Genomic DNA, 40618 nt, shown 5'->3' with positions numbered 1-40618 from the left:
CTAATGTAAGGCGGACACTGCCTGTATCGGATTCAAGGGAGACCGAATTGCCTGTATCGCTCAATTTTGCCGTAATGCCACCTGTATCTGTCTTGATCTTTATATCTCCTTGCCCTTCTTGAATGTGAATATTCCCTGTATCTGCTTGGAGATTCAATTGCTTGCCTTCGTAGTGGTCAAGTGAAATGTTGCCTGTATCCGTGCTGGCTGTTAGCTTCTCAGATTTGAGATCATTGAAGTTGATATTGCCTGTATCGGAAGTAACGGTGATGGCTTTATACATTTTATCCGGTAGAGAGACCTCGGTTTTGAGCCCAAAGCCGCGGCCGGCAATCCAATTTTTGAGTTCGGTGATATCAAAACCAAAATTGATGCGATCACTTTTCTTCATGCAAACATCAACGCGCCATACATTGTTGCCTTCTGCAGCTGCGTCAACTGTGCACTCGTTAGCATTTGTTTCTCGTATCGTACCGACTAAGCGTACCTTAATTTCATCACCGTTTGTTGGGACGAAAGTGATGCTCGAGTCATCGTTTTGAAGGATGAGGGTGTCTATATTTGCCGCTGCAATCTTCTTCTCGATATTTATATTGGAGATGCCTGCATTCAGATCTAAGGATTTGAAAGAAACAGCCGCACCGATGAGTCCAACTGCCAGGCAGGTAAAGCCAGTTAGTAAGAAAAATTTATATCCTTTTTTCACGGCTTAAGCCCCCTTAATTAATTTGGCATTGAATTGGATGTACGTCCAGCTGAGTTTGAAAAATATTTTGAACAACCAGATGCTGAGCGTGGTGAGAATAACGCCTAAACCGAAGCATGCAAGCATAGTAAACCCAATGAACTGCAAATCGCTGTTGACGTGTTCCATAAAACTGCCAAGCATACCAGCGATCGGAGCGACGATTAGCCCAAAGCCCGAAGCAAATAGCGCAATTAACGTGGCCAAGATAGCGAACCATGGACCGACAACGAATAGAAGATTGAAAAACCCCAGCGCAATGCTGATGATAATCGCCTTAAGTCCCGTTTCCTGCTTAACCGGATAGGGGTAGGGAGGTTGCTGCGTATAGTAAGGATTCCCATGAGGCGGCGGCGTGTAGGGCGGAGGTGTATAGCCCCCAGCTTCTGGTGCCTGTTTAGGTGCTGCCGCTGGCTCAGGTTTCGTATATATTTTCTCTAGTGGTGGAGCTTTTGGTGCTTTAGGCGTTGGTGGTGCTTGTGCTGCAATAGGAGCTTGCGGAGATTGAGCAACAGGCTCCTGTTTTGCACGTTTTGCATGCTCTGGATTACTAGCATTAGTTGCATCTTTCTGTGCATCCCAGTTAGGTACCCGCGGATAACCTAGCGACTGTGCCACCTCATCTTCGTGCTTGCCGTTCTCAACCGCTTTTTGGAACAATTCCTCGTAGACAGATAATATATTATGGCGCTCCTTCTCTGGAAGTCCGCGCAGTCGATAGTTTAGTTCTTTGAAATAATCAATCTTGCTCATCGTTCATCCTCCTTATCTCATATTGCGTATTCTTATCATAATAAAAAAAAGTCATAATGACCTAGTAACTACAGTCACATGACCTTTAGATGATTGACACTTTTTRTTGCTTAAAATAGTCACAAAGATTACCGGAAGGAAGGCCCTTTGACGCCATCTTCTAGAATAGGCTGGGGCTGCTCGGGTGTGCCGCCTAATTCCGGTTTGATATCACCTCGGTTGGAGGCTACCAGGGTTGGCACAGGAGAGTATTGATCCTTCGAGACGAGCTCTTTGCTGACGAAAATGCCGTTTTCTCTTTTGATCCGATATGTTTCAACTTTATAACCGGGTTTACCTGTACTGATTGGCCGAGTTACTCCAGGGGCTAGTGTTGTATTATGTAAGTATTTAATTGGTGGTTGGATCGTTTCTACGACGTTGGATTCTATATCATAAGTTATCGAGGGAGACATGTGCCCGAACAGCTTGACGGTTACGTCGCGATCCGTTGTGACGGTGCGTATCAATAGATAAGAGTCGGTATTGTTGCGAAATTTGAAATTGATGTAACCGTTGGCGAAAGTCGCATCTTGTCCGAGCGTGACGTAGCTGACAGGCAGGGAGTGGTTACGGCGCTCAACAATAGCGAGCCCACTTCGTAAAACCGCGTTGTACAGAGTTGTCGATACTTGGCATATGCCGCCGCCAATACCGGGAACGAGCTTGCCATTAAGTATAACCGGCGCTTCCTTATAGCCGAACGTGGTTTCTGTCTGTGCAATGATTTTGCTATAGTCGAACGTTTCTCCTGGAGCCATGAGTAAATCTTGAATGGACGCGGCGGTGGAACGAATATTGTGAATCCGCCCTTCGCCAGAAGCGGGAAATGTGGTAGTAAACTCTGAGATTTTGCGATCGATGCCTTGCTGTTTTAAGGTTGTCACGGTTACTGTAGGACTCTGCTCGTACAAAGGTAACGTTAATCGAACCGGTGCGGCATTGTGAATATACGAAATGGAGGGGGCGACTTCTTGCAAGTGTTCTCCCAGATGTACGGTATCAATGCGAAGCACTCGGTGTTCCGGTTCATAATTAAGCGTGTCCTGAGCTGTCACGATTCGCTTGGCCGGCGTGGGCTGCTGGTTGTAGAGGTTTTTCCAGGCCTCTTTTAACGCCGCATTTAGCTTCAATTCGTTCACGGTGACCTCAAGCGGAATATCGGCATGGCGAAGCTCCCAGCGAGCTTTTATCCGTTGCAAGGGTGAAGCTTCGAACAACTGGGCGATAGATTGAGTGAGAGCATCATCGTGATATTCGACGCCTAGCTGTCCAAGGGTCAATTGCCGATTGGCAATGTCCGGATAGGAGGTTTGCAATTGAACGGGAAAAGCGGATAACAGCTCAAGCCTCTCCTCGTATTGCTGCTGGAACGTATCATAAGGCATGCCGCCGACGCGCCAGCCGGCAACCGTGAATTTCGGTGGCAATGTGCTCTGAGAACCGTACAGGTATAGAGCGATGCTAATTGAGCTTAGAAGTCCTACGGTGATCGTTGCATAGAAAGTGACTTTTCTAATGAGGGGTGGCATGTACAGCGGCTCCTTTACATACGAATGAGTGAAAGGCCTGTACTTCCATATGTATCTTTCTTATGGCCAATTTATTACTAAAACCTTGCAACCCTCAAATGTGTACAAATCATGATATAATGACAGTAAACAACAGGAATTTTGAACGATTTTAGAAGGAATTTCCGCTTTCGTGTCGAACTCCTTAAAGCTGTCTGTGCAGCAGAGACACTTTGGGCTCCGCTCAAGGATCCCTATACTAGGATGTGATATTGTGATCGAAATGCAGGACGTGTGGAAAACGTACTCCAACGGTACTCATGCATTGAGAGGGATTAATGTAAAAGTAGACCGCAACGAGTTTGTCTATGTTGTCGGACCTTCCGGGGCTGGTAAATCGACATTTATGAAATTGATGTATAGAGAAGAAAGACCAACCAAGGGCCAAATTTTCGTGAATGGATTCAATTTAGAAAAGTTAAAACAGCGTAAAATACCCTATTTACGTCGAAATATCGGAGTTATTTTCCAAGATTACCGATTGCTGCCGAAGCTAAATATTTTCGACAATGTGGCCTTTGCCATGGAAGTCATTGAGGCACCGAAGAAACAAATCAAGAAGCGCACGATGGAAGTGCTTGAACTTGTGAAGCTGAAGGATAAAGCGAATTCACTCCCATCCCAACTATCCGGCGGTGAGCAGCAACGTGTGGCCATTGCCCGGGCAATAATCAACAATCCATCCGTCATTATTGCCGATGAACCGACAGGAAATCTCGACCCTGAGACATCATGGGGAATTATGAAGCTAATGGAAGAAATTAACTTCCGTGGTACGACAATCGTCATGGCTACGCATAACAAAGAAATCGTAAATACGATGCGTAAAAGAGTCATTGCAATCGAGAATGGCCTTATTGCTCGTGACCAGTTACGGGGGGAATACGGCTATGAAGATTAGTACATTCTCCCGGCACTTGAGGGAAGGTACGAGGAATGTTGTCAGGAACGGTTGGATGACGTTTGCATCGATCAGTTCGATTGCAATTTCCTTATTCATTCTAGGAATATTCGTGCTGATAACATTGAATGTAAATGATATTGCCAGTCAAATTGAGGATCAAGTTGAAATTAACGTGTACCTGGAGGTTAACACACCTCAGGATCAAATCACGGAGCTCCAGACCCAAATGCAAGGTATACAAGGAGTCAAAACGATCAAGTTCGTTTCGAAAGAAGAGGGACTTGTCTATTTGCGTCAGAAGTTAGGGGAAAGCGGCAAAGCTTTGCTTGATGGTTTCGAAGGCGACAATAATCCGCTGAATGATGCCTTCACGGTTGAAGTGGATGATCCCAGGAATGTAGCCGTGGTTGCGGATCAAATCAGCGCGCTTAACACAGGCAAGGATCCAAAGCCTATTTACAAAGTGAACTATGGCAAAGGGACAGTTGAGGCTTTATTCAAAGTAACGCAAATTGTTCGTTGGGTCGGTTTTGGGATTGTGATTTTGCTTTCCTTTACGGCGGTATTTTTGATTGCCAACACGATCAAAATTACGATTTTAGCCCGTCGCAAAGAAATTTCAATTATGAAAATGGTTGGAGCGACGAATTCGTTTATTCGTTGGCCGTTTTTTATAGAAGGAGCTTTACTCGGATTCGTAGGTTCTCTAATACCTGCCTTGATCATTCTCGGCGGATACTGGAAGTTGTTGAACTTAAGCTCTTTAAACCTGAATTTATTGATGATTGAATTGACGCCTTTCAACAAGATCGCTCCTACGATGATTGCTCTGTTGTTAGGTATTGGCATAGTTATAGGCATCTGGGGATCCCTAATCTCCGTCCGCAAATTCCTCCGCGTCTAAGGGGGCTAAAAAAGCCCACTTTGATAACGAGGTTTAATCTTGAAGTATTTTCGACGTCGAATCTTGAATGAAGCTGGGGCAGTGCGGTACTCATGTAGCTAGCTACACTCCGTTCCACCTGCCCTCACCTTCATCCAACCTTCTCGGTTCGGAAAGCGGGCTTTTTTAGCTTCTATTTCTATTAAAATATTTTCAAAGATTCAAAGATTCAAAGAATGAGAGATAAGAGAATTAGAGATTTGAGATGAAGTCCAAATTACATCATGTTTTTAATGATGAGGAGGCTACGTGCTTGAAGAAGAAGATTCTACCCTTGGTGATGTCAATTGGGATTGCAGCTTCGCTAGCGGTGCCATATGCGGGTTATGCCGCATCCACAACGGATAAGATCGATCAGCAGTTGACTCAACTTAAGAAGCAGAAAGCAGAAGCGCAGCAGAAGGCGAACGACGCTGAGAATCAGATTGATAAGGTGCATTCTGAGAAAGACCAAGCCACCAAGGATATGAACACGCTTGTCCAACAAGTCAATGAGGCTAGTAAGAAGCTTACGCTGTTGAATGAGCAAATTGATCAAGTTTCCGATGACTTAGAGGCAAACGGGAAACAGTTGGATGAGGCGATAGCACGAGTAGAAAGTCGCGATCAAATGTTGAAATCCCGCGTGCGTTTAATGTATATGAATGGTTTTGTGTCCTATATGGACGTTGTTCTGAGTGCTACTAGCTTTTCTGATTTCTTGAACCGGATTGAAGCTTTGAAATCTATTGTAAATCAAGATAAAGTCGTGCTAGAAGCGAATAAGAAAGATAAAGAGATTGTCGCACAGAAGAAGGCAGAAACAGAGCTGCAGCTCGAGAAGGTGAAGAAGCTGTACGCGGATGCGGATGCCGTGAGAGACGATTTGCAAGCGAAGGAAAAAGCAAAAGAAGTGAAAATTGCTTCCCTTTCGAAGCAAGAAAAGGCTCTTGAAGATATTTCCGAAGAGAGCGATAAGCTAATTACGCAATTAGCGAAGCAAGAGGCGGATCTTCAGGCGAAGAAGCGGGCTGCGACCAAAGCGAAGTCTCCCTTCACCTATGCGGGAGGCAAGTTAGGCTACCCTCTGGCAGCGCAAGCGCCGCTTACATCGGATTTCGTTAACCGGATTAATCCGGTTACAGGTAAAGCAGAGAATCATAAGGGCATTGATCTAGGCGTTCCAAAAGGGACAAGCATTCTTGCTGCGGAGAATGGTTCTGTCATTTATGCTTCGTGGATGAATGGCTACGGTAACTGCGTTATCATCGATCACGGCAATGGTTTGTGGACTCTGTACGGCCATATCATGAATGATGGCATCTATGTCAAAGTCGGCGATTCTGTCAAACGAGGGCAGAAGATTGCCGGTGTTGGTTCGACAGGACAGTCGACAGGAAACCATTTGCATTTCGAGGTTAGGCTGAACGAAACTCCGACCGATCCTAAACCGTTCTTGCGATAGGACAACTTGGTTATAAAACGGGAAGAGCTTGTCATATACTACAAACAAGCGAAACCAAATGGGTTTTAGGAAAAAGGTGGTGAATCACGCTTTGCAATTCAAAGGACGCACGGTCATCGTTTTTGTATTGTTAGCTATGTTTGCAAGCAGTATTGTTACATTGACGCTAGTGGATCCCTCCTTCTCATGGGGGCGTAATGAGCAGCCAGCAGGCAGTGCAGCTGCATCTACTGGATCTTCGGCAGGACTGTCGAGCAAGGATTTAAGCAAAATCTCAACAACTTTTCAACTGATCGAAAGTAAATATCTGAAACAGCCGGATCATGATAAACTCGTTAACGGCGCGATCAACGGCATGCTGGAATCCCTGGAAGATCCGTTCACGGTATATATGGATCAGAAGGAAGCGAAGCAGTTCGATGAAAGTATTACATCCTCTTTTCAAGGCATAGGGGCAGAGGTTTCAATTGAGGAAGGCAAGTTCGTCATCGTTTCTCCAATTAAGGGCTCTCCTGCGGAAAAGGCGGGCATTCAGTCCAAAGACGTCATCGTCTCTGTGAATGGCGAGAAGCTTGATGGCCTTACGCTTAACCAAGCGGTCATGAAGATCCGCGGTCCGAAAGGAACGCAAGCGAAGCTTGATCTTCTTCGACAAGGTGCTGGCGATCCGGTTCAAGTGATCGTAGTTCGCGATAACATTGACGTAGAAACAGTCTACGGAGAAATGATGCAGGATCAAATCGGGAAAATTGAGATTCGTCAATTCTCCTCGAATACAGCTGTACGCTTTGCGGAAGAGCTGAAAATCCTTGAAGCCAAAGGGATGAAGGGACTCGTTATCGATGTTCGTAATGACCCAGGCGGTCTTCTGAACGTCGTTGTCGACATTGTTAATCCTTTCGTGAAAAGTGGCAAACCGATTGTTCAGGTGGAAAATCGGGACGGCAAACGGGAGCCTACGCCTTCGACGGGGACGGGTAAGAATTATCCGGTTACAGTACTGATCAATAAGGGCAGCGCCAGTGCATCGGAGATTTTGGCAGGCGCCTTCCAAGAAGCGGTCGGTAGTAAAATTATCGGGGAAACTTCCTACGGCAAAGGGACGGTTCAGGTCACTTTCGAGAAGGAAATGGGCGACGGCAGCAACATCAAGATGACCGTCTACAAATGGTTGACTCCGAACGGTAATTGGATTCATAAAACAGGGATTCAACCGGATATCGCGGTGGAACAACCAGCATATTTCAAAGCAGCACCACTTTCGAAGAAAGCCGCGCTGAAACAAGATATGACAGGCGATGATGTGAAGAATTTACAGCTGATGCTGGCAGGTCTTGGTTTTAACCCTGAACGTGCAGACGGTTACTTCAATGAGAAAACAACGACAGCGGTGAAAGCTTTCCAACGGACGAACAGCTTGCCGATGACCGGTGAAGTGGATACGGAAACCGCGAACAAAATCGAGAAGCTGCTATTGGAGCAAATTCGCGAGCCTAAGAACGATTTGCAATTGAAAGCTGCAATTGGACAAATTCAAAAGCAACTTGGGAAATAATTATTAGTGAGATGTTGGAAATTCGCGGCGCAAGGCAGGAAAATGAGCCCTCGCAGTCGAAATAGAGTAGGAAGGGTGCTTCGGCAGCCTTCCTATTTTCTTTATACCGAGGAGACCGGAATCGTTATGGATGTTCTGATTCAACTCTTGGACAGACTGCTTCACGCGGTGGGGCAATTGTTTGCGAATCCTTTCTACTATATAGGTGTTTTATTTATCGTGCTGCATTACCGGAAGCAAATTCAAATGGAACGTAAGTTATTTCATACACGGCTGCACTCTCTGCTCAACGAGACGTGGCGAACTGTTTTTTGGGGATGGATTGGTGGTTTAAGCGCTTCCGTAATTCTGCTATTCGTCGGCGTGAATCTTCAATTTGATGTAGTTATTCTATTGTGGGTCATCACTGTCATCCTCGTCTTACTCCGGGTGAGATTCCTTTGTTTGGCCTACGCGGTAGGCATTCTGGGAGTCGCCCAAGTGATCTTGTCATGGATTCCTGATATGGCTAGCCTGAAAGAGACTCTGCCCATGCTGGATATTGTCGAACACGCGGACATTCCTTCCTTACTGGTCATTGTTGCCGTTCTTCACCTGCTTGAGGGGATGCTTACTCATTTCCAAGGAGCGCGTATGGCGACGCCGCTATTTCTTGAAGGGAAACGCGGGCAAATCATTGGGGGTCAGAAACTGCAAGGCTTCTGGCCTGTGCCATTATTTCTGCTAGTCCCATTGACGGGTGGTAGCGAACTAAGTCTACCGTGGGCAACGCTATTCGGTGCAAACCTCGCGTCAGGATGGACTTTGCTTGCCTTCCCGGCGATGATTGGATTCACGGAATTAACGATCTCGAAACTGCCACGTAAGCAAGCGAGAGCAAGTGCTAATCTGCTCTACCTGTATGGTATTATTTTGCTGGCTGCCGCGGTTGCTGCTCACTTTTGGTCGGTAATTGTGCTGTTAGCGGCTTTGCTAAGCATAGTATTGCACGAGGGATTGATCCGATATAACCAATGGACGGAAGAGAAGCAGGTTCCTTTCTATGTTCATTCATCACGCGGGCTCATGGTATTGTCTGTTGTTCCAAAAAGCCCTGCGCAGGAAATAGGGATTCAAACCGGTGAAATCATTAGCAAAGTAAATGGCTACAAAATTAAGACGAAGTCTGATTTGCACTTAGCTATGGGGCTCAATTCAGCGTTCTGTAAGCTGGAGGTGCTGAATGAGGAAGGCGAGGTTCGCTTTCTGCAACGGGCGATTTTCAATGGTGATCATCATCAACTAGGCATTATTTTAGCTCCGGACCAGGAGGCTCTGTACTTCACAGAGCATAGACCTGTGCACCTTTTCTCCTATTTACGTGGGAAATTAACGGGTTTGCTAACGAACGATTCGACGAAATCGATGTAAAAAAAGAAGACCCTTTCTCTCTGATAGGAGAGATAGGGTCTTCCGCTTACTTGGGAACGCTGGTTGGAGTTAGCCCATCGCGCAGAACAATGATCTCAACGCGGCGGTTTTTGCTGCGGTTCTCATCACTGTTATTTGGAACTTTGGGCATTGTATCCGCATAGGCTGTCGCGATGAACTTGTTGTCATCCAGCTTGGCTGTATCACTGAAATAGCGCAGCACCGAAAGGGAACGAGCGAACGAGAGTCCCCAGTTATCTTTGTAAGGAGAGCCTGTTGCGAGCGGTAAATCATCGGTATGGCCCTCAATACTTACTTTACTGTTGAGCGTGGGGAAAAGTGAAGCGAGCTTTTGCAGAATAGGGGCCGAGGCACCTTTGAGATCTGCTTTTCCTAGATCAAATAAGAACAAATCATTCAGCGTAATCGCTACACCGCGCTCGGTATCGCTTGCGGACACTTGCGCCTCTAGATTTTGATCCTTGATGTAGGCCTGCACTTGCTTCAAAAGATCTTGAAGTTCTTTCTCACGCTTTTCTTTCTCGTTCTCATTAGGTTTTACTTTATCTTTTTCTTCCTTCTGATCGTCCAGATTTTGCTTGGTGTAATCTTTGTCCTTGCTGTCTGAGTCGCCTTGCTTTGGGGTCATTTGGCCGCTGATGCCGCTTCCTTTGTCCAAAACAGAGTCGGCTTTCTGGAACTGCATGTTTAATACTTGCGCTAGAACGGCATACTTTTGAACATCGACCTTACTCATCGCATACATAATAATGAAGAAAACGAGCAGAAGGGTGATTAAGTCAGCATAGGTAATGAGCCATCTTTCATGATTGACGTGCTCTTCTTGCTTCTTACTTCTCCTCGCCATAATCGGCTTCCTCCTCTACAACTGGTACTTTTTTGGACGATTTCTCGTGGAGGAAGGAAGTCAGTTTTTTCTTAATTAATTGCGGGTTTTCACCGGCTTGCAGAGCAAGAATGCCTTCAAGCATCAGTTCCATTTCGGCAACCATTTCCTTACCGCGTACTTTAATTTTGGTCGCAAGTGGCAAATAAATTAAGTTGGCGCTCATAACACCATATAGAGTAGCTGTGAAGGCAACAGCGATGGCTGGGCCGAGACTCGAGGGATCTTCAAGATTACCTAGAACGTGAATGAGTCCCATAACGGTTCCGATAATCCCCATCGTTGGCGCATAGCCGCCACCAGCTTCGAATATTTTGGCCATATTATCAACTTGGTGCTCAATCGCATCCATTTCAAGCTCGAGAATTTGTCTGGTCAATTCGGGATCTGTTCCGTCCACGACCATAAGCAAACCGTCTTTGAGAAAAGGGTTCGTATGTTCCTGAGCGCGCTGCTCGAGAGCAAGTACACCTTCTCTACGTGCAATGGAAGCCATGTCTACTAACTCTTCAATCGTAGCTGCTGGATCTCTTTTTACTTCTTTGAAAGCAATGCCCAGAGCTTTGGGGATCTTCTTCAGAATGGAAAAAGGAAAACTGACCGCTACCGCTCCAAATGTTCCGCCGAAAACAATTAACATGGCGCTCGGGATAATCAATGAACTAATGTGGCCGCCATCCCACATGTAACCGCCAATCAAACCTACAAGACCTAAGACTAAACCTAAAACCGTTGTCAAATCCATGACTGTACCACTCCTATTTAGCGTAAAAAGAATTGGGGGCCCTACAAGTGGCCTGATGAAAGTGTGTTATGTGTCTCTTGATGATGTATTCAGGCCGTAACAGATATTGCCGTTTGCATCAAAGATTCAAAAAGAGTATAATGGAAAAACCAGAACAAACATTCTTATGATGAGCTTGAAATGTTGTCATCATATATGTACGACAGCTTCCATAACCTTCTTTATCGGAAATTACAAAACGAAAATGAATAGGATAAAAGTTCGATTTATTACCAATAAGTGTAGGTGATTATTGATGAGTGAACTTGTTAAGAGCTCTAAGAAATTTGAGCTTGTTTCTGATTTTGCTCCACAAGGGGATCAGCCCAAAGCAATTGAAGAAATCGTTCAAAGTATTCAAGCCGGCAATAGACATCAGACGCTCTTAGGAGCTACGGGAACAGGGAAAACGTTTACTGCTGCGCAAGTTATTGCGAAGTTGAACCGCCCTACCTTGATTATTGCGCATAACAAAACATTGGCCGCACAGCTGTGCAGCGAATTTAAAGAGTTTTTTCCCCACAACGCCGTCTCCTATTTCGTGAGTTATTATGATTACTACCAGCCTGAAGCCTACATTGCCTCTTCCGACACCTACATCGAGAAAGATTCCAGCATCAATGAAGAGATTGACAAGCTTCGCCACTCCGCGACCAGTTCCTTATTTGAGCGCCGAGACGTTATTATCGTTGCGAGTGTGTCGTGTATTTACGGCTTGGGTTCTCCGATAGAATATGGAAATTTGCTGCTTTCTTTACGTGTGGGCATGGAGAAATCACGCAATGAAATATTGCACAAGCTTGTAGACATTCAGTATCAGCGGAATGATTTGAACTTTGTTCGCGGGACGTTTCGTGTCCGCGGGGATGTTGTTGAGATCTTCCCAGCTTCGCATGGTGAACAAGCGGTAAGGGTAGAATTGTTCGGTGACGAAATCGAGCGGATCACAGAGATCAATGTACTGACAGGCGAGATTGTCGGCGAACGCGATCATATCGCGATTTTCCCAGCGTCTCACTTTGTGACGCACGAAGATACAATGAAACGCGCACTTGTTAACATTGAGCGGGAGTTGGAAGAGCGTCTTGTCGAGCTGAAAGAGCAGGGGAAACTGCTTGAAGCGCAGCGACTGGAACAGCGGACGCGCTATGATATGGAAATGATGCAAGAGATGGGCTTCTGCTCAGGCATTGAGAATTACTCAGGGCCGCTGACATTCCGTGAGCGCGGAGCAACGCCGTATACGCTAATTGATTATTTCCCAGATGACATGTTATTCATGGTGGATGAGTCCCATGTATCGTTACCGCAAATTCGCGCTATGTATAACGGGGATAGAGCTAGAAAAGAAGTGCTGGTTGACCACGGCTTCCGCTTGCCCTCTGCGCTGGATAACCGTCCATTGCGATTCGAGGAGTTCGAGGAGAAAGTTAATCAGATTTTATATATATCAGCAACACCAGGACCATACGAATTAGAGCATTGCCCTCATATGACACAGCAGATTATTCGTCCTACGGGTCTGTTAGATCCCATTATTGAAGTCAGACCGACGAAGGGTCAAATTGACGACTTGATTGCTGAGATTCATGATCGGATTCGGAAAGACGAGCGTGTGCTCGTTACGACGCTGACGAAGAAGATGTCAGAGGATTTAAYGGATTATTTCAAAGAAATCGGCATTAAAGTTCGTTATTTGCATTCGGATATCAAGACGTTTGAGCGGATGCAAATCTTGCGTGATCTGCGCCTAGGTACCTTTCATGTGCTAATTGGAATTAACTTGCTCAGGGAAGGGCTTGATTTGCCGGAGGTATCACTTGTCGCTATTTTGGATGCGGACAAAGAAGGATTTCTGCGTTCAGAGCGTTCCTTGATTCAAACTATTGGACGCGCAGCGCGTAACTCCGATGGCCGCGTTATCATGTATGGAGATAAGATTACGGACTCCATGGAGAAAGCCATTCGTGAGACGAGCCGCCGCCGTAGCATTCAGGAAGCCCATAATGAGAAGAATGGGATCACGCCGCAAACGATCGCTAAGAAAATCCGCGATGTAATCGAAGCTACGAAGGTAGCGGAACAGAAGGCAGATTACTTGTCCGATGTGAAGGGTGCGAAGATGTCGAAGAAAGATCGCGCTTCTCTGATCGAACGTTTGGAAGGCGAAATGAAAGAAGCTGCGAAGAATTTGCAGTTCGAACGGGCGGCACAGCTGCGTGACGCTATTATGGAAATGAAAGCTGAAGCCTAGAAGGGCTTCAGCCTCACATAGGAGAGGGAGGTTACCCGTGTCTAGAGATCAAATCGTCATTAAAGGAGCTAGAGCTCATAATCTAAAAAATATCGATGTCACGATTCCGCGCGATAAGTTCGTTGTTTTAACAGGCTTAAGCGGCTCGGGCAAATCGTCGTTAGCCTTTGATACGATTTATGCCGAGGGTCAGCGCAGATACGTTGAATCATTGTCTGCCTATGCCAGACAATTTCTAGGCAATATGGATAAGCCGGACGTAGATTCGATTGATGGTCTATCACCGGCTATTTCTATTGATCAGAAGACAACAAGCCGAAATCCGCGCTCCACAGTGGGGACCGTAACGGAGATTTACGACTATCTGCGTTTATTATACGCGCGTATCGGACGTCCACATTGTCCGACGCATGGCATTGAGATTACTTCGCAAACTGTGGAACAAATGGTTGACCGCATCATGGAGTATCCGGAGCGTACTAAGCTTCAGATCCTAGCTCCGCTTGTTTCGGGCCGTAAAGGCGAACACACGAAGCTTTTTACCGACGTTCAGAAGCAAGGCTTCGTAAGGGTACGTGTGAATGGAGAGACGATTGATCTCTCCGAGAAGATCGAGCTCGACAAGAACAAAAAGCATACCATTGATGTTGTTGTTGACCGGATTGTAATCAAAGAGGATGTGCAAACACGTCTTGCCGACTCTTTAGAAACGGCACTTAAGCTCGCGAATGGACGAGTTATTGTTGACATTATCGACAAGGAAGAGCTGATGTTCAGTCAGAATCTGGCGTGTCCGGAATGTGGTTTTAGCGTGGAAGAGCTGGCACCAAGGATGTTCTCCTTTAACTCTCCTTTCGGGGCTTGCCCAGAATGTGATGGACTCGGTAGCCAGATGATTGTCGATCCGGAACTGTTAGTGCCGGATATGAAGTTAACGATTGAAGAGGGTGCATTCGAAGCTTGGGCCGGCAGCACATCCAACTATTATCCTCAGTTTCTTGCAGCAGTTTGTGAACACTACTCAATTCCGAGAAATGTCTCGGTGTCTAGGTTGTCGAGTGAGCAGATGAAAGTCATTCTCTATGGGACAGGCGGAGAGAAGATCCGCTTCCGCTACGAGAATGATATGGGAGCAACTAAGGAAGCGTTGGTACCATTTGAAGGTATCATCCGTAACTTGGAACGCAGATTCAAAGATACATTCTCTGAGGGCATCAGAGAGCACATCCAGACCTACATGAGCACGAAGCCATGTCCGAAGTGCAAGGGACAGCGTCTGAAGCCCGAAACACTTGCAGTGACGATCAACGGGAAGAACATTGCTCATGCTACTTCACTTTCAATTGGAGATGCGGAGGAATGGTTCAAAGGACTTGATCTGAACGAGAGAGAGCTCACCATAGCGAACTTAATTCTCAAAGAAATCAGAGCACGTCTAGGATTCCTAGTGAATGTTGGTCTTGATTACTTAACGATGCATCGTGCAGCGGGTACTTTGTCAGGTGGAGAAGCGCAGCGGATTCGACTCGCGACGCAGATCGGCTCTAGCTTAATGGGTGTTCTTTATATTTTGGATGAGCCTAGCATTGGGCTGCATCAGAGGGATAATACGCGTCTAATTCAGACACTTGAACATATGCGGAACTTAGGTAACACGCTGATCGTCGTTGAGCATGATGAAGACACGATGATGGCAGCGGATTACATTATCGATATCGGACCTGGTGCCGGTATTCACGGAGGGCAAGTCATTGCTCAAGGTACGCCTACAGAGCTAATGGCGGACGAAAACTCGCTTACCGGTCAGTATCTAAGCGGCAAGAAGTTCATTCCGATTCCTGCGGCGCGCCGTAAGCCGAATGGCAAGTGGATCGAAGTCAAAGGGGCCAAAGAGAACAACTTGCGTAACGTTTCGGCTAAAGTACCTCTAGGCGTGTTTACTTGCGTAACAGGTGTCTCCGGCTCAGGCAAAAGTACGTTAATTAATGAAATTCTATTCAAAACACTGGCACGCGATTTGAATGGAGCCAAAGTTCGCCCCGGTGAGCACAAAGAAATTATCGGGCTTGAGCACATCGATAAAGTGATTGATATTGATCAATCGCCGATTGGCCGTACACCTCGTTCGAATCCAGCGACTTATACAGGTGTTTTTGATGACATCCGTGACGTGTATGCTAATACGAATGAAGCGAAGGTACGTGGCTACAAAAAAGGACGCTTCAGCTTTAACGTGAAGGGCGGCCGTTGTGAGGCTTGTCGCGGAGATGGCATTATTAAGATCGAGATGCACTTCTTGCCAGACGTTTACGTGCCTTGTGAGATTTGCAAAGGCAAGAGATACAACCGTGAGACGATGGAAGTGAAATATAAAGGTAAAAGCATTTCGGAAGTGCTCGAGATGACGATCGAGGACGGGTGCGAGTTCTTCAAGAACCTGCCGCGGATTCATCGCAAGCTGACGACGCTTCTAGATGTTGGGCTGGGCTACATGACACTCGGCCAACCGGCAACGACGCTGTCCGGGGGCGAAGCCCAGCGCGTGAAGCTCGCGGCGGAGCTGTACCGCCGCAGCACAGGCAAGACGATCTATATCTTGGATGAGCCCACAACAGGGCTCCACATCCACGATATCGATCGTCTGCTGAAGGTGCTTCACCGCCTCGTAGAGAGCGGTGAAACCGTACTTGTCATCGAGCATAACCTCGATGTGATCAAGACAGCGGACCACCTTATCGATCTAGGCCCCGAAGGCGGAAGCCGAGGTGGTCTGATCGTGGCATCCGGTACGCCGGAAGATGTTGTGAAGGTGGCCGGTTCCTATACCGGCCAGTACTTGAAACCGATCCTCGAACGGGATCGGGAGCGCTCGGAGAACTATGCGAAGCGGTTAGCAGTGTTGGAAGAATCGGTCGGCTAAGCGGCCGAATAGAAGTGAGGCCCCACGGATGAATTCCGTGGGGCTTTTTTTAGTGGGATCCGCGCTCATTCGTCAGGATTTTCATAATTCCGACTAATTTACCATGGCTTTTGTTAATACTTAATTGGATTCGACAATTTAACCCTCTATCAAAAAATAAGTGAATAGTCCTATAATTAAGATAGTAATTGCAACACGATATTCCTAGCTGACTATTCCGGATCGAGAGAGATATAAGCTGTACAAATCTATTACCTCATGGGGGATTGCTATGAAACCGACTTTAGAAATACAGGAGATTGTTTCTGCTTTAGGAATAGATCCATTCCGTTTTTTGGACTGGCAGGAGAAAGAAATAGGGCTGAAGGATCAGCCAACTACACCAATCGAAGAGCACAAAGATACACTCTCAGCCTATGGATTAATGGCATAGGAAGCAGTCCTATACATAAAATAGTCAGCTAAACCCGGGTGTCTTGCAGAGACGTTCGGGTTCTTTAATTTGGACTCGATAATGGTTAAGAAAGAGCTGTTATAAAGGGGTGAAAAGAAGGGCATTTTAACCTTTAGGGTGTAATATTTTCCGCAGAAGGTGGTTAATCTAACCAAAAGGTGACAAACTTGTTACACATGCGCCTAATCACTTGCATCTAGTGTCCAATCAAGCTAACATAGAATTAAAATAGCAGGACGTGTGCCTTGCACCGAGTTATCAGAAGGAGGTTTCACCATGTTATTCGCGGAAGAAGCAGCAGCAACAACAAGCACTTACACAAGCTTTGATATTTACGTATTGATTTTCACAGTGATCCTTGCCATTGCAGTCATCAGACAATTGATGTCCCCAAAAAGAAATTTGTTTGCCCTAGGATTCGCGGTAGTTTCCTTGCTCGTATTCGGCCTTATGGATTATGTCATGATCACAGGCTGGTAATTCAGAGCTAACCCATGCTTCACAAGATAAAAGCCCACAGGACCAAGATCGTAAGATCATCGGCGCCTGCGGGCTTTTTTATTGCTAGGGATGGCTAAGCGGCTAACCGCTTATACCCACCACATTTCTCCAAGCGGTTCTTTGATAAGAACTTGCTGAAGGTTTTGCACAGCTTTCGAGAAGCCTTCTTCAACGGACATCAGTCCGTCTTCGTGCTCAATGCTCACGACATAGTCGTATCCAACAAGGCGCAATGCGCTGATGATGTCAGCCCACACTTTCATGTCATGACCGTAGCCAACGGAGCGGAACTGCCATGCGCGATCTAGCATGTTTGCATAGGACTGCATGTCTGTAACGCCATAACGGTTTACATTGTTAACATCCGTGGATGTATCTTTCGCGTGGAAATGGTGAATTGCGCCTGCGCGGCCGAGAATTTGGACGGCTTGTACAGGGTCAATTCCTTGCCACCACATGTGACTCGGGTCGAGGTTGGCACCAATCGCATCACCTGCTGCTTCACGTAGACGAAGAAGGGTAGCTGGTGTATGTACGGAGAATCCGCCGTGCAGTTCCAAGCCGATTTTGATATTACGGTCAGAGGCATATTTACCTGTTTCCGTCCAGTAAGGAATGACTTTATTTCCCCACTGCCAGTCAAGAATCTCTTGGAAATCGTTCGGCCATGGAGCTACTGGCCAGTTCGGATATTTGGCATCCTCATGGTCGCCAGGGCAGCCTGAGAACGTGTTAACGACAGGGACTTCAAGACGCTCAGCAAGATCAATCGTTTGTATAATAGCATCATGGAATTCTTTCGCAATTTGTTTTTGCGGGTGCAACGGGTTTCCGTGAACGCTCAATGCACTAATCGTCAAACCGCGGGATTCTACCGCATGTTTAAAAGCTTTTAATTTCCCAGCATCAGCAAGCAGCTCGATTGGGTTGCAGTGGGCATTACCAGGGTAGCCCCCAGTACCAATCTCGACAGCTTCTAAGCCTTTAGAAGCAACATAATCAAGAGCTTCCTCCAAAGGTTTTCCACCGAACAGAACCATAAAAACGCCTAACTTCATTAGGTACACCTCCATAAATGGTAAACAGCCACACAAATTATACCACTATCATCCTGTAAAATGAAGCAAGCCTTTATAGATCCGCAGGACCGTTTCATAGTTGGAGCTATAAATAATAACGGAGAACGTCACTAAGACTTGCGTCACGAAGCAGCGGAAATAGAAATAAGTTTTAGATACTTTCTTTTTATTTACCGTTGTAATCTTGAAAATGTTCTCGATCGCAAGAATGACCCCGTGATAGAGACCATAGAAGAAATATAGCCATGTAAAACCATGCCACAAGCCCATCAAGACCATGATTAAAATGGACAAGCCCGAGGCAACCCAGCGCGAAGGCACTGTACGCGAGAAGAACATGAAGATATGATCACGGAAAAAGTCGCCTAGTGTCGCATGCCAGTTGCGCCAAAATTGTGTCATGGAGGGAGAGAGCAGTGGCCGTTTGAAGTTTTCTGGCATCGTATAGCCCATCAAACGCCCAAATCCAATCGCCATATCCGAGTAGCCTGAGAAATCGAAGTAGATGAGCGCATAGAACCAAACGAGTAGAAACAATGATTGATGCGTGTGCAAGTCTTGCTTCAGCACTTGATCGAAGACGCTAGTCATCCAAGTGACGATGACGATTTTTTTGAATAAGCCTAATATAATACGCTTGACACTATCTTCGAAGAGGGCGGCGTTTACGGTGTATGGCTTTTTGCTGTCGGCCATAAAATCGCGAAATTTCAAGATCGGTCCTGAAGTAAAGGTCGGGACAAACAACAGATAGTTCGCGTAATCGATGGCAGGCACTTGGCCGTCTTTTCCAAAGAAATAAGCAAAATAATAAGCATCGATCACTTTCAAGACATTATAGATGAGTCCTAGATATATGACGGTGTCGAACACCGGATTGTGGAAGACTCCCATGATGAAAAGCCGGACACCAAGGAAAACGCCGATAATATTAGCGGCAAGCGCAAATATGAAGGTAGCTTTACGCCAAAAGGTCGTGCGGCATAGGTACACGAATCCGGCGTAATTAATCACTGTAAAAGCAGCGTAGAAAATAAGCAGTTTATGACTGTACAGCAGTAAAAAGCAAAGACTGAAAACATAGCTTTAGAACTCCTCGCTTGGAAAGCCCGATTAGAATTTCTCGTAGATAAATAGTCCCTTGCCAGTAAAATAAATGAAAACCAGATACAGCATCACGAGATAGATGAGGACTTCGGCTATTTTCCTAAGGATTTTAACCATGTGTCCACCTCCTTCGTAAATAGCGGAGCGCCTTCTTCGCGGTTTAAGTGTACAAGATCATGAAAATACTTGGGATCATACGTATGCATCAAGTCCAGTACAGGTACCCCAGCAGTCTTCAATTGGCCGTTTACAGCTTCCTTCAAGGAGGCAACATAAGGCGGATCGGCATAGCCTTTGTTCCAAGGCATCCAGATGACTCGCAAACGAAGCTGATGCTCCTTAGCATAGCGAATGACCCATTGCATGGCGTCCAGATTTTTTTGGAAATCTTTCAAAGTCATTGCACCAAAGCGTTTGTCGTAATCGGTCCATTTTGATTGAAGGGCGGTATTGTCTTGACGGCCGGGATACAACTCTTTATCTATCCAACGCGGCTCGTAGGCTAGGCTTCCTTTACTTAAATTACGGACGAATTCTTCACCGGAATCACGAAAATAATCTCGATACGTGTACACATAAGGCTGGTACCATGGTTTGAACCATTGGTAGGTCGGATCTGTTTCGAGTGGATCGAGCATCGTATGAACATCAATGCCAATCACGAGTTCATCGCGAACCTGGTACAAATTGTGCGAGAGAATCCCCTGGAGATCGGTGATCTTACCATAAGAGAGCCCCATCTCCACCAAATGGGCATCGGACTTATCTTCTATGTAAGCACCGGTTACAGCCGAATTACCGAAGAAAACCGGACCCGATTGGGACTATAGAAGCGATAAAAAGACTAACAGGCTCCTTATAGAGCCTTTTCCTGCCAAGCATGGTACTGCTCGCGGAAAGTGGCCGGCCATTGCTGCTCATCCAATCCGTATTGCGCCAAGAAAGCGAATGCCCAGCGCTCAATACCGAAGCCAACACAGCCCGTAACCGCGTTGCGTTTGCCCATTTTAATATTAAACGCGTTACCGAAAGTATTGCTATGGAAATTGACAGATGAGCAGGCAATTGATTTCTTCACATGCGGAATCGTCAGACGCAGCTCGTATTTCATTTCTTGATTGCGTTGGAAAGAAGCTTTCACTTGGAAATCATTCGTGAAGAAAGGATCATTCGCAATTTCCATCATGGAATCAACGTTCCATTCCACTGCTAATTCTTTGAGATATTCGATCGATTTCAAGCGATTTTCTTTGACGAAGTCAGGTTTGCCGACGAAAATAATTTCACGCATAGAGAAGTCGAGCAAGCGACCGAAATCGCTGTGGTTTTTGGACTCGAAGCGGTGGCATTTGGCAATCGCAGTTACTACGATTCCTTCACCCTCAAGTGTTTCATTCTCTAGCCCCTCATAACAATGGTAGCAAGTGGAAGGATTCATCATGAAGTTAGGCTTCACCATATTAGGATCAAGCTCTAACGGATCATCTTGCTTCCAGCCACCGGCATCACGAATGGATTGCGAGAATGATTCAATAACGTCTAGATCCTCACGTAGATGCGTAACGAAATGAATATGTTCCGGGAATGACGTGAAATGGTTCGTTTTGTTCAAAGTGTGGCTATGAATAACCGCTGGATATTGCTCTTCCTGCATGCCCTCAAAGCGCTTCGCGATTTTCGTAACAAATGAGTAATCCAGGAAGCGCATTAAACTGGAGAAAGGCTCGCGGAAAATAAACAGGCCGGGCTCCAATATCTTAATGGCTTTGCGCTCCACTAATTCAGCGATAATGTCGCCTTCGTAAGGAGTGTCTACTTTATTTTCGAATAAAATATTTTCTTTAAATCCGAAATCGCCATGGGAGAAACGTTCAATCAAACGTTCAACCCGCTCAGTAATGCCCTCGTTGCCATTCGGTGAGTTATGCGTGATGACGATGTGGCCATCAACAAGAGCGATATCTTGAATATGCTCATCAGCAAAAGCGGAAGCATATTTGACTTGTCCGTGCTGGCTTTCGGCTAAGCCTTCTAGAGAAATTTTACATGTCAACATGAGTCGGTTACCTCGCAGTCTTCTTGGAAATAAAATCGGCAATTTCGCTTACCGTGTTCATGGAGTACAGCATGAGATCTTGATTCGTCACTTGGATGTTATAAGTCTTCTCAATGTGGGCGATCAGCGCTGTAGCACCGATGGAATCGATAAACCCATAATCGAACAAATGAACATCAACGTCAAAATCGTCATCGTCCTCGGCAATTTCATAACGCTCGCGAATATACTGTTCAAGCTGCGCTAGTAAGTCTTCATTAGACATGATGGAAAGCCTCCTGGTTAATTGAAATTTAATGCTGTTTTAAAAATAAAGAAAGTATTTCAGCGCATTATTACTGTGCTTTGCTAGTGAACGACAGCGTAGTTACATCTCCATATCGGGTAATGGTGTAGAGATGGTTCGCTGCGTCATACTCAATTTTGGCATCGCCTRTGAATTCAAGTTCAGTGGGACTGAATAACTTCACCTGCTGCAAGCCAGCAGCTTTGAGCTCTAAATTGCGGGTAGTTCCTTGCTCTGTCAGGGAAAAAGGCACATTAGCACGCACAATATGCAGTCGTTCTCTGGTCGGCGCAATGCCGATGACGGACGGTTCTGCCAGTCCTACATAGAAACGGTTGTCTATCGTTGTATAGGCATCAGAATCGCTTTGCAGGGAGTATAAGGCTAGTTTCTCGCCTTTCTCAACGACAACCCCTAGCGTTCCAGCGTACTCTTCAGCCAAGCTAGGCACTGCCTTCGCATTCGGTGTCAAGGTCGCATGGAAGTGCGGGCTGCCGCCTGCTAAACGATCCTTGAGCTTGTCCCATAAATAAAAGGCCCAGGATTGGCTGATCCGAACTTCGCTTTTCATCGCGGTTAAGAAGGACTTGGCCATTTGTTTCTCGGTCATGAAATTATAATCATGCTTCGTGCGAAGCTTGTCAAAATAGTCGGCGAACTGCGTCAAATCAGCGATCTTGGACGGTTCGGGGAAATGGTACTCGATGTGCTCGAAATAATCAATCGGCATATCCAACTTCACCATGGATTCGAACACATCCGTCGTGGCATAGTCACCTGTTCGCAGCACTGGTGTCRGTGTATGTATCAACATCGTACGGTCCGTGCTGCCTTGGTGATCTTGCAGCAGGAATGGCAGCGACCATATGGACTCAGGCCGGGAAATAACGGGTGACTCCGAAGGCAGGAAACCGAAGTTATACCACATTCCGCCCTGTTCTTCGCTTCGCAGTGTTTGCTGATGATCTTCGTTATTCACGCGCCATGTGTGCTGATTCGTGCCGGGATGCAGCCAAGGAATGCCTAACTTGGCGAAAGCTTGCTTATGAAGGGCAAGCTCAGCTTGTTCCTGTTCAGCGCTTTTGAAATTGTGTACAAATATGTGCGGATCCAAGTCTAGATGATTATCACGAGCATATTGGATGAATTCCTTAAGCTCGGCTTGATAAGGAAACTGCGGATCATCAATCGCAACAGGGGATCCGAATTCGACGCCACCGACGATGAGATCATCTTTGCCGTCGTGATTGAGATCCAGCCACAGCGGTACCGAGTTATGTCCGGCAACCAAAGCGCGATTGCCAACTTGGTTTAAGGTTGTGCCTTCCAGGGGACCCGTATTCGTCCAAGCGCCGGCGGCGCTTTGTAGATATACTTGCAGGTCCCCGTCGCTACTGCCGACCACGAGATCGAGTCGGCCATCGCCGTTCATGTCGCGTGCGGCCGGCGCAGCGTACGCGGCGTTGTTAGGCAGCGTGATAATTACGCTGCCTGCCTCTAGATCAAGGGCCGCTGCGCTCCGGCCCTTGTAGAGCCACACTCGTCCATCGGCTGCGCCTAGGACGAGGTCGAGCTTGCCGTCGCCGTCGATATCGGCGACGTACGGCGCTGCAGGCCCTCCGGGCAGCTGCAGCGCTTTCCCGCCCGCGCGAACGGCCGCGGGCTTCGCGAACCTGCCGCTAGCGAGCTGCGGCAGCACATACACGGCCCCGGACTCGTCAGATGCGACGAGGTCCGGGCGGCCGTCCCCGTTCACGTCTGCTGCGTGAACGGCACTGTAAGGGCTGAGCTGGAGCGGCACGCCGGACTCCAGCATCAGCTTCGAAGGCGCGCCGAAGGTGTCCGGCTGCGCCAAGCCCTCAGGCGGCGGCTCGCTTGCGTACGCCGCCGGATCAGGCCCTAGATTCGTGTAGACGTACACGAATCCATCAGAGCTGCCGGCCAGCACGTCAGTGCGGCCGTCGCCGTTCAGATCCGCGGCGGCCGGGTACGCGCGGTAGGGCAGTTCAATCGCGCTCGACAGGTCGCGATATTGCGGGAACAGCGCCTGCCGCAGCGGCTTGCCGGCAGACATCACGTGCAGGCCGCTCGCGTAGCCCGAGCTCGGCAGCTCGCCGATGAACGCAGGCTGCGCGTTCGTTCCGGTGTTGAGCTGCACGGTCAAGCTCTCGCGCCACTGCCCCCAGTAGAAGGCATTGCGCACGAGGGTGAACGAGGGAATCTCGTTATACTTTTTGAGCTCCTCGGACCAAGCGATACCGTCTTTGTGCTGGATGGCAGGCATCGCTTCAAAGTGATTCTGAAAAGCCATGGCGGGTCTGCCATAAGGACCGAGCACCTTGCGAATACTGTAGCCTAATGTTTCTTTGGCTACATAGGATAGCAGCTCACTGCGATACTGCATATTTGCCGCAGCGAAATCAAAGTTGAAATAAGGATCAATCGGTAAAGCTCTTTTATTGAAGTAAGTCGTCCCCGGCGTTGTTTTGCCCGTGGCTTGATATTTGGCTGCGAGTTGAGCGAAGCCTAGATTCAGATCAGCACCGCTTTGCATGTCGTAACCAGTCGGAAAGTAGCGGTTAGGCAAAAAGTTGCTAGAAATCAGCACGGTGCCCTTCCCTACTTGGTTCTGCATAGCCACTGAAACGGACTTGCCGGACATATTCATCGCGACAATAGTCTGTCCTGATGACGGTACGAAGCCATACCCCATATGAAAACCTGGAAGGTCTTCCATTGCGTGATGCTTGAGCGTAGAGGAGCTTGGTTTCCTCTATTTTTGGCAAAAATAGAAGTAGGCCCACTACTAATAGGAAACCGAGGGCTAGTCCGATAACAATTTTTAAAATGCGTATTTTCGACAAAACCAAAAGGATCCCTCAATTACTAAAAAGGTCACTATCCTTGACATTATAGCATTCATGGGTAAGTTTGTTAACTTTTAAAGGGTTAATGGGCATGCAGGTAACGTTTGGGAATTCGCATAGGCTGTCGGATATTGACTGGGTTTGGAAATGCTTGTGCCCTAGATTCCTACCTATCGTTTCTGTTACACTAAAGAGAAGACTTTGAGGGTTACCCGAGGATCTATTATTGAAAGGATTTGCTGCCATGCGTACGATACGCAGAGAAGATATAGAATTATTGGCCCCCGCGGGGGATTGGGATTGTTTGAGAGCGGCTGTTGCTAATGGGGCGGATGCCGTGTTTTTTGGTGTGGAGAAATTTAATGCTAGAGCGCGCGCGCATAATTTCACGATGGCTGAGCTGCCGGATATTATGTCTTTCCTTCATCTATATGGCGTTAAGGGTTTCCTAACCTTTAATATTCTAGTATTTGAGGAAGAGCTGAGCGAGGCTAAGCAATTGATTGAAGCTTGTGTCGATGCAGGTGTCGATGCGGTTATTGTGCAAGATCTTGGTCTTGTGAAAATGATTCGTGAAATCTCCCCGGATTTCCCGATTCACGGTTCCACACAGATGACGATTACATCGCCTGAGGCAGTTGAATTTACGAAACCTTTTGATATTGAACGGGTCGTTTTGGGACGCGAAAACAATTTGAAACAAATTAAACAAATCGGAGATCAAGCGAAGCTTCCTATGGAAGTGTTCGTGCATGGCGCGCTTTGTGTGTCCTACTCTGGACAGTGTCTGACTTCTGAAATGTGGGGCGGCCGTTCGGCTAACCGCGGGGAGTGCGCGCAAGCATGCCGTTTGCCGTATGATTTGATGATCGATGGTGTGCAAAAGCCGATGGGTGACGTGGCGTATTTGCTGTCGCCGAAAGATTTGGCGGCCATTGAAATTGTGCCTGAGTTGATCGAAGCAGGTGTGTGCTCCTTCAAAATTGAAGGGCGTTTGAAAACCCCTGAATACGTGGCTAACGTCGTAAGTAAGTACCGCAAGGCGATTGACCGTTATTTTGATGGCGAGGATGCTCGTCCGTCGAAAGAGGAAGTTCGCGAGCTGCAACAAAGCTTCTCGCGTGGCTTTACGGTTGGTTTCTTGAACGGAACCAACAATAAACAGCTCGTCGACGGAACATTTCCGAAGAGCCGTGGGGTGTTCGTGGGCCGCGTGAAACAGATTTTGCGCGACGGTGTGGTTTGTGAGCTTGAAGCGCCGATCAAGCGCGGGGATGGGATTGTTTTCGACGCCGGAGATCCGACGAAGAAGGAAGAAGGCGGCCGTATCTACGATTTGCGCCGCAAAGGCGAGAAAATCGAAGGCGAAGCCGAGGGCGGCATTATCGAGATCATTGCGGGACGCAATGATGTGGACCTGAGCCGCTTGCATGTTGGGGATCGGATCTGGAAGACGAACGATCCGCATCTGGACAAACGTCTGCGTCAGACGTTCGAGACCGATAAGCCTTACCGGACATTCCCGGTTAGCATCAAGATTACCGGCGCTGCGGGCGAGCCGCTCAAAAGCTGGTGGACCGATGTGCAAGGCGGCCATACCGTCTTCGTACAGTCCGAACTTCCGCTTGTTTCTGCGGAGAAAAGACCAATGGATGAGCAGCTGTTCGCTGATCAGTTTGGCCGTCTAGGCGGTACGATCTATGCGCTTAGCGATCTTGACGTCCAGTTGAACGGCGAGCTCATCGTACCGATGCGCGAGCTTAACGCAATGCGCCGCAGCGCAGTAGAGCTCATGGAAGACGAGCGTCAGAAGCCGCGTGCGTATATGAAACGCGAGATTGGCGTCTATGACGATGTGCCGCAGCCTGTTGCTGAGCGTCAAACCGCTGGGCAAGCGCCTGCGCTGTCGTTGGCGGATCGCAGCGCGGTGCACCTTACTGCACTCTGCCGTAACTTGGATCAAGTGAAGGCCGTCCTCGAAAAAGACGACGTTCAAATGATTTATGCTGATTTTGAATTTATTAAGCAGTTCCCTGCTGCTGTTGAAGCGGTGCATGCTGCCGGGCGCAAAATTGCCTTGGCTACGCCGAGAATTCATATGCCTGGGGAAACGGGCTATTTTAACAATATCTTAAAGCTGAACCCTGATGCTGTGCTAATTCGGAATACAGGTGCTGCTTACTTCTTCTTGAAGCATCAGCTGGAGCATCCGAATGGACCTAAGCCTCAACTAATCGGCGATTTTTCCTTAAATATAGCCAACCACAAAACAGCTTCCTTATTCTTAGAAGCAGGTCTGTCGAAAGTTACGCCGTCTTACGATCTAAACATTCAGCAGATGGTCGATCTGCTTGGCCGCGCTGAAACTTCCAAGCTGGAAGTTGTCATCCATCAGCACATGCCGATGTTCCATACGGAGCACTGCGTGTACTGTACGTTCTTGAGCGAAGGCACAGACTTCACGAACTGTGGTCGTCCTTGTGAAGATCACCATGTGTCCTTGCAGGATCGGGTAGGTATGTCACACCCCGTGCGTGTCGATGAAGGCTGCCGTAACACGGTTTATAATGCTGTGGATCAATCGGGTGCTGAATATTTGAACCACTTCATGGATTTGGGCATCCGCTCCTTCCGCGTAGAGTTCCTTGAAGAGACGCCGGATAAGGTGCACGAGATTCTGAGCTTGTACCGCCGTGCGATTAATGGTGAAATCAGTGGGACGCAAGTGTGGCGTTCTCTGAAAGCTACCAATCAGTTGGGCGTAACTCGCGGACAATTGGTGAAGTAGAGATTGGATATCGTTATTGAAAAAACCGCAGACGCCTTGTCGTCTGTGGTTTTTTTCGTTTCGCAGATGGTGTGGTTGCGCGGAGGGAGGAACTACAGGCCGCTATTTTGCGGAAAATAGCGCATTAGTCCGGTTAGGGGGAACTATGATCCTCTATTTCCTTGCTGTGTGCTCAAATCTCGCCTGCTTGCAAGATATAAGACCCTGTAGTTCCCCCTAACCTCGCGAAATCCCGCATATCCCGAAAATAGCGGACTATAGTTCCAAACGCAGCCCTCTTCAACCATTCCCCACACTCCACGCAAACTTCTGACACATGAGGCTTATTGTGTTCACAATTTGGACACAATTTTTTAATGTATTTTTCAGATTTGCTTAAGGTTGGTTTATTGTTCCACGGGTATAGTGATGATGGTTACTATGAACGAAAGAATGAATGGGGGATCTTGGATGCTTGAGGTCAAACAAGTCAGCAAGCTGTACGAAAACGATCGCGGCGTACATAACATCGACTTCTCGATGCAGCGCGGCGAAATCGTCGGCTTTTTAGGGCCCAATGGTGCTGGCAAAACAACGACAATGCGCATGATCACGGGTTACTTGAATCCGACGCACGGCCAAATCCTGGTGGATGGCCACTCCATGGCGGACAACCCGAAGAAAGCACGCCGCAAAATCGGCTATTTGCCGGAAACGCCACCGCTTTATCCGGAAATGACGGTGCAGTCGTACCTGCGCTTTATCGCGAATCTTCGCGATGTGCCGGCACGGGAGCAGAAGCTGCGAGTCGGCGAAGCCATCGACAAGCTCGGTCTGCAAGGTCGCGAGAAGCAGATTATCCGCTCTCTGTCCAAAGGCTACAAACAGCGCTTGGGCCTTGCACAAGCGATTCTGCACCAACCGGATCTGCTTATTCTGGACGAGCCTACGTCAGGCCTTGATCCGAAGCAGATCATCGAAATCCGCCAGCTGATTCATGAGCTGGGCGAGAACCACACGGTGCTGCTGAGCACGCACATTTTGCCAGAAATTAACGCGATATGTAACCGCGTTCTCATTATTAACCAAGGCCGCGTCGTGCTCGACGAGCGTCCTGAGCATCTCGGCCGCACGATGGGCGAGACGTTCGAAGTGTCGCTCGAGGTCAAGGGACCTCGCGAGCGGATCTTGACCGAGCTGCGCAGCCTGGATACGGTTGCTGACGTTAAGGAGCTCGATGTTCCAGCTCCTCCTGTAGCTTCGTCCGCAGTGCCTGCAGCTGAAGAAACTCCTGCTGCCGCCGTCAAGGAAGCGGAGTCCGTGAAGCTGCTCGTCACCTCTGCGGATCGCTCGGATATCCGTGAGGATCTGTTCTTCCGCCTAGCAGGTGCAGGATACCCGATTCTCGAGATGAAGCGGGAAAGCCTCAGCCTGGAGGATATCTTCCTCAAGTTGACAACGGACGAGCCTGCCGAAGCGGACAGCAAATCGGAAGAGGAGGAAGACAACGATGCGTAAAATCTGGGCGATCTGCTCGAAAGAGCTGCAAATGTATTTCTTTTCGCCAGTTGCGTATGTAGCCTTCGCTTTCTACGTGCTGCTGTCTAGTTTCTTCTTCTATATCAATTTTGTAAGCGGCCAGCCGCCGATCATTGATGCGCGTTCCGTGGTAGGCAATACCTCGTTTATCTATCTGTTTATTATCCCATTATTGACGATGCGTCTGATCGCGGATGAATTCCGCCAAGGCACGGATGAGCTGTTGCTTACATCGCCTGCCGGCATCGGTGAAATTGTGATGGGCAAATATTTGTCCACTTTGATCGTACAGGTAGGACTTGTGGCTATTTCCTTGATTTATCCGCTCATCATGTCTGCTTTCGGCGAAATGGATAAGCCTGTGTTATGGCTGTCCTATCTAAGCATGTTCCTGCTAGGCTGCGCGATGATGGCTATCGGCTTGTTCGCATCAAGCCTTTCTAACAACCAGATGGTTGCTGGTATTACTGGTTTTGTGATTTTGCTGCTGCTGTGGCTGCTTGATTGGGTGAGCTCCAGCATGACAGGCAAACTGAAAGATTATGTCGGTCAATTCTCATTGACGAGCCATTTGTCGAATTTGCAAAAAGGCGTTCTACATGGCGGAGACATCCTCTTTTATGTCACATTAACAGCAGTTTTTCTCGTTCTTAGCATACAAGTCCTTGAAAGAAAGCGTTGGAGGTGAGTGGGATGAACAAGTGGATACGAGGAACGAATGCGACAGTTTTATCCATCGCGGTGATCGGTATTTTCATCATTCTGACCATTTTCCTTCACTCGCTGAAAGGCTTTCAGGTCGATTTGACGAAAAACAAGAATTTTACGCTATCGGAGCAAACGGTCAACACGCTTAAAAGTTTAAATCAAGATATCCATATTACTGCTTTTACAAATAGTGGTGACAACAATGAATTCGTGACGCGCCAGGTTACGGATATGATTCAAGAGTATAAGAAGCAAAGCGGCAAAATTACGTACGACGAATACGATATGCTGAAACAGCCGTCTATGGCTAAGCAGTATGGCGTGGATCAAGGCGGCACGCTCGTTTTTGAAATGGGCACCAAGAAGCAGAATGTGAATTTCTACGAGTTGTTCGTGGGTCAGCAGGACGGATCTTACACGTTTTCAGGGGAAGAGAAGTTCACGCAAGCCATTACGAGCTTAACATCTACGGAGAAACACACGGTGTACATGCTTTCTGGTCATCAAGAGTATCCGCTGAATGCAATGACAATTTTGAAAAGCAGTCTGGAAGCCGCAAATTACACGGTGAAGGATCTTAATCTTTACGTTGAGGGTAAAATACCCGACGATGCGCAGATGCTGATGCTGCTAGGTCCGCAGAACGATTTGAACGACAAAGAAGCTGAACTGATTAAGGCTTATTTGAAGGATAAAGGTAAAATCTACATGGCGCTGGGCTTTGATAAAGATATGGCGACCAAGTGGAAAAATATCGATGCCATCATGAAAACGTATGGTATCCAGGATCAACACGCGATTGCGATTGAACCCAAACAAACATCGCTTTACGACCCTTTAACGATCATTCCGGATTACGGTTCTCACGACATTACCAATAAGCTTTCCAGCAATAATCTTGTTACGATGCTGTCGCTGGCGGTTAGTTTGAATGCAGATGAAAGTGCGCCGGATTACACGCAATCCCTGCTTTTGAAGACGACTGACAAAGCTTACGGTGAAACCGACATTAACCTCCTGGCACAGTCCAAAACCAAACAGGATGCGACGGATGTCAAAGGCCCTCTGAATTTGGGTTATGCGATTTCGAACAAAGATAACAAGCCTAAGGCTGTTATTCTGGGTGGTTCGACGTTCGTGCTGGATCAGGATATTCAGAACCAAGGAAACAAAGATTTTGCGATGAACAGTATTGGCTGGCTGCAGGAACAGAAGGATCAAATTACGATTCGTCCGCGTCAAGGAGATGCGTTCCAGCAAGCGATGATTACGCCTAGCCAGGCAAATACGATTTTCTTAATCACGATCGTGTTCTTACCGCTCTTGTTCTTAGTCATCGGCGGCTTGATCTGGTGGAGGAGGAGAAGAGGATGAAACGGTTTATTCCTACGATTCTGTTAGTGGTTATTTGTATCGGCGGTTTCTGGTACGCTTCGAGCAAAGACTTCTTTCAAGAGAAAAAAGAAGAACCGAAAACCCTTCTCACCTTAAAACAAGAAGACGTCCAGTCGCTTGCGGTGAAAACCGAAGAGCAGCAGATTGATCTGAACCGCACGGACAGTGGCTGGGAGATGAAAACGCCGGCTGCGGCGCCAATGAATACGAATCAGGTAGATTCGTGGTTAGATGCTATCGGCTTAGTTACCTCTACCAAKGTTGTGGAAGAGCAAGCGAGCAATTTAGCCAATTACGGCTTGGATAAGCCTGTTGGCACGTATGAAGTCACGATGAAAGATGGCTCCAAGAAGGGGCTTCTGGTCGGAACTGCTCTTCCGATTGAAGGGTTCTCCTACGTTCAGGTGGAAGGTTCTCCGGCTGTGTACCRAGTCAGTGATCAATCGTTGTCTTCGCTGAACAAGGCTCCGGTCGACTTTGCCGACACAAGCCCATTCAAGATCGAGAATGACAAGGTTCAATCGGTGAAGGTCACGTGGAAGGGTCAGACCTGGACACTTGCCAAAACGGACAAGGACAAAGTTGCCGCTGAAGCGAACTGGAAGCTTGGCGATAAGGAGCTGAAGGGCGCGGATGCGAGTCCTTTGCTGGATGAGCTGGTCTTCCTGCACAGCACGGAGCTGCCGCAGCCGCTCGCTCAGAAGCCGACGGCAGGCGGCGAGTTCAAAGTCGAGCTTGGTTTGTCCGTAGACGGCAAAGACGTTACCGAGGTTTATGAAGGTAAGGTGAGTCAAGATCAAGTCTGGCTAGCTAAGCAAGGTGGGACTTGGTCCTACCAGCTTGCGGCGGCAGACATACAGAAACTGGCAGATGCGTATGCCGACAAGCCGGCGCAGCCTGCGTCATAGGAGGAAGCCCCTGACAGCCATGTGCTGTGCCGGGGCTTTTTTTCATTGGAGGTAATCCAACGAAGAGGTTGTTTTGATGGTTGAATGTTTAAGTTCATTGGAGTAATTCCAATGGCATAGACGAATTTGGCCCCTAAAACGTCAAATTTAATGCGGTTTATTGGAATTCATCCAATGAAAAGTAGAATATATGCCTTTTAAAGGTATTTTCATTGGAATTCATCCAATGGGATATCCATTTTTCGAGTGAATGCTCCTCGCTCATAGAACTTCATCAGAAGAAGGGCCCCACACCCGGCGGCGGCTCGGTGTTACAAAAAAGGTTTTTTTACCAAATGACATAAATCGGCAAATTTTGGGAAACCTACAAAGAAGGAATGGAAAGGAGGGTAACATTCACATGTACAACAATCAAGGGAACCAAACCATTACCGGCAAGGAGCTCTCGTACCTTTCGGATACGCTGAAGAACGAGGATTTGTTAGCAAAGCTTTGTGTACACGCTTCTGTTGGCAGCCAAAGTCCATCATTGAAGCAAACCATGTCCCAGCTATCGCAGGAACGGCTCCAAAGCGTCAGCATCCTCATCAACACGCTGCAGCAGCAATCAGGCTTGACCCACTAACACATACATAGAGGAGGTGCAAGAAGCATGTATCAACAAAATCCCTATCAACAACAACAGCAGCAGCAACAGCAACAGGTACGCTTGCAAGAGCAGGACCTTGCTAATTTGGTTCTATCCGAGCTGAAACGGAGTGCAGGGGAGTACACAACAGCGGTAACTGAGGCTGTTAATCCCCAAATTAAACAGACATTTCAAACCTTGCTGTCTAAGACACTTCAATGTCATGCGACTTTATTTCAAGAAATCCAGAAGCTAGGTTATTATGAGGTTCAACCGGCTGACCAGCAGGAAATCCAACAGGAGTTGCAGAAGCAAAGCCAGACCGCAGCGCAGCTGCAGTCCTTCGTGCAGCAAAATATAAGCCATGCACCGTCGACGAGCTACCAACAACAGGAGCCGATGGCGACTTCGCAACAGCAGCAGCAGTACTCCCAAAATCAGCACCAGCAAACACAACAGCAGCAGCACAATCCAATCTCGAGCTTACATCAACATCAAGCGCCAATCCAACCTATGATAAATACGTCTCAATATCCGAATGCCGTTCACAACAATCAAGCGCAAGGTTACGGCCAAACGAGCAATGGCTACTCCCAGAACTATGCGGCATCATCCGCTTACGGGGCATCAGACAATGCTGGTATGACGGGCAATTCGGCTAATTCAAGCATCGCTTCCCGCCAATCCTCTAATGATACAGGTGAGAACTCCTACATGAACAAACAGCATGAGGGAAGCAAATATAGTTTTTAACCTACTACTACTCATCTCAAAAGACAGAAGACGTCCACAGCGCTTAGCTTAGGGCGTCTTCGTTTTTTCTGCATCGAAATTATTTTTATTAAATTTGTCCCACTTTTCTCATAATCCTGGTATGGAACCAGCTTGTCACACATATATAAGGAACAAGGATGTCCAAACTTATGGGAAAAGGGAGTAGAGCTGATGAAAAAAACATGGATTTACGGCGCAGCGACTTTAATGTTACTTGGAGCAGTTACAACTGCATGCGGTTCTAAAGAGGAAGTCATTAGTTCAACTGGTGCAGGCCCCAAGGTAGCGACAACAGTAGCAGGCAGCAGCGTAAAAACGGTAGCTTCAGGCGCTAAACCAGCCATTGACGCACAAGTTTCTAAAGTGGATGGCAGAAATGTAACAATTACGTACGAGACAACGAATTTCCAATTATCAGCCGACAGTATGGATAAAGCGAATGTGCAAGGGCAAGGACATCTGCATCTGTACGTTGATGGCAAGCAAAAGGCAATGATCGGTAAAACGGGTCCGTTAACGCTGAATAATTTAGCTACTGGTAAACACGAGATCCGCCTTGAGCTTCAGCAAAATGACCACAAAGACCTCAATGTTGAGAAAATTCTTAATATTGAAGTGAAATAAGTAAGAACATTTGTGCGTATTCGGGCGGAAAACAAGCTCGGGTGAAGATCGGAACATGCTGCAAGCATATTCTTTGAAAAGACGGGCAAATAGCCCGTCTTTTGTCATTTGACACACCCGAATGGGTAGCATAGACTGTTGATAGTATGGCAGTATTGCCGCCTAATCGGAGGGAAACAATTGATCGTCGATATACGGAAGTGGAAACATGTTTTTAAGCTGGACCCGGATCGCGACATATCCGATGAGACGCTTGATCTCATTTGTCAGTCGGGAACGGATGCAATTATGGTTGGAGGTTCAACGGGCGTAACATTTGATAATACCGTAGACCTCATGGCCCGGATTCGTCAGTATGAATTGCCGTGTGTACTTGAAATTTCTAGCCAAGAGGCTATCGTCCCTGGGTTCGATCTCTTTTTCATTCCCGTTGTGCTCAATGCGGAAGATCCGAATTGGATCGTCGGGCAGCATCATGAAGCGTTGAAGGAATATGGTTCCCTGCTGAATTGGGATGAAATTGTAGCGGAAGGCTACGTGATTCTCAACAGCGAGGCTGCGGCGGCGAAGCTGACGAAAGCTCGTGCGAACTTGGATGCCAAAGATGTTGCGGCTTACGCGCGCATGGCGGACAAGTTATTCAACATGCCAATTGTATATTTGGAATACAGCGGTGTGTTCGGCGATATGGAGCTGGTGCGGAGGACGCGGCAAGTTCTGGAGAATGCCCGTTTATTTTATGGAGGCGGCATCGATAGCTTGGCCAAAGCGCAGCAAGCGGCGGAAGTTGCAGATACCATTGTCGTTGGCAACATCATCTATAGTGATCTGGAGCAGGCGCTTCAGACGGTGAACGTGAATTTTGATAGAACAGGAAGGTAACCTAATGAACGAGACAGTCAATATCTTAGATGCGATTAAAAGATTGAATCCCCAGCAGCGAAAAGCGGTCGAAGCGGTTGACGGTCCACTTTTGATTATGGCTGGAGCGGGAAGTGGGAAGACGCGCGTGCTCACGCATCGGATTGCTTATCTGATCGGCACGCGCAGAGCGGCGCCATGGAGCATTCTAGCATTAACATTTACGAATAAGGCAGCGCGCGAGATGCAAGAGCGTGTTGGCAAGCTGGTCGGCGGGAGCGGGAACGATATTTGGGTTTCCACGTTTCACTCCATGTGTGTGCGTATGCTGCGCAGAGATATTACGCGAATTGGTTTTACCTCGAATTTTACGATTTTAGATTCAGGTGACCAACTCTCTGTGATTAAAACTTGCTGCAAGGAACTCAACATCGATACAAAGAAGTTTGAGCCCAAAACGTTTCAAGCGGCAATTTCTACTGCCAAAAACGAACTTATTTCTCCTAAACAATTTGAAGACAAAATCGGTGACTACTTCGACGGACTGACCTCAAAAATTTATACGCTCTACCAAAAAAAGCTGAGAAGCAACAACTCCCTGGATTTCGATGATCTGATTATGGCAACCATTCATTTGTTTAACGAAGTACCAGAAGTTCTGGATTACTACCAAAACAAATTTCAATATATTCACGTCGATGAGTATCAAGATACGAATAGGGCGCAGTATATGCTGTGTCAAATGATTGCAGCCAAACATAAGCGTATTTGTGTTGTAGGGGACAGCGATCAGTCCATCTACCGTTGGCGCGGCGCGGATATTACGAATATCCTCAATTTTGAAAAAGATTATCCAGACGCTACGTCCATTTTATTAGAGCAAAATTATCGCTCCACTTCGAATATTTTGACGGCAGCGAATAAAGTTATTGGCAATAATACGGGCCGTAAGCCCAAGAATCTGTGGACAGATAAAGAGGGCGGCGTAGGCATCAAGCTATTCCAAGCTGACACGGAGCATGAAGAAGGCTATTTCATTACAAGTGAAATTAACAAAAACAAATCCAAGGGTAAAAAGTTCGCGGATCATGCCATTCTCTACCGGACGAATGCGCAATCACGGGTGATAGAGGAGATTCTCATTAAGTCCGACATTTCGTATACGATTGTTGGCGGCGTGAAGTTCTACGATCGTAAAGAGATCAAAGATATTTTGGCTTACCTGCGACTGATTTCCAATCCGAACGATGATATTAGCTTGAATCGAGTCGTCAACGTTCCGAAGAGGGGCATCGGCGGCACCACGATGGACAAAGTTGCGGAGATGGCGGGACGCCGCGGTATTTCGTTATTTGCCATGCTGGAGGAAATCGATGTTCTGGAGATTAATTCCAAAGCGAAGCATGCGTTGGCTGATTTCCGTGAGATGATCGATAATCTGAACCGGATGGTTGAATACTTATCCGTGACGGAACTTACCGAGAAAGTGCTCGAACTATCCCAGTACCGTTTGGAGATGCAGCGAGAGAATACGATTGAATCCAAAGCTCGTCTCGAAAATATTGAAGAGTTCCTGTCCGTGACCATGGACTTTGAGAAACGCAACGAGGACAAGTCCCTCATCTCGTTCCTGACCGATTTGGCGCTTATCGCCGATATCGATACTTTGGATAAAGACCAACCAGAGGAAGAACAAGACGCTGTCGTATTAATGACGATGCACAGCGCCAAAGGTCTGGAATTCCCGGTTGTTTTCATCATCGGGATGGAAGAAGGCGTCTTCCCGCACAGCCGGGCTTTTGCGGACAACGAAGAGCTCGAAGAGGAGCGCCGTTTGGCCTATGTCGGCATCACGCGCGCCGAGGAAGAGCTGTTCCTCACGTGCGCGCGCATGCGCACGCTCTTTGGCCGCACCGCCGCTAACGCGCCATCGCGATTCCTCCAGGAGATTCCGCCGGAACTCCTGGAGAAAGTCTCGATGGGAGGCTCCATCGGCGGAGGCTTCTCCCGAGCTGGCCGCACCAGCTCGTGGGGCAGCAGCGGAGGCGGCAGCGCTGCCGCCTCCCAGACGAGCCGCGGTTCCACGGGCTCGTCTACCTGGGGCACGCCRTCCTCATTCGGACGGCCAAGTGCCGGCGCAGCTGCGCCAAGCCCTGCGGCGGCTGCGAAGCCGCCTGCATTCCGGGCTCCGCAGCCGGTTGCAGGCGGCGCGGTGCCGGACTACAAAGCCAGCGACAAAGTGTCGCATGGCAAGTGGGGCGTCGGCACCGTTGTGTCCGTGAAAGGCTCGGGTGATGACACCGAGCTGCAAATTGCTTTTCCGGCGCCTAATGGTTTGAAGCGCCTGTTGGCGAAATTCGCCCCTATCACCAAAATATAAGGGTTGGATAGAAGATCAGCCTTGGATTACCTATTTCCCATTAGAGAGGAAGAGCCCGTAATGACAGATGCCATCGCGGCAATGAAAACCCTCATCCAAGAAATAAACAAACACAATCATAATTACTACACGCTCGATCAGCCGACGATTTCGGATACCGAGTGGGACGCTTTATATGATAGATTAGCATTGCTGGAGAAGGAGACAGGAACCATCCTGCCTTCTTCCCCGACCCAGCGTGTAGGCGCCGCCATCCTGAAAGGTTTTGACCCGCACCGTCATCTAGCCCGTCTATGGAGCTTGGACAAAGCGCAAAATGCCGAGGATCTGCAAACCTGGCATACACGCGTACTTAAACTGATTGCCGACTATAACGGCAAGAATCCGGAAACCCCTCTGCCTGACCCTACCTATGTAGTGGAATTAAAGTTTGATGGGCTTACGCTCAACCTTACTTATGAAGCAGGACAGCTTAAACAAGCCTCCACACGTGGGAATGGTACCGTAGGAGAAGGGATTTTAGCGCAGATCAAGACGATTAAATCTATCCCGCTCGAAATCCCGTATGATCAGGGGACGATTGAGGTGCAGGGTGAAGGMATGATGTTCCTGTCTGTCCTTGAAGCGTACAATCAGACTGCCGCAGAGCCGCTCAAAAACGCTCGAAATGCAGCCGCCGGAGCGCTCCGCAACTTGAATCCTAAAGTAACCGCAGAACGTAAGCTGAACGCTTTTTTCTATAATGTAGGTTATTCGGACAATATCCAATTTGCAAACCATGCGGATATGGTTCAGTTTCTAAGGGATAATCACTTCAAAATCAGCAACCGTACACGTTATTTCAATACAATTGAAGAAGTAAGCGCAGAGCTGGAACGGATCGCAGAAGAGCGTTCAGGTTTTGATTTCCTCATCGACGGTAGCGTCGTGAAGCTTACGGACATGCGCACACGGGAAGTGTTGGGGTATACGGAGAAGTTCCCTCGTTGGGCTATCGCGTACAAGTTCGAGGCGGAAGAAGCAACAACGATCCTCCAAAGCGTATCCTGGGAAGTAGGCCGCACCGGCAAAATTACGCCGTTAGCTCGCGTAGAAGCCGTAGATCTCGCTGGCGTTACCGTACAGAACTGTACGTTGAACAATGTTGGCGACATCGAACGCAAGAACCTCAAGCACGCCTTGGGCAGCCTCGTCTACATTCGTCGCTCCAATGACGTCATTCCCGAAATTCTCGGCAAAGTGACCGAGGAGAATGACGGCGAGGAAATCGTCGCTCCGACGCATTGTCCTTCCTGCGGCAGTGAGCTTGAGATGCGTGGCGCGCATCTATTCTGCTTGAATCGGCTTGGCTGTAGTCCGCAGCTCGTTGGACGTATGTCGCATTTTGCTTCGCGCGATGCTATGGACATAGAGTTCTTCAGCGAGATGACGGCTTCGCAGTTGCACCAAGAGCTTGGCGTCAATGATCCTGCGGATCTCTACACGCTGCAGTTCGATGATCTCGTGAAGCTTGACCGCTTCGGAGAGAAGAAGGTCAACAACCTGCTGAGCGCTCTCGAGAAAAGTAAATCCCGAGACCTGGCGTCGTTCCTATATGCGTTAGGCATCCCCAACTCCGGCAAAACGACAACGAAAGTACTGGCGGATTATTACCGCAGCCTGCCCAAAATCATGGCGGCAACACCTGAGGAGCTCATCGCCCTCCCGGATGTGGGCGGCATTGTCGCTGAGAGCATTTACTCGTTCTTTCGTGACCCTGTGATGGTATCCAGTATTGAGCGCATGTTGGCCGCTGGCGTCAATCCTATTGCGGAAGAGCCTGCGGTTGTGTTGGCAAGCCCGGATAGCCCGTTCTTTGGCAAAACGGTTGTTCTCACTGGTACGCTTTCTACCATGGGGCGTGACGAGTGCGCCAAGAAGCTTGAAGCGCTTGGTGCCAAAATCACCGGCAGCGTTTCTAAGAAAACGGACATCGTTATTGCAGGGGAGAGCGCCGGAAGCAAGTTGACCAAAGCACAGGAGCTTGGCATTCGGATTATTGAGGATGAACAGGAACTTTTGCAGCTGTTGGGTGAAGGTTAATTTTAAATTTTTGAAAAGAGGGTTGCGCCATGCTAAGTAAGCTGCATATTGTGAACGGAGACGCTTTTGGAGATAAACTGCGTAAGTCGAGCATAGATGGCGAAATACTGGTGTGGCGCGAGTCTTTATATGAAGGACCTATTGGCATGCAGATGTCGGACAGCGTCCTTTTATCAGGCAGGGCCTCCTATATGTTTGGAAAACATGGGATCCCAGAAGATATGTTTACGTCCAACACGCTTCATCAAGAAGAGCAATTGGCAATGCTGTCAAGAGAGGCTCGCGAAATTGTCCTGTGGTTTGATCAGGATCTATTTGACCAATTGATGCTCTGCTATTTGCTAACGCGACTATCTGCACTGCATATTGGGCCAGATCGATTATCGCTTATCCAGTATGATCAAACTATCGAACATCAAATTACTCAACTCTACAGCGAGGTGTCGCCAGTAACAGAGGGGCAGTTTAATATTGCCGCTAAGGTATGGAGTGCTTATTCGAACTCTGAGCCGTTGTCTTTGGCAGCTTTAATGGAGGAGGACTTGTCAGAGCTTTCTTTTCTTAAAAGGGCACTAGAGGCTAATTTAGATCGTTATCCATCTATGCAAAATGGTTTGAGCAGCCTGGAGCAGCTCACTCTTGAGGAAATTGATCGTAGTGAGGGTTCGCTTTACTCGCTATTTCAACATGTAAGCGAGAAAGCCAGCGACTATGGCTTAGGAGATTTGCAGTTCTGGGGTTTATTAGAGAAGCTCCAGTTATGTGCTCATCCATTAATCTCCCTTACTGGTGGAGACAGATTCCCGAAATACGGTGAGTCCTTACYCGATCACTTCGAGAATTGGCGAGTAAGATTAACCAATACGGGTAAACTAGTTCTCACGGGTAAAGAAGACCACATCGCGTTGAATGGCATTGACGATTGGATTGGTGGTGTCCATTTGAATGGGAAACAGCATATCTGGCGCCTAGACACAGTAGAATCAAGGGTTTCGAAGCTGTAAGATAATGGATGTAAAAAGATGCTTGCAATTGGTTTTGAAACCTGATAATATATGTTCTTGTCACCGCAAGAGCGACACATTAACGCTTTAAACGGTAACGCAATAAAGCTCTTTGAAAACTGAACAAATAGATGAAGTAAATCAGCAAAATCAGTCGCGTAAGCGACTGAATGAGATTGCAAAATCTCGCTAGCAAGTCAATGAGTACAATTAAGCTTTTCTATTATGGAGAGTTTGATCCTGGCTCAGGACGAACGCTGGCGGCGTGCCTAATACATGCAAGTCGAGCGGAGCACTTCGGTGCTTAGCGGCGGACGGGTGAGTAACACGTAGGTAACCTGCCTATAAGACTGGGATAACTATCGGAAA

The 40618-nt window shown here is 47.7% G+C and carries 32 protein-coding genes and 1 rRNA gene; 22 read left to right on the top strand and 11 right to left on the bottom strand.

The annotated features are described in order from the left end of the window. From AC1DUA_RS01500 to AC1DUA_RS01490, 3 genes are all read right to left on the bottom strand, one after another. The coding region (locus AC1DUA_RS01500) for a DUF4097 family beta strand repeat-containing protein (protein ID WP_477498036.1) at window positions 1-706 on the bottom strand (706 nt) is incomplete at its 3' end. A 3-nt stretch (window positions 707-709) separates the two neighbouring features. Further along, entirely contained in the window at window positions 710-1498 is a 789-nt protein-coding gene (locus AC1DUA_RS01495; RefSeq protein WP_477498035.1) for a DUF1700 domain-containing protein, read from the bottom strand. A 128-nt stretch (window positions 1499-1626) separates the two neighbouring features. Further along, entirely contained in the window at window positions 1627-3069 is a 1443-nt protein-coding gene (locus AC1DUA_RS01490) for a VanW family protein (protein ID WP_477498034.1), read from the bottom strand. 253 nt (window positions 3070-3322) lie between these two features. Here AC1DUA_RS01490 and ftsE point away from each other — a divergent pair, with 253 nt between their 5' ends. The 5 genes from ftsE to AC1DUA_RS01465 all read left to right on the top strand — a co-directional run bounded on the left by ftsE (window position 3323) and on the right by AC1DUA_RS01465 (window position 9364). Beyond that, on the top strand, window positions 3323-4009 hold the full coding sequence (gene ftsE, locus AC1DUA_RS01485; protein WP_477498033.1) for a cell division ATP-binding protein FtsE: 687 nt from the start codon (window positions 3323-3325) through the stop codon (window positions 4007-4009). Next, window positions 3999-4916: a permease-like cell division protein FtsX gene (ftsX, locus tag AC1DUA_RS01480; RefSeq protein WP_477498032.1), complete on the top strand. Its 918-nt coding sequence runs from the start codon at window positions 3999-4001 to the stop codon at window positions 4914-4916. The genes ftsE and ftsX overlap by 11 nt, the downstream gene beginning before the upstream one ends. 292 nt (window positions 4917-5208) lie before the next feature. After that, complete coding sequence (locus AC1DUA_RS01475) at window positions 5209-6399, top strand: murein hydrolase activator EnvC family protein (protein ID WP_477498031.1); 1191 nt, start codon at window positions 5209-5211, stop codon at window positions 6397-6399. A gap of 91 nt (window positions 6400-6490) precedes the next feature. Then, window positions 6491-7954, top strand: coding sequence for a S41 family peptidase (locus AC1DUA_RS01470; protein ID WP_477498038.1), 1464 nt, complete (start codon window positions 6491-6493; stop codon window positions 7952-7954). 126 nt (window positions 7955-8080) lie between these two features. Then, window positions 8081-9364, top strand: a complete 1284-nt coding sequence (locus AC1DUA_RS01465) for a serine protease (protein WP_477498030.1) — start codon at window positions 8081-8083, stop codon at window positions 9362-9364. Window positions 9365-9410: 46 nt separating this feature from the next. Here AC1DUA_RS01465 and AC1DUA_RS01460 read toward each other — a convergent pair whose 3' ends face one another. Together AC1DUA_RS01460 and AC1DUA_RS01455 are read right to left on the bottom strand one after the other, a co-directional pair. After that, a complete protein-coding gene (locus AC1DUA_RS01460; protein ID WP_477498029.1) occupies window positions 9411-10232 on the bottom strand; it encodes a flagellar motor protein MotB in 822 nt (273 codons plus the stop codon). Further along, window positions 10216-11016 (bottom strand): flagellar motor protein, encoded by an 801-nt coding sequence (locus tag AC1DUA_RS01455; protein WP_477498028.1) that lies wholly within the window; start codon window positions 11014-11016, stop codon window positions 10216-10218. Before AC1DUA_RS01455 ends, AC1DUA_RS01460 begins: the two co-directional genes overlap by 17 nt. A gap of 295 nt (window positions 11017-11311) precedes the next feature. Here AC1DUA_RS01455 and uvrB point away from each other — a divergent pair, with 295 nt between their 5' ends. The 4 genes from uvrB to AC1DUA_RS01435 all read left to right on the top strand — a co-directional run bounded on the left by uvrB (window position 11312) and on the right by AC1DUA_RS01435 (window position 17163). Further along, window positions 11312-13309, top strand: a complete 1998-nt coding sequence (gene uvrB / locus AC1DUA_RS01450) for an excinuclease ABC subunit UvrB (protein WP_477498027.1) — start codon at window positions 11312-11314, stop codon at window positions 13307-13309. Window positions 13310-13346: 37 nt separating this feature from the next. Then, window positions 13347-16229, top strand: a complete 2883-nt coding sequence (gene uvrA / locus AC1DUA_RS01445) for an excinuclease ABC subunit UvrA (protein ID WP_477498026.1) — start codon at window positions 13347-13349, stop codon at window positions 16227-16229. Window positions 16230-16500: 271 nt separating this feature from the next. Beyond that, entirely contained in the window at window positions 16501-16662 is a 162-nt protein-coding gene (locus AC1DUA_RS01440) for a hypothetical protein (protein ID WP_477498025.1), read from the top strand. Window positions 16663-16959: 297 nt separating this feature from the next. Then, entirely contained in the window at window positions 16960-17163 is a 204-nt protein-coding gene (locus AC1DUA_RS01435) for a DUF2759 family protein (RefSeq protein WP_477498024.1), read from the top strand. A gap of 110 nt (window positions 17164-17273) precedes the next feature. Here the strand turns inward: AC1DUA_RS01435 and AC1DUA_RS01430 are convergent, their stop codons facing one another. The 6 genes from AC1DUA_RS01430 to AC1DUA_RS01405 form a co-directional block, all read right to left on the bottom strand. Then, window positions 17274-18242 carry a sugar phosphate isomerase/epimerase family protein gene (locus tag AC1DUA_RS01430; RefSeq protein WP_477498023.1) on the bottom strand — a complete coding sequence of 323 codons (969 nt, stop codon included), beginning with the start codon at window positions 18240-18242 and terminating at the stop codon, window positions 17274-17276. A gap of 48 nt (window positions 18243-18290) precedes the next feature. Further along, window positions 18291-19277: an MBOAT family O-acyltransferase gene (locus AC1DUA_RS01425; RefSeq protein ID WP_477498022.1), complete on the bottom strand. Its 987-nt coding sequence runs from the start codon at window positions 19275-19277 to the stop codon at window positions 18291-18293. A 185-nt stretch (window positions 19278-19462) separates the two neighbouring features. Next, window positions 19463-20110, bottom strand: a complete 648-nt coding sequence (locus tag AC1DUA_RS01420; RefSeq protein ID WP_477498021.1) for a hypothetical protein — start codon at window positions 20108-20110, stop codon at window positions 19463-19465. A 116-nt stretch (window positions 20111-20226) separates the two neighbouring features. Further along, a complete protein-coding gene (locus AC1DUA_RS01415) occupies window positions 20227-21426 on the bottom strand; it encodes a class-II aminoacyl-tRNA synthetase family protein (protein ID WP_477498020.1) in 1200 nt (399 codons plus the stop codon). A 7-nt stretch (window positions 21427-21433) separates the two neighbouring features. Further along, on the bottom strand, window positions 21434-21691 hold the full coding sequence (locus AC1DUA_RS01410; protein WP_477498019.1) for an acyl carrier protein: 258 nt from the start codon (window positions 21689-21691) through the stop codon (window positions 21434-21436). 70 nt (window positions 21692-21761) lie between these two features. Continuing rightward, window positions 21762-24449 (bottom strand): FG-GAP repeat domain-containing protein, encoded by a 2688-nt coding sequence (locus AC1DUA_RS01405; RefSeq protein ID WP_477498018.1) that lies wholly within the window; start codon window positions 24447-24449, stop codon window positions 21762-21764. Between the two features lie 374 nt (window positions 24450-24823). On the opposite strand from AC1DUA_RS01405, the gene AC1DUA_RS01400 reads away from it, so the two are divergent. The 13 genes from AC1DUA_RS01400 to AC1DUA_RS01340 all read left to right on the top strand — a co-directional run. Next, entirely contained in the window at window positions 24824-27367 is a 2544-nt protein-coding gene (locus AC1DUA_RS01400; protein WP_477498017.1) for a U32 family peptidase, read from the top strand. 450 nt (window positions 27368-27817) lie between these two features. Next, complete coding sequence (locus AC1DUA_RS01395) at window positions 27818-28864, top strand: ABC transporter ATP-binding protein (RefSeq protein WP_477498037.1); 1047 nt, start codon at window positions 27818-27820, stop codon at window positions 28862-28864. After that, the gene (locus AC1DUA_RS01390; protein ID WP_477498016.1) at window positions 28857-29573 is read left to right on the top strand and encodes an ABC transporter permease subunit; all 717 of its coding nucleotides are present in this window, start codon (window positions 28857-28859) and stop codon (window positions 29571-29573) included. The genes AC1DUA_RS01395 and AC1DUA_RS01390 overlap by 8 nt, the downstream gene beginning before the upstream one ends. A 5-nt stretch (window positions 29574-29578) precedes the next feature. Then, the gene (locus tag AC1DUA_RS01385) at window positions 29579-30967 is read left to right on the top strand and encodes a GldG family protein (protein WP_477498015.1); all 1389 of its coding nucleotides are present in this window, start codon (window positions 29579-29581) and stop codon (window positions 30965-30967) included. Continuing rightward, window positions 30964-31896 (top strand): DUF4340 domain-containing protein, encoded by a 933-nt coding sequence (locus AC1DUA_RS01380; protein WP_477498014.1) that lies wholly within the window; start codon window positions 30964-30966, stop codon window positions 31894-31896. The genes AC1DUA_RS01385 and AC1DUA_RS01380 overlap by 4 nt, the downstream gene beginning before the upstream one ends. A 400-nt stretch (window positions 31897-32296) precedes the next feature. After that, window positions 32297-32521 (top strand): hypothetical protein, encoded by a 225-nt coding sequence (locus AC1DUA_RS01375; RefSeq protein WP_127453252.1) that lies wholly within the window; start codon window positions 32297-32299, stop codon window positions 32519-32521. 27 nt (window positions 32522-32548) lie between these two features. After that, a complete protein-coding gene (locus AC1DUA_RS01370; protein ID WP_477498013.1) occupies window positions 32549-33277 on the top strand; it encodes a spore coat protein in 729 nt (242 codons plus the stop codon). A gap of 192 nt (window positions 33278-33469) precedes the next feature. Continuing rightward, complete coding sequence (locus AC1DUA_RS01365) at window positions 33470-33922, top strand: hypothetical protein (RefSeq protein ID WP_477498012.1); 453 nt, start codon at window positions 33470-33472, stop codon at window positions 33920-33922. Window positions 33923-34102: 180 nt separating this feature from the next. Continuing rightward, window positions 34103-34804: a heptaprenylglyceryl phosphate synthase gene (gene pcrB / locus AC1DUA_RS01360; RefSeq protein WP_477498011.1), complete on the top strand. Its 702-nt coding sequence runs from the start codon at window positions 34103-34105 to the stop codon at window positions 34802-34804. Window positions 34805-34808: 4 nt separating this feature from the next. Beyond that, a complete protein-coding gene (pcrA, locus tag AC1DUA_RS01355; protein WP_477498010.1) occupies window positions 34809-37163 on the top strand; it encodes a DNA helicase PcrA in 2355 nt (784 codons plus the stop codon). 60 nt (window positions 37164-37223) lie between these two features. Beyond that, complete coding sequence (gene ligA, locus AC1DUA_RS01350; RefSeq protein ID WP_477498009.1) at window positions 37224-39245, top strand: NAD-dependent DNA ligase LigA; 2022 nt, start codon at window positions 37224-37226, stop codon at window positions 39243-39245. Between the two features lie 29 nt (window positions 39246-39274). Next, window positions 39275-40249, top strand: a complete 975-nt coding sequence (locus AC1DUA_RS01345) for a DUF1835 domain-containing protein (protein ID WP_477498008.1) — start codon at window positions 39275-39277, stop codon at window positions 40247-40249. A 222-nt stretch (window positions 40250-40471) separates the two neighbouring features. Beyond that, window positions 40472-40618: ribosomal RNA gene (locus AC1DUA_RS01340) — 16S ribosomal RNA — on the top strand; the annotation flags it as partial.

The organism is Paenibacillus sp. 01T422 (assembly GCF_056398785.1).
The sequence above is the reverse complement of the archived record's forward strand: the minus strand, read 5'-3'. Positions and strand labels throughout refer to the sequence as shown.

Excerpts from the sequence above, each read along its gene's own strand:
- AC1DUA_RS01435 (WP_477498024.1), top strand. The coding sequence starts at position 16,960 with ATGTTATTCGCGGAAGAAGCAGCAGCAACAACAAGCACTTACACAAGC.
- AC1DUA_RS01460 (WP_477498029.1), bottom strand. The coding sequence starts at position 10,232 with ATGGCGAGGAGAAGTAAGAAGCAAGAAGAGCACGTCAATCATGAAAGA.
- AC1DUA_RS01370 (WP_477498013.1), top strand. The coding sequence starts at position 32,549 with ATGTATCAACAAAATCCCTATCAACAACAACAGCAGCAGCAACAGCAA.
- AC1DUA_RS01410 (WP_477498019.1), bottom strand. The coding sequence starts at position 21,691 with ATGTCTAATGAAGACTTACTAGCGCAGCTTGAACAGTATATTCGCGAG.
- ftsX (WP_477498032.1), top strand. The coding sequence starts at position 3,999 with ATGAAGATTAGTACATTCTCCCGGCACTTGAGGGAAGGTACGAGGAAT.
- AC1DUA_RS01490 (WP_477498034.1), bottom strand. The coding sequence starts at position 3,069 with ATGCCACCCCTCATTAGAAAAGTCACTTTCTATGCAACGATCACCGTA.
- AC1DUA_RS01375 (WP_127453252.1), top strand. The coding sequence starts at position 32,297 with ATGTACAACAATCAAGGGAACCAAACCATTACCGGCAAGGAGCTCTCG.
- AC1DUA_RS01385 (WP_477498015.1), top strand. The coding sequence starts at position 29,579 with ATGAACAAGTGGATACGAGGAACGAATGCGACAGTTTTATCCATCGCG.
- AC1DUA_RS01465 (WP_477498030.1), top strand. The coding sequence starts at position 8,081 with ATGGATGTTCTGATTCAACTCTTGGACAGACTGCTTCACGCGGTGGGG.
- AC1DUA_RS01400 (WP_477498017.1), top strand. The coding sequence starts at position 24,824 with ATGCGTACGATACGCAGAGAAGATATAGAATTATTGGCCCCCGCGGGG.
- AC1DUA_RS01415 (WP_477498020.1), bottom strand. The coding sequence starts at position 21,426 with ATGTTGACATGTAAAATTTCTCTAGAAGGCTTAGCCGAAAGCCAGCAC.
- AC1DUA_RS01495 (WP_477498035.1), bottom strand. The coding sequence starts at position 1,498 with ATGAGCAAGATTGATTATTTCAAAGAACTAAACTATCGACTGCGCGGA.
- AC1DUA_RS01365 (WP_477498012.1), top strand. The coding sequence starts at position 33,470 with ATGAAAAAAACATGGATTTACGGCGCAGCGACTTTAATGTTACTTGGA.
- AC1DUA_RS01455 (WP_477498028.1), bottom strand. The coding sequence starts at position 11,016 with ATGGATTTGACAACGGTTTTAGGTTTAGTCTTAGGTCTTGTAGGTTTG.
- AC1DUA_RS01395 (WP_477498037.1), top strand. The coding sequence starts at position 27,818 with ATGCTTGAGGTCAAACAAGTCAGCAAGCTGTACGAAAACGATCGCGGC.
- AC1DUA_RS01440 (WP_477498025.1), top strand. The coding sequence starts at position 16,501 with ATGAAACCGACTTTAGAAATACAGGAGATTGTTTCTGCTTTAGGAATA.
- AC1DUA_RS01420 (WP_477498021.1), bottom strand. The coding sequence starts at position 20,110 with ATGGGGCTCTCTTATGGTAAGATCACCGATCTCCAGGGGATTCTCTCG.
- AC1DUA_RS01390 (WP_477498016.1), top strand. The coding sequence starts at position 28,857 with ATGCGTAAAATCTGGGCGATCTGCTCGAAAGAGCTGCAAATGTATTTC.
- AC1DUA_RS01430 (WP_477498023.1), bottom strand. The coding sequence starts at position 18,242 with ATGAAGTTAGGCGTTTTTATGGTTCTGTTCGGTGGAAAACCTTTGGAG.